Annotated in this window: 45 protein-coding genes (2 of these 45 only partly in view); 28 read left to right on the top strand and 17 right to left on the bottom strand. The window is 44.5% G+C overall.

All coding sequences use genetic code 11. From position 1 onward, the window contains the following. The 8 genes from ABTQ23_RS07370 to rbsK all read left to right on the top strand — a co-directional run. Positions 1 to 228, top strand: the 3' portion of a protein-coding gene (locus ABTQ23_RS07370) for a thioredoxin family protein (RefSeq protein WP_408615033.1). The gene continues 12 nt to the left of window position 1, outside the view; only the last 228 of its 240 coding nucleotides appear in the window; its start codon lies beyond the left edge, outside the window; the stop codon is at positions 226 to 228. A 180-nt stretch (positions 229 to 408) separates the two neighbouring features. Next, entirely contained in the window at positions 409 to 2,577 is a 2,169-nt protein-coding gene (gene katG / locus ABTQ23_RS07365; RefSeq protein WP_408615032.1) for a catalase/peroxidase HPI, read from the top strand. A 171-nt stretch (positions 2,578 to 2,748) separates the two neighbouring features. Further along, positions 2,749 to 3,111, top strand: coding sequence for a hypothetical protein (locus ABTQ23_RS07360; RefSeq protein WP_408615031.1), 363 nt, complete (start codon positions 2,749 to 2,751; stop codon positions 3,109 to 3,111). A gap of 242 nt (positions 3,112 to 3,353) precedes the next feature. After that, positions 3,354 to 3,890, top strand: coding sequence for a DUF4303 domain-containing protein (locus ABTQ23_RS07355; RefSeq protein WP_408615030.1), 537 nt, complete (start codon positions 3,354 to 3,356; stop codon positions 3,888 to 3,890). A 164-nt stretch (positions 3,891 to 4,054) separates the two neighbouring features. Further along, the gene (locus ABTQ23_RS07350; protein WP_408615029.1) at positions 4,055 to 4,336 is read left to right on the top strand and encodes a hypothetical protein; all 282 of its coding nucleotides are present in this window, start codon (positions 4,055 to 4,057) and stop codon (positions 4,334 to 4,336) included. Positions 4,337 to 4,642: 306 nt separating this feature from the next. Then, positions 4,643 to 5,278, top strand: a complete 636-nt coding sequence (locus ABTQ23_RS07345; RefSeq protein ID WP_408615028.1) for a carboxymuconolactone decarboxylase family protein — start codon at positions 4,643 to 4,645, stop codon at positions 5,276 to 5,278. A gap of 38 nt (positions 5,279 to 5,316) precedes the next feature. Beyond that, entirely contained in the window at positions 5,317 to 5,760 is a 444-nt protein-coding gene (locus tag ABTQ23_RS07340) for a cupin domain-containing protein (protein ID WP_408615027.1), read from the top strand. 74 nt (positions 5,761 to 5,834) lie between these two features. After that, positions 5,835 to 6,758 (top strand): ribokinase, encoded by a 924-nt coding sequence (gene rbsK / locus ABTQ23_RS07335; RefSeq protein WP_408615026.1) that lies wholly within the window; start codon positions 5,835 to 5,837, stop codon positions 6,756 to 6,758. Positions 6,759 to 6,790: 32 nt separating this feature from the next. Here rbsK and ABTQ23_RS07330 read toward each other — a convergent pair whose 3' ends face one another. Continuing rightward, positions 6,791 to 7,654: an aldo/keto reductase family oxidoreductase gene (locus ABTQ23_RS07330; RefSeq protein ID WP_408615025.1), complete on the bottom strand. Its 864-nt coding sequence runs from the start codon at positions 7,652 to 7,654 to the stop codon at positions 6,791 to 6,793. Between the two features lie 63 nt (positions 7,655 to 7,717). Then, positions 7,718 to 8,629 (bottom strand): LysR family transcriptional regulator, encoded by a 912-nt coding sequence (locus ABTQ23_RS07325; RefSeq protein ID WP_408615024.1) that lies wholly within the window; start codon positions 8,627 to 8,629, stop codon positions 7,718 to 7,720. Between the two features lie 109 nt (positions 8,630 to 8,738). Here ABTQ23_RS07325 and ABTQ23_RS07320 point away from each other — a divergent pair, with 109 nt between their 5' ends. The 5 genes from ABTQ23_RS07320 (at position 8,739) to ABTQ23_RS07300 (ending at position 12,965) form a co-directional block, all read left to right on the top strand. Continuing rightward, complete coding sequence (locus tag ABTQ23_RS07320) at positions 8,739 to 9,731, top strand: aldo/keto reductase (protein WP_408615023.1); 993 nt, start codon at positions 8,739 to 8,741, stop codon at positions 9,729 to 9,731. Between the two features lie 307 nt (positions 9,732 to 10,038). After that, a complete protein-coding gene (locus tag ABTQ23_RS07315) occupies positions 10,039 to 10,662 on the top strand; it encodes a LysE family translocator (protein WP_408615022.1) in 624 nt (207 codons plus the stop codon). Between the two features lie 203 nt (positions 10,663 to 10,865). Further along, positions 10,866 to 11,006 carry a hypothetical protein gene (locus ABTQ23_RS07310; protein ID WP_408615021.1) on the top strand — a complete coding sequence of 47 codons (141 nt, stop codon included), beginning with the start codon at positions 10,866 to 10,868 and terminating at the stop codon, positions 11,004 to 11,006. Between the two features lie 120 nt (positions 11,007 to 11,126). Beyond that, positions 11,127 to 11,531, top strand: coding sequence for an EF-hand domain-containing protein (locus ABTQ23_RS07305; protein WP_408615020.1), 405 nt, complete (start codon positions 11,127 to 11,129; stop codon positions 11,529 to 11,531). Positions 11,532 to 12,068: 537 nt separating this feature from the next. Beyond that, positions 12,069 to 12,965, top strand: coding sequence for an endonuclease/exonuclease/phosphatase family protein (locus ABTQ23_RS07300; RefSeq protein WP_408615019.1), 897 nt, complete (start codon positions 12,069 to 12,071; stop codon positions 12,963 to 12,965). Positions 12,966 to 13,119: 154 nt separating this feature from the next. Here ABTQ23_RS07300 and ABTQ23_RS07295 read toward each other — a convergent pair whose 3' ends face one another. The 13 genes from ABTQ23_RS07295 to ectA form a co-directional block, all read right to left on the bottom strand. Further along, complete coding sequence (locus ABTQ23_RS07295) at positions 13,120 to 13,617, bottom strand: GNAT family N-acetyltransferase (protein ID WP_408615018.1); 498 nt, start codon at positions 13,615 to 13,617, stop codon at positions 13,120 to 13,122. 81 nt (positions 13,618 to 13,698) lie between these two features. Further along, on the bottom strand, positions 13,699 to 14,688 hold the full coding sequence (locus ABTQ23_RS07290) for a Bug family tripartite tricarboxylate transporter substrate binding protein (protein WP_408615017.1): 990 nt from the start codon (positions 14,686 to 14,688) through the stop codon (positions 13,699 to 13,701). A 9-nt stretch (positions 14,689 to 14,697) separates the two neighbouring features. Then, a complete protein-coding gene (locus ABTQ23_RS07285) occupies positions 14,698 to 15,687 on the bottom strand; it encodes a Bug family tripartite tricarboxylate transporter substrate binding protein (protein ID WP_408615016.1) in 990 nt (329 codons plus the stop codon). A gap of 11 nt (positions 15,688 to 15,698) precedes the next feature. Further along, the gene (locus tag ABTQ23_RS07280; RefSeq protein ID WP_408615015.1) at positions 15,699 to 17,768 is read right to left on the bottom strand and encodes a biotin/lipoyl-binding protein; all 2,070 of its coding nucleotides are present in this window, start codon (positions 17,766 to 17,768) and stop codon (positions 15,699 to 15,701) included. A 1-nt stretch (position 17,769) separates the two neighbouring features. Then, complete coding sequence (locus ABTQ23_RS07275; protein WP_408615014.1) at positions 17,770 to 19,107, bottom strand: efflux RND transporter periplasmic adaptor subunit; 1,338 nt, start codon at positions 19,105 to 19,107, stop codon at positions 17,770 to 17,772. Between the two features lie 183 nt (positions 19,108 to 19,290). Beyond that, positions 19,291 to 20,277, bottom strand: a complete 987-nt coding sequence (locus ABTQ23_RS07270) for a Bug family tripartite tricarboxylate transporter substrate binding protein (RefSeq protein WP_408615013.1) — start codon at positions 20,275 to 20,277, stop codon at positions 19,291 to 19,293. Positions 20,278 to 20,364: 87 nt separating this feature from the next. Then, on the bottom strand, positions 20,365 to 21,108 hold the full coding sequence (locus ABTQ23_RS07265) for an efflux RND transporter periplasmic adaptor subunit (RefSeq protein ID WP_408615012.1): 744 nt from the start codon (positions 21,106 to 21,108) through the stop codon (positions 20,365 to 20,367). Continuing rightward, positions 21,108 to 22,667: a TolC family protein gene (locus ABTQ23_RS07260; RefSeq protein WP_408615011.1), complete on the bottom strand. Its 1,560-nt coding sequence runs from the start codon at positions 22,665 to 22,667 to the stop codon at positions 21,108 to 21,110. Before ABTQ23_RS07260 ends, ABTQ23_RS07265 begins: the two co-directional genes overlap by 1 nt. Then, entirely contained in the window at positions 22,667 to 35,116 is a 12,450-nt protein-coding gene (locus tag ABTQ23_RS07255; RefSeq protein WP_408615010.1) for an Ig-like domain-containing protein, read from the bottom strand. The genes ABTQ23_RS07260 and ABTQ23_RS07255 overlap by 1 nt, the downstream gene beginning before the upstream one ends. A gap of 102 nt (positions 35,117 to 35,218) precedes the next feature. Then, positions 35,219 to 36,679, bottom strand: a complete 1,461-nt coding sequence (locus ABTQ23_RS07250) for an aspartate kinase (RefSeq protein WP_408615009.1) — start codon at positions 36,677 to 36,679, stop codon at positions 35,219 to 35,221. Between the two features lie 78 nt (positions 36,680 to 36,757). Continuing rightward, entirely contained in the window at positions 36,758 to 37,162 is a 405-nt protein-coding gene (locus ABTQ23_RS07245; RefSeq protein WP_408615008.1) for an ectoine synthase, read from the bottom strand. Positions 37,163 to 37,233: 71 nt separating this feature from the next. Beyond that, positions 37,234 to 38,538 (bottom strand): diaminobutyrate--2-oxoglutarate transaminase, encoded by a 1,305-nt coding sequence (gene ectB, locus ABTQ23_RS07240; protein ID WP_408615007.1) that lies wholly within the window; start codon positions 38,536 to 38,538, stop codon positions 37,234 to 37,236. A gap of 53 nt (positions 38,539 to 38,591) precedes the next feature. Further along, positions 38,592 to 39,071, bottom strand: a complete 480-nt coding sequence (gene ectA / locus ABTQ23_RS07235) for a diaminobutyrate acetyltransferase (protein WP_408615006.1) — start codon at positions 39,069 to 39,071, stop codon at positions 38,592 to 38,594. A gap of 446 nt (positions 39,072 to 39,517) precedes the next feature. Here ectA and ABTQ23_RS07230 point away from each other — a divergent pair, with 446 nt between their 5' ends. Beyond that, a complete protein-coding gene (locus ABTQ23_RS07230; protein WP_408615004.1) occupies positions 39,518 to 39,922 on the top strand; it encodes an NUDIX hydrolase in 405 nt (134 codons plus the stop codon). A gap of 61 nt (positions 39,923 to 39,983) precedes the next feature. On the opposite strand, the gene ABTQ23_RS07225 is transcribed toward ABTQ23_RS07230, so the two are convergent. Beyond that, entirely contained in the window at positions 39,984 to 40,529 is a 546-nt protein-coding gene (locus ABTQ23_RS07225) for a glutathione peroxidase (RefSeq protein WP_408615003.1), read from the bottom strand. 325 nt (positions 40,530 to 40,854) lie between these two features. Here ABTQ23_RS07225 and ABTQ23_RS07220 point away from each other — a divergent pair, with 325 nt between their 5' ends. Together ABTQ23_RS07220 and ABTQ23_RS07215 are read left to right on the top strand one after the other, a co-directional pair. After that, the gene (locus ABTQ23_RS07220) at positions 40,855 to 41,733 is read left to right on the top strand and encodes a formate dehydrogenase accessory sulfurtransferase FdhD (RefSeq protein ID WP_408615002.1); all 879 of its coding nucleotides are present in this window, start codon (positions 40,855 to 40,857) and stop codon (positions 41,731 to 41,733) included. An 11-nt stretch (positions 41,734 to 41,744) separates the two neighbouring features. After that, positions 41,745 to 44,057 carry an FdhF/YdeP family oxidoreductase gene (locus tag ABTQ23_RS07215; RefSeq protein ID WP_408615000.1) on the top strand — a complete coding sequence of 771 codons (2,313 nt, stop codon included), beginning with the start codon at positions 41,745 to 41,747 and terminating at the stop codon, positions 44,055 to 44,057. 144 nt (positions 44,058 to 44,201) lie between these two features. Here ABTQ23_RS07215 and ABTQ23_RS07210 read toward each other — a convergent pair whose 3' ends face one another. Then, a complete protein-coding gene (locus ABTQ23_RS07210) occupies positions 44,202 to 44,654 on the bottom strand; it encodes a MarR family winged helix-turn-helix transcriptional regulator (RefSeq protein ID WP_408614999.1) in 453 nt (150 codons plus the stop codon). Positions 44,655 to 45,747: 1,093 nt separating this feature from the next. Between ABTQ23_RS07210 and ndhC the strand changes: the two genes are divergently transcribed. The 12 genes from ndhC to nuoM all read left to right on the top strand — a co-directional run. Beyond that, positions 45,748 to 46,191: an NADH-quinone oxidoreductase subunit A gene (gene ndhC, locus ABTQ23_RS07205; RefSeq protein ID WP_408614998.1), complete on the top strand. Its 444-nt coding sequence runs from the start codon at positions 45,748 to 45,750 to the stop codon at positions 46,189 to 46,191. A gap of 10 nt (positions 46,192 to 46,201) precedes the next feature. Further along, entirely contained in the window at positions 46,202 to 46,876 is a 675-nt protein-coding gene (locus tag ABTQ23_RS07200) for a NuoB/complex I 20 kDa subunit family protein (protein WP_408614997.1), read from the top strand. 28 nt (positions 46,877 to 46,904) lie between these two features. Continuing rightward, positions 46,905 to 48,710: an NADH-quinone oxidoreductase subunit C/D gene (nuoC, locus tag ABTQ23_RS07195; protein ID WP_408615045.1), complete on the top strand. Its 1,806-nt coding sequence runs from the start codon at positions 46,905 to 46,907 to the stop codon at positions 48,708 to 48,710. A 2-nt stretch (positions 48,711 to 48,712) separates the two neighbouring features. After that, complete coding sequence (gene nuoE, locus ABTQ23_RS07190; protein WP_408614996.1) at positions 48,713 to 49,231, top strand: NADH-quinone oxidoreductase subunit NuoE; 519 nt, start codon at positions 48,713 to 48,715, stop codon at positions 49,229 to 49,231. Beyond that, positions 49,228 to 50,559, top strand: a complete 1,332-nt coding sequence (gene nuoF / locus ABTQ23_RS07185; protein ID WP_408614995.1) for an NADH-quinone oxidoreductase subunit NuoF — start codon at positions 49,228 to 49,230, stop codon at positions 50,557 to 50,559. Before nuoE ends, nuoF begins: the two co-directional genes overlap by 4 nt. Positions 50,560 to 50,628: 69 nt before the next feature. After that, positions 50,629 to 53,349, top strand: coding sequence for an NADH-quinone oxidoreductase subunit NuoG (nuoG, locus tag ABTQ23_RS07180; RefSeq protein ID WP_408614994.1), 2,721 nt, complete (start codon positions 50,629 to 50,631; stop codon positions 53,347 to 53,349). Continuing rightward, positions 53,346 to 54,323, top strand: a complete 978-nt coding sequence (gene nuoH, locus ABTQ23_RS07175) for an NADH-quinone oxidoreductase subunit NuoH (RefSeq protein ID WP_408614993.1) — start codon at positions 53,346 to 53,348, stop codon at positions 54,321 to 54,323. The genes nuoG and nuoH overlap by 4 nt, the downstream gene beginning before the upstream one ends. 13 nt (positions 54,324 to 54,336) lie before the next feature. Next, positions 54,337 to 54,879 (top strand): NADH-quinone oxidoreductase subunit NuoI, encoded by a 543-nt coding sequence (gene nuoI / locus ABTQ23_RS07170; RefSeq protein WP_408614992.1) that lies wholly within the window; start codon positions 54,337 to 54,339, stop codon positions 54,877 to 54,879. 11 nt (positions 54,880 to 54,890) lie between these two features. Further along, a complete protein-coding gene (gene nuoJ / locus ABTQ23_RS07165; RefSeq protein ID WP_408614991.1) occupies positions 54,891 to 55,412 on the top strand; it encodes an NADH-quinone oxidoreductase subunit J in 522 nt (173 codons plus the stop codon). Then, entirely contained in the window at positions 55,409 to 55,711 is a 303-nt protein-coding gene (nuoK, locus tag ABTQ23_RS07160; protein WP_408614990.1) for an NADH-quinone oxidoreductase subunit NuoK, read from the top strand. The genes nuoJ and nuoK overlap by 4 nt, the downstream gene beginning before the upstream one ends. Next, complete coding sequence (gene nuoL / locus ABTQ23_RS07155; RefSeq protein ID WP_408614989.1) at positions 55,708 to 57,537, top strand: NADH-quinone oxidoreductase subunit L; 1,830 nt, start codon at positions 55,708 to 55,710, stop codon at positions 57,535 to 57,537. Before nuoK ends, nuoL begins: the two co-directional genes overlap by 4 nt. 71 nt (positions 57,538 to 57,608) lie before the next feature. Further along, positions 57,609 to 57,671, top strand: partial view of an NADH-quinone oxidoreductase subunit M gene (nuoM, locus tag ABTQ23_RS07150; RefSeq protein WP_408614988.1) — the start only. 1,464 nt of this gene lie beyond the right edge of the window; only the first 63 of its 1,527 coding nucleotides appear in the window; its start codon is at positions 57,609 to 57,611; its stop codon lies off the right edge, out of view.

Raw genomic sequence — 57,671 nt, 5'->3', positions numbered from 1 at the left:
AAAGTGCTAGGTTCTGGGTGTGTTAACTGTGTAAACACGGCTAAATTGATTGAAAAATTAGCTCTAGAGCAGGGCATTGATGTCTTGGTTGAAAAGGTTAGCGATCCTGAAACTATTATGAATTATGGGATTATGTCGACTCCCGCTGTGGTGATGGATGAAAAGGTTGTTCATGCTGGTGGCGTACCGAGCACAGAGAGTATTATTGGGTGGTTAAATAGCTTTTAAACTCAGCTAGAGTCATTAAATAATGTTAATCCGTTTTACCTATTAAACTCATCGTAAATCAATATTATCCTGCAGCCATTCCCTTGAGTAGAGTATGGACATCAACAAAAACTCACAGTGAGTGCGATTTCTTAAAAATCGAGATGTCATTCACCATCGTTAATACTAAGGGAAGCACCAATGACGCAGCAATCGAATACGCCAAAAGGGCAATGCCCTGTAATGCACGGTAGCCTAACGTCGCCTAATATGGCGAAAGAGTGGTGGCCGAAGAGCTTAAATTTAGACATCTTGCATCAGCATGATCGAAAAACCAACCCACTTGACGATGGGTTTGATTATCGCCATGCGGTGAAACAGCTCGATGTTAATGCACTTAAAACAGATTTAAAAAACTTAATGACTGATAGCCAAGCTTGGTGGCCTGCTGATTGGGGACACTATGGCGGTTTAATGATTCGCATGGCTTGGCACTCGGCGGGGAGCTATCGCAGCGCTGATGGTCGCGGAGGCGGTTCAACTGGTAACCAACGATTTGCACCACTGAACTCATGGCCAGATAACGCCAACTTAGATAAAGCGCGTCGTTTGTTGTGGCCAATTAAGAAGAAATACGGCAATGCGATCAGTTGGGCGGATTTGATGATTCTAGCCGGCAATATGGCGTATGAATCGATGGGGCTAAAAACCTTTGGTTTTGCGTTTGGTCGTGAAGATATTTGGCACCCTGAAAAAGATACATACTGGGGCGCAGAAACGCAGTGGCTCGCAACCAGTGATGCTGAACATTCCCGTTACAGTGGGGAGCGGAATTTAGAAAACCCATTGGCATCGGTCATGATGGGGTTGATTTATGTGAATCCAGAAGGTGTGGATGGCAATCCTGACCCATTAAAAACCGCGCAAGATATGCGCGTGACGTTTGCACGCATGGCGATGAATGATGAAGAGACCGTTGCGTTAACCGCAGGTGGCCACACAGTGGGTAAATGTCATGGTAACGGTGATGCCGCTAAACTGTCACCAGAGCCAGAAGGCGCGGCTATTGAAGATCAAGGCTTTGGTTGGATGAATCATCAAGCGCGCGGCGTTGGCCGAGATACCGTCACCAGCGGGATTGAAGGCGCTTGGACAACCAACCCAACGCAATGGGATAACGGCTATTTTGAGCTGTTATTTAAATACGATTGGGAATTGAAGAAAAGCCCAGCAGGTGCATGGCAATGGGAACCTATTGATATCTCTGAAGAAGATAAAGCAGTGGATGTACAAGACCCCACTATTCGCCATAACCCTATTATGACGGATGCGGATATGGCTCTGAAAATGGACCCTGATTATCGCGCTATTGCTGAGCGTTATTACCACGATCCAGCACTGTTTGCCGATGCATTTTCTCGTGCATGGTTTAAATTAACTCACCGCGATTTAGGGCCAAAACAGCGTTATATCGGCCCAGATGTGCCAAGCGAAGATCTTATTTGGCAAGATCCTATCCCTGAAGGGAATCGTGATTACGACGTGGATGCGGTGAAAGCGAAAATTGCAGCGAGCGGTTTAAGTGTGGCTGAATTAATTGCAACCGCATGGGATAGTGCAAGAACCTTCCGCCAGTCTGATTATCGAGGCGGTGCCAATGGGGCGCGCATCCGCTTAGCGCCGCAAAATGGCTGGGCAGGTAATGAGCCAGAACGGCTGGCTAAAGTATTGGCTGTATTAGAGCCGATTGCGGTTGGTTTTGGCATTAGTGTGGCGGATGTGATTGTTCTAGCGGGTAATGTTGGGCTTGAACAAGCGATTGCCGCGGGCGGTTTATCACTGTCTGTTCCCTTTACAGCAGGTCGTGGCGATGCAACTCAAGAGATGACAGATGTGCAATCGTTTGAGGTATTAGAGCCGCTTGCCGATGGTTTTCGTAATTGGCAAAAAGAGCATTATTCGGTAAAACCAGAAGAGTTGTTGCTCGATCGCGCTCAGTTGATGGGCTTAACAGCGTCAGAGATGACGGTTCTTATTGGTGGTTTACGTGTGCTGGGGGTTAACCACGCGGGCAGTAAACATGGTGTGTTTACTGATAACGTCGGGGCTTTGTCTAACGATTTCTTCGTTAATCTAACCGATATGAACAATCGTTGGGTACCAACTGGGCGAAATAGTTACGATATCTGCGACCGAGCCAGTGGCGATGTTAAATGGAGCGCAACACGTGTGGATCTTGTGTTTGGCTCGAACTCCATCTTGCGCAACTACGCAGAATTTTATGCGCAAGATGATAACAAAGAAAAAATGGCTCGTGATTTTATTGCTGCATGGAGCAAAGTGATGAACGCCGACCGATTCGTTATTTAATGTGTAAGATAAAGCTGCCGAATTCTTCGGCAGCTTTTATCATCACTAAAAACGATGAGTTAGAAAACTGTAAATGAGACGGTGTATACTATTTTGCTTATTATCTGAGTGAATATTTATAGCTAAAGTAAATCATAACTTTTAAAAATTATTTCCATCAGGGTAGCGTAGATGATCAAAAAACCACCATACAACGTAGCATTTGGTCGGCGCGAAGATAACATTCCAGCTCATGTTGTCTCTATTAGTGAAACGACAATACAGCTGTCAGGCAGTCCCAGTTATATCAAAAATAGCGGTTATACCGATAAAACCATTCATCATGCTGGTATTGAATCAGAGGATACTAAGCAGTTAATGTTAAAGTTAAACGAGCTTGGATATGCTTTTGCATATGATTATAAGGCGTATATATCCCCGAGTTATTTTATGAAGCAACTTCTTGAAGAAGGAAAGCTGAGAACATCATTTAAAGAAATAAGTTGGAAAACATCAACACAGTGGTGTTTAACAGAGTATGAGTTTGAGAAATAACTAATTGTTATGTTAAGAAAATATGAGTGTGTATTTTCCCTGATAGTTTGTCTTGATAAAAGCTGATAAGTTCCTTAAATGATAGCCAATTATATGGCTGTTGCTCGTTGTCTAAGACAAGGAATATTTAACTGCGTTTAATACAACCTGCGCTTTTGAGATTGAGCCAGCGCAGATTTCAATATGCAACATGCTTAAGGCCCGCAACTTTATAAGAACAATGAATGCATAAGTGGAGCGTTATGACGATTAATGTAGATTTTACTGAGCTTCAAAATATCATTGTGAATGAGGCAAGAAGTGCTTTTCGTGAAGTTATGCAAAATCACGAGGGAGAAAAATTCTGCGGCTTTGCGCTATACTCGGATGAATCAGCGATGACTATCTGTCCTAGTGTGAACTCAAGGAGTCATTTGCACAATCAGCTAGCAGAGATGCCTGATGAAGCTCTTTATCTAAAATTTGCCACTGCCGAGTGGTCCTATGAATATGAAGGGACTAGCCAATTTCGCCAATCAAATTCGATAATCAGTGCAGCTGATCGCTTCGATAGTGAGAGCGACTTTTATAATTTTCGCTTATGTGTTTATGCATGCTGCGTAAAGGCGCTCAAGCAACTTGCTATTGAAGGACTATTCGGTACGCCGAAAGAAAGAGAGCAAATCGCTTTGCTTTTCTCGGTGAGTGACTTTGAAGATCCAGAAATGGAATTAGAGTGGGTCGCACAGCTTAATTGTGCTTCTATAACTGCAGAATTTAAAAGTTATATAAATGGGTAGGCTTTGATAAGTCCTATTCAAGCCACCAAAAAATTACCGTCCAAAACAGCGATGAGTGGAAGATTTATTTTAATCTGTAACGGTATGGATAAATTGGCTTTTATTGCAGAAAAAGAGCTTTCACCAATTTTAGGACAGCCTCCAATAGCCCTTAATAGATGCCTATGAAAAATTGTAATAACTGTGAAATCTGGAAAATTCCGAGAGGTTTCCAGCGCCCGTCCGATTATGCTGCGACTTCCAGTAAACTTGAACAAGCGGTTCAGGATTCTACATTGGTCCTTTGGTCCAATCATAACTTTGTTGGTGCTAATGCTTCTTGCGAAAATTGGCCATCTCTTTGCGTTTATGGGAAGTTTCAGTGTCCAGAGTGTGGTCAAACGTTTGTCTTGTCATTAGATGTTGATGCTTGCCGAGGCAGTTTTCGAGCTATAAGTGATGAATAAGGTAGCTTTTTCTTTGTAACTGAACGGCCCCACGATTTAACTCACAAGGCTGCTCTCTTCACTGTCGTTGTTATTATCAATTTGGATGATCAGACAATATTGTTCTGTGTGTACTTTAGATAAATTTTAAATATCAAAAATTATTTATATAAATCAGCTAAATAAATACCTATCAAGTGATTTAAAAAATATCCCTCACTTATCATTCAGACGATTAGGCAATAAATAGCCATCATCAGGCTAACGATGAGCCTAATTTATCCATTACATTTACTGCACTCTAAAACCCAAAACTAAAATGAGGCAATGATGACAGCGACTTTGTCTGCCAAACAATGTTCAATGGCGCTTATTGCAGCCAATTGCGCTAGCGGCAATCTTAAGCAATTACAAGAGTGCCTAGCGGATGGATTAGATGCTGGATTAACCACCAATGAAATCAAAGAGATCCTTTGTCAGCTCTATGCTTATGCGGGATTTCCTCGCAGCTTAAATGCTCTGGGAACGTTTATGACGCTGCTTGATGAGCGTAAAGCTCAGGGACTTAATGATGCGCAGGGTGATACTAGCAATGCTGTGAACCGCGCAGCAAATAGTTATGAGATTGGCAGCGTTAATCAAACGCGCTTAGTTGGTCAGCGAGTGTCCGGTCGGCTGTTTGAATTTGCACCGCAGATTGATGAATACCTAAAGGCTCATCTATTTGGCGATATTTTTAGCCGGGACTTGCTCAGTTGGACAGATCGAGAGCTCGCAACGGTAGCGGCTCTTGCCAATATTAGTGGTGTGAATAGCCAGCTTCTCGCTCATCTTAATATCGCGATGCATAACGCAGTCAGTAAGCAACAACTCAGACAGCTGGTTAAGTTGTTTGCTATGGATGGTTTACAAACTGCCGGGGAGAATATCAGCGCTGCTCTTGATGAGATTTTAACTGATTAAAGCATATCTAAATTTATTTTAGCTAAGAGGATAACCTTATGAGTCAATCTGAACAAACATATGTACCAGAGCAATTGAGCACGTTATTTAATGGGGTTGGTATTTTTGCCAAAGGGGAAGAGAACACGGCTTATGCCGATTATTTTACCGGTAAAAGTTTTCTAGCTCTGTTAAATACCCAAGGCGTCGTAGTTGCCAATGTTACCTTTGAGCCAGGATGCCGGAATTTTTGGCATATTCACCATAAAGGTGGGCAAATCCTGCTTGCGACAGGCGGACGCGGTTGGTATCAACAATCTGGCGAAGCGGCCAGAGAGCTGACTCCTGGTGACATTGTTTACATCGCCCCTGAAACGCAACATTGGCATGGTGCCGCAAAAGATAGTTGGTTTTCTCATGTTGCCATCGAGATCCCTGCAGCTGATGCGAGCAATGAGTGGGTTCGAGTTGTCAGTGATGAAGAATACAATCAGTTGAAATGACCGATTGCGCTTAAAAACAAGTGAGTAGATGTTGTAAAGTAGTGCTATTGAATGCACAAATAAGAACATTTTCGATGAATCAACTTCCACTTGTTGTACTCGGCAGTATCAATATTGATCACGTGCTTAGAGTTCATCAATTTCCTCAGCCTGGCGAAACTTGCCTCAGTGAGGATTATCAAACTCATTTTGGCGGTAAAGGCGCAAATCAAGCAGTTGCGGCAGCACGAAGTGGCTGCAATTGCGGATTTATTGCCTGTGTTGGCAACGATGATTGGGGGCAACAGGCGCTTAAACAATTTGCCGCTGATGGGATTGATACCCAGAGCATTTCTATCCAAGAGGGCAATGCAACGGGCCTTGCTATGATCCAAGTAAGTGATGCTGGTGAGAATACCATCTGCGTTGCGCCGCAGGCGAATCGTTATGTGTCGAGCGCTTATGTTAAGCGCTATCAAAGCACGATTGAAAATGCCGAAATAGTGTTGATGCAGCTAGAAACACCACTAGCTGGCGTATTGCAAGCGGCGAAAATTGCCAAACAAGCCAATACTCGGGTGATGCTCAATCCGGCGCCTGCGCAGCGTTTAGATGATGAGCTGCTAAGCCTCGTTGATATCATTACCCCGAATGAAACCGAAGCGCAGCAACTTACCGGTATTAAGGTGTGTGATGATGATAGCGCAAATAAAGCTGCCCAATGGTTTCATGCTAAAGGCATAACCACAGTTATCATTACCTTAGGTGCACGAGGAGCTTGGGTTAGTGAAAATGGTGAAGGGTATTTATCCGCAGGTTTTAAGGTAAAGGCAATCGATACCACTGCTGCTGGAGATACTTTCAATGGCGCTTTTGCCAGTGAACTACTGCGTGCAAGCTCGCTTGATAACGCTTTGCGTTATGCTCATGGCGCAGCGGCTTTGTGTGTTGGGGGTAAAGGCGCTCAGCCTTCGATTCCCCATCGCGAACAAGTCCTTAAATTGATAGAGCGCAGCTAGAGTTTTACATCTGTCTGAGCTCTATAAATATTTTAACCAATCTGATTTAATTTAGTGATTGAATCAGCTGATAAGCTAAGTTCGCTTGCTGCTAAGTTGTCGTGCAGATGAGCAACGCTGGACGTCCCCGGGATCAATAAGATATTCGGGCTGCGTTGCAATAGCCAAGCTAATGCCACTTGCATTGGCGTTGCGTTTTCTGCTTTGGCAACTTCATTAAGCGTGTCTGATTGTAGTGGGGTGAAACCACCGAGTGGAAAAAATGGCACGTAAGCGATATTTTCTTGAGCAAGTTTATCAATGAGCGCATCGTCGGTGCGCAATGCAATGTTATAGCAGTTTTGCACGCAGACAATATCATCAATACTTTGTGCTTCTTGCACTTGGTTATAAGTGACGTGCGAGACGCCAAGGTGGCGAATCAGGCCTTGTTTTTTTAAATCAGAAAGGACTTGAAACGATTCGCCAATCGAGCCTTCCACTGGTTTTTGTGCATCAAACATGGCTCTTAGATTGACCACGTCTAACTGTTCCACGCCTAAATTTTGTAAATTGTCATGTACCGCTTGAATTAACTCTTCCTTGGCAAATGCAGGCAGCCAATTGCCTTTGGCATCACGCCGAGCACCAATTTTGGTGGCAATCGTGAGCTCTGATGGATAAGGTTTAAGTGCTTTGGCTATGATTTGATTAGTAATGTGTGGACCGTAAAAATCAGAGGTGTCAATGTGATTAACGCCACTGGCTATTACCTCTTGCAGCACTTTTTCGGCCATCGCTGGGTCTTTGGGGGCACCCAAAACACCAGGACCTGCGAGCTGCATCGCGCCGTATCCCATTCGGCAAACTTCTCGATCTCCGAGTTTAAATGTTCCAGCTTGTTTGATATCTGTCATGAGATAGCTCCTTGAACATGGTTTTAAGCACTCTAGCGAGGTTCTTGCGATAAAACAACCGTGTCATTGCTTTGCCTGAAGTGGGTAGGATGTGCGCATAAAATTAATAAAAGCTCTAAGCGCGCTTGAGGTGCTATGTTGATGGGGATAATAAAGCTGCCAACCTGGAAACTCTGGACAATAATCTTCAAGTAAAGGAACCAATTCACCACTTTTTAACCATTTTGATAACTGATCATGAGTCCAAAAGACAATCCCTAAATGTTGCAGTGCCGCTTGCAGCGTCATTTGTCGGCTAGTGGTAATTAAAGGCCCCTTGACGGGAAGTGAAAACCAATGGTTTTGCTCAAAAAATTCCCAGCGATAAATAATTTTGTCTTGTCGATAGCGCCAATTGAGACAATGATGATGCATCAAATCATTCGGGTGGGTGGGAGTTCCATACTTCTCAAGGTAAGTGGGCGTTGCTGCAACCACCATCTTCAGTGGCTCACTTAATGGATAGGCTATCATATCCCGCTGAATATGTTCTGCCAGAGTAATCCCGACATCGAATCCTGCTTGCACAATATCAATGACATTATCTTCCAGAGTAATATCAAGTTTAATATCAGGATAATGCGCGTAAAACTCACTTAATAATGGGGTTAATAATGAATCTGCAGCGATGTTGGAGCTATGGATTTTGAGTGTTCCTGATAGCTGGCCCGCCTGCATTTTGGTCTCATTGAGTGCTTGAGTTAATTGATTCATCGCGGGGCGTAGTCGCAATAGCAACTGTTCACCACTGTTTGTTAGTGCCACACTGCGAGTGGTGCGATTAAACAGGCGAGCCCCAAGCTGCTCTTCAAGTCGTTTAAGCATTTGGCTCAACGCTGGTGGGGTGATCCGCAGTTGATGGGCGGCTTTGACAAAGCTGCCTTGCTCTGCGATAGCGATAAAAGCTTGCAGCTGGGTAAAATCACGATTCATCATTAATTATGTTCCTAAATATTAATAATTCATGAATATTATGAGTTATTAAAACATAGTTTCGAGTTATGCATACTAAAACTCTGAAATCATCTTGATAAAGGGGAATGCAATGTTAAAACGTCGACAGTTAGCAAAACACGGACCTCAGGTTTCATCCATTGGCTTAGGTTGCATGGGAATGAGCCATGGCTATGGTAAAGCGCTTGAGCAAGAATCGTTTCAAACGTTAGATAAAGCGGTTGAACTTGGCATAAATTTTCTTGATACCGCTGAGTTTTATGGCCCATATGAAAATGAAAAACTGCTAGGGCGATGGCTCAAGCAAAGCGCTGTTCAGCGCGATAAGCTAGTGATTGCCACTAAGTTTGGTTTTGATATATCAGGAGCGCGCTCAAGTGGTTTAGATAGTCGTCCTGAGCATATCAAAAAGGTAGTCGATGAGAGCCTTACCCGGCTGCAAAGCGATCACATCGATATATTGTATCAGCACCGAGTTGACCCAGATGTACCAATCGAAGAGGTCGCCCAATGCGTTAGTGATTTGATAAAAGAAGGGAAAGTTCGCCACTTTGGTTTATCTGAGGCCGGTGTAGAAGTGATTGAGCGCGCTCATCAAGTTTGTCCTGTATCGGCATTGCAGAGTGAATACTCGTTGTGGGAGCGTAATATTGAAAACGATATTTTGCCGCTACTTAAGCGCTTACAGATTGCGTTGGTCCCATTTAGTCCACTGGGGCGAGGTTTTTTAGCTGGAGGCGCGAAACCTGCTAGCGACTATGGTAAAGATGATTTTCGCTCATGGGGCGACCCTCGTCTATCGGCAGATAATTTTACGAGCAATCAGAAAATTGCTCTGGCAGTCGCTAAGCTTGCTGAGCAAAAATCGGCTACCTCCGCTCAGATTGCATTAGCTTGGTTATTGGCTCAGTCAGAGCAAATTGTTCCGATTCCAGGGTGTCGCAAAGCCACGCACTTAGAAGATAATGCTAAAGCTGATGCGTTAACGCTCACTGAGCATGAACTAACGTTATTGAATGCTTTGGGTGAGCAGGTGAAAGGGGAGCGCTATACCAAAGAATTTGCTCGCTTTACCAATCGTTAGTCATTGCGAGGATTCATTGCGCAGCTAATAAGCTTAGAAAAGGTAGTTACTTATTAATTTTTATACAAATAGCTAGGGGCCGTATCTGAGAGGATTTATCCAGCGTTAAACGTTTTTTGTGCAGAACTACATGGCACAACGTTTATCTGCCTAAATTCCTCTCAGATTGCTGCAAAACTAATCACAAAAGGTCAACAGCCCCTAATGCATTTTGGGTACTATTTGATAAGTATTTAGCCATGGGCAATGTATGTGCTTAAATGAATGGCTAACTTTTCTACCTTATTCATGATTTAAAGGATTAAATATGTCTCTTCATACCTTTGCTTTATTTATGTTGGCGAGTTTGTCGCTTAATTTAATTCCCGGGCCTGATGTCATTTATATTGTATCAAATATGCTCAAAGGCTCCCGCAAGCAGGCCGTGAAAGCCGCATGTGGGCTGGGTTGCGGGTACTTGGTTCATACTTTGGCCGCTTGTATTGGTCTGTCGGCAATCATTGTCAGTTCTGCTGTGGCATTTAGTGTGATTAAGTGGCTCGGTGCTGCCTATTTATTATGGCTCGGCATTAAATCACTTAAGGCAATGTATAAGGGGCAATCTCGTTTGAATTTTGAACATTCCAGTAAAGCTGGCAATGTCTTTTATCAAGGGGTTGTGGTCAGCGTGCTTAATCCTAAAGTTGCGTTATTTTTCTTATCGTTTTTACCGCAGTTTATTAGCTTAGATAGTGCGCATATTAGCGGTCAATTTTTATTATTGGGAACAGCATTTAGTGCTTTGGCAACAATAGTTAATCTATCATATGCTTTTGCTGGAAGCGTTGTATTGCATGGTGCTAAGGCTGCCAAAATTAGCCGGGTTATGGAAGGCCTATCGGGTGTTTTACTGGTTGGATTAGCGGGTAAAATTGTTATGTCAAAGTCATAATTAGGCGTCTGTAAAAAAGGCTATTTGAATTCGCTGGTGTCATCATGAGCGTTATAGTTAATCCATAAATCTGTTATTGGAATTCCTTTATATTATTTAAACAGTCTTTTACTTATGATTACATACAACTTCAGCATTTTAGTTTAATGTAAATAGTTACGATAGTTGGCCTTGTGTCAGCAACTAAAGTAAGAGGTATAACTATGAAACTGATAGCATGTATGTTGCTATGTTTGAGCGTTAGCGGCTGTGTTCTCTTTCCTCCACACGGTGGCGGAGGCGGTGGTCCTGGCGGCGGTGGCGGAGGCGGTGGCCCAGCCCACTTTGCACCTGCTCAGCATTAATCAAACAAAACAGGGTTAGGGAAGATCTTCACAGTAATTTATCTGTAAGAGAATTCTTGCCCTGTTTTTTATTTTTTACGTCTTATTGAATCATTTATTTAAATATTAACTGGGGCAAAAATGAAAAATTTGCTTGCGATGTCGTTTGTCCTTGGGATAAGCATGCTTGGCTCTTTCGGCGTCTATGCTCGTGGTCATGAGCCAGTCCGAGAGTTTCATGTTCACACATTGTTTCGCCAGTTAGATAGTAATCGCGATGGGATCATCGATGGCCAAGAAGTGGCTCAAGCAGGATTATCCCATCAGTTTATGCGCTTAGCCGATCATAACCATGATCATATTATTACCATGCGAGAGCTGGAACATACTCGTTTTGCCATTTCGATGGATGAAAATCATGATGGTGCTTTAACGCTTAATGAAGTACTCGATTTTGAGCATCGTCCACCAGTGCCTGTTCATCATCCTAAACCTGAACCGCATCCTCAACCTTATCCCGATGCACCGCATCCAGGGCATCCTTAAATTTGATGGTAAAGCTGGCTCACTAGCTGGCTTTATGAGTAAATGCGATGGGTTGTTACAGAGATTGTCATAGCTAATGTCACATCCTGTTACAATGTAAATATAAGTAATTTTATATGAATTTCAATGGGTAACCCGATAGCATGGTTTGGCATTCATAATGTCAATCACTAAAGTTGATATATTCCATATAGTCTTATTAGACCCGGCTCATTGAGCCGGTTTTTTTTATCTTTTCTTTTTATCTGTTTTAAGTTTTATTTTTGTTATTTATCGCTATACATCACAGAATTAAATTTTAAAATTAATAGTTTTTCCCCAGAGCAGATCTATTTCACAAATGAAATTTGATAGATAACACAATCAACTAATTTAATTATGAATCGTGTTGTTTCATTGCGCCGAATATCTATACTGATTGAGTACCCTTTAACTGAAGTCATGAGATATAAATTTTAGCCAGTCGGTTTGACTGGCTTTTTTTATATTGGATTAGGTGATAGTTTGATCCACTGCACTTGTTTATGGATTCATTGATTGCGATACCTTCTGTTATTAGCCATTTTTTATTCAACCTGTGGCTTTTGTTTAGAGCCTTTAACTATCGGTAGCTGGAATTTTCAATGGCTAACCGCTGAGCCCTCTCAAATGGGGCCTAAACGCGATGCTCAAGATTATCATCAGTTCAACGACTATATTCGCCAAAGCCAAATAGATATTCTTGCATTTGCTGAAGTTGGGTCCGTTAACGCGATTCGACAGGTAATCGGCAATGGCTATGATATTGAACTGTCTCATCGCGCTTTTGATAAACTCAGCGAGGGAAAATGGCGTCAATATACGGGGTTTGCTATACGAAAAGGGCTCGTTTATCAGCGTCATCCTGATCTGAATTTAAACGTTAATCATAATAATCGGCTACGCAATGCCGTCGATATCGAATTAACAACGGCTTCAGGCAAACAGCTACGGTTGTTAGCTGTTCATTTAAAAAGTGGCTGTTTCACGCAATCCAAATCATCATCATTTTCCTGTCAAACGCTTGCTCGTCAGGCGAGGCTATTACATCGATGGATAGTTAAACGAAATAAACAAAAACAACGGTTCGTTATTCTAGGTGATTTTAATCGCCGCATGCTCAATGTTGAAAACCAATGGTTTTTTCATATGTTACAAGCGAATGAACATCAGATGAAAAATCATTTAATTATTATCAATCATGGTGCGAGTCATTGTTGGAGTAAGAATATAAACAAACATCAAAAAGTGTGGATGAGTGAGCATAAACAATTTATTGATTTTATATTGATGAATAAATTATCGGCTGCAGCATATATCTCTAACTCATTCAAAGAGGTCGCCGCGAGCCGCTTTGCAACACAGCATTTTAATTTAAGTGATCACTGTCTTATTAGCGCTAAGTTAAAGCAATAAAAAAGATGTTGGTATTATTGTAAATATAAGTAATTCCTCTATCAATAATGCTACGGAGATTTTAAGTTAAAGATACTTCCATTAGACAGGAAGTGATCCGATATATTGGCCTGTTTTTTAGGCGCGGCCCCTTAAGGGTAAGGGGCCGGATTCTTTAGCCGGCTATTTTACTGCGGCGTTCATATAACCAAGTATCTCGCCAAATACCTTGATGGCAGGCAATTTTTTCTCGGCGACCAATTTTGCGAAACCCTAACTTCTCGTGCAGATGGGTACTAGCGGTATTTTCAGGAAATACACTAGCCATCAGCGTCCAATATCCTTGGCGTTCTGACTCACTAATCAAATGGCTCATCAGTGCATGCCCGACACCTTGATGTTTTACTTCGTTGGCAATGTAGATACTGTGTTCTAAGACGCCACGATAAACCTCTCGGGAGGAAACTGCACTCACCGCAACCCAGCCTAAAATTGAATCGTGCGCGTTGAGCGCAACATAGCGAAGCTGTTCTAAGTGGCTTTGATTCCATTGCTCATAGCTTGGAACTTCAGTTTGAAAGGTGGCAAGCCCTGAGTCTAACCCTTGTTGATAGATAGCGCTGACCTGTGGCCAATCAGATGATTGCATTTTAGCTATACGAATGTTGTCCATGGAATCTTCCGTTGATTTATAAATGGAAGATTTATCATAGCTCTTGAGCCGATAACAGAGCAATCTAAATGGGTTTTAGTTTTAAAGACGACTAATCCGATATTCTTCAATGACATTTCGATAAAATTGCTGCTCTTTTTGAATGCGAGCCGTTATTTGTTCTGGGTTATCAAAGATGGGTTTAAACAGATTTTGCTGAAGCACTTTTAAATAATCGCCTCGGGTGACACTATTTTGATAGGCATACATTAATTTGTTGTAGCGATCTTCAGGTGTTTGGGCATTGATAAACAGTCCAAACCAACCAGAGATATCAATGTCATTGAGGCCTTGTTCGCGACAGGTCGGTATATCATGGTAGCCCGGGTGGCGAAATTGGCTGGTCGTGCCAATCGCTCGCAAGGTTCCGTTTTCGTAAAGTTTGCGGTTAAACCCGGTTAAAACAATCCCTGCTGCAAGATTACCATCTGCTAAGTCAGCTCCTAACTGGGTGAGCGAACGGTAAGATTGTGGACGAAGCGCTATGTTTTTCCCACGCGCTAACATCAGCATTGTGACATGCCCGGATGAACCATATTGGGCAAAGCCAATATTGCGATATTCTGGGTTAGCATCAACCCATTTTGCATAGTCATCAATATTTTTAACGGATTTATCAACCGCCGGGCCAACGGTGATTAAAAATGTATAACCGCCTAATAGAACCAGAGGCTTAAAGTCGGTGAGTGGATCATAGGGGAGTTTGCGATAGATTTCGGGAAAGATGTCAATCTGTGGGGCAAAAGCAAAAAGTAGCTGACTGCCATCAGCCGGCCCTTCTTTTGCTTCAACCATTGACTTAATCGTGTTGTTACCAATGACCTCATCAAAGCTATATTGATAGGCTTTATAATAATCACCAAGAATCGTATTGATTTGGTTCAAAACCTGTCCGATGGGGCCAATTGCTAAGTTTTCGTAACCAACAATAACGCGTCCTTGAGCGGCGGCTGCCTGGGTTATTTTAGGCAACATGATGGATGAGCCAAGAATGACTGAAGAAGACAAAAATTTTCGCCGCGTCAACGTCATAAAAGCTCCTTAAGTTGATGATGTCGATTGAATTTTGTATTCTTTGACCAGATAGCTCATGTACTGCGTTTCAGCTTTTATCTGTTCGGTAAATTCATCCGGATCAAATGTGCCTTTAGCTAAATTTAGGCCAGCAATCAGATTTTTGAAGTCATTCTGACGAGATAATTTCTGAAGCTGATTGACCATTTGTGTACTGGTTTCATCTGGTGTTTTATATGAAGCCATCAGCCCATACCAGCCCGATAAATCCATCTGTTCAACACCGCGTTCAGCAAATGTCTCGACTTTGGGTAATGATTCAAAACGATCGTGGGTGGTCACCGCTAGCGGGCGTAAAAGTTTTGACTGATAGAAATCACTACCGTTTCCCGACACGACCAATGCCACGGCTAAATTTTGATCGATTAAATCGCGGATAATCATCGAGGTCCCGACATATGCAACAGGCTGCAGAGCGAGCGTTTTGGCTCTTGCAAAGATAAGCTCGGCAATGTGCCCTGGCGACTGATAAAACGTAAATCCAATGCCCCGATATTGTGGGTTGTCACTAATCCATTCGCTGAGTTGATCAATGTTCGTAACGTTTTTCGGGACCAATGGCCCAACCACGAGAACCAGTGTGTAACGGCCAAGTTGTGCCAAAGGCTTAAAATCGGAAAGCTTATAAGTTAGGTGTTTGTAAACACTTGGAAATAAGTTAAATGATGGCGATTTTGCAAGGAGCAACATACTACCATCAGGCGCGGCATCGCGAACTAAATTACAAGCGAGCTCACTGTGCTGGCCCGGATAGTTGCCAAATTCATAGTTGGTTTGGGTATGTTCATCCAGACACTCACAGACACCTTTGCCAAGCGGTGTGCCTATGCCGGTTGTTCCATAGCCAAAAATTATTTTTCGCTGGTGATTGTGGGCATAAAGAGCGCGAGGCATAAGGCCGCTGGCCAGTGTTAATAAGCCCGCCTTGATGAGTCGCCTACGGATGATATCGACCATAATTGCTCTCCTTATTGCCCTAATTCAGCAATAGTTAGTCGCCACAGTTTTTCTCCTGCAAGCCCGAGTAGGCTGCGCGGAGTAAGTTGCACCGTGAGCTGTCCATAAACACTCTGATGAATGTTTTCATCAGCGTTAATTGGTTTGGCGCGTAGCCGATACATCGCAATAATCGGGGTTGGTTGATTTTCATTATTAAGCTCTGTTGCGATTGGGCCGGCAAAACTGCTCGCTAATTCATAGGGGAAAATTTGGGTTGCGGCTGTCGAGTCAAGTCCTTGCCAGGTCGCGTTAATTGAGCTTAGCGAAAGATTGTTAGGAATAAAACGCAGTTGGCGATCACTTAATGTACGCTTTACGAGTGCTTCATCAATATAGCCAATAATGACCTGTTGGTGATTTATGAGTATTCGACCAATACTTTGATCTGGCCGAAACCATTGCCCCGGTGCTAAATCAGGCACAAGATCAACCACTCGCCCTGATTGTGGTGCCTGCCAAGTGAGCTGTTTTTCTCTGGAGCGTAAGCCTGCTAAATCGGCATTAGCTTGTTCGAGCTGTTGATTTAATTGCAAACTTAACACTCTATCTTCAGCAGAATCAGCAATACGATTAAGGCGTTTTTGCAGCAAACCAATGGTGAGTTCTGTTTCGCGAATTTGTTGTGTAAGCTCAGGCGATTCAAATGTGGCAATCGTTTGACCTGCATTCACATGTTCGCCATCATGAACGTAAATTGCACTTAATCGAGCATCGGCAGGTGGAGCAATGATCTGTTGGCCCTGCCAACTCATCATCGCAGGAATTTGCACTGAGTGATTTAGTGGCAGTATTAATAAAGCCAGTAGCACGATGGTAATGCCAAGTAGAGTAAACTGGCGTCGTTTACTTGCGCCAACTCGCAGTTTTCGGCTGTCGCGAACTAAGCGCAATAGAGGGTTAAGCAGTGAATGCAGGGCCATATAGGCTAAGATGATGATGCCTAAACTAGGTGTTAGCCACCGGTAAGCAATATAACCAATCCCCAGTAATAACAAGGTCTGATAAATCCATACGCCAATCCCGTAAGCTATCATCAATTTGGCTTTCGCTGAGCTAATCGCTTCCGGACTATCGACATGTGGCCCCCAGAGAATTCGCCGAATAAGATAACGGCTCAGAGCCAAAGAGCGAGGTTGTAAGTTAAGTGTATTTAACGCATCAGATAAAAAGTAGTAACCATCAAAGCGAGCAAACGGATTCATATTAATCGCAATGGTTGTGATCCAACTGGTTGTTGCGATGACAAAGCATAAGGCGCGGGCACTACCATCTGGTAATATAGCCCATAAAAAAGTAGCCAATCCAGCGATTAACGACTCAGCAATGATGCCGCCAGAGGCAATCCACATACGTTTATGACCATTGGTAATACGCGCAGCATCACTGAGCTCGGTATAAAACAGGGGCAGTCCCATGAATAGAGCAACACCCACTTTACCTACGTGACAGCCTTGTCGATAACCCATATAAGCGTGCCCCAGTTCGTGAAACGCTTTAAGAGCGATTAACGTGATGATGAAGATAAGAGAATGACTCCAGGTCAGGTATTGGGCAAAAGTATGGGTAAATTGATCCCATTGTCTGGAAACTAGATAAAGGCCCAATAGCGTAAACACGAGCCAAACTGTCCAAATCCAACGGTAACTGTGCAAAACAGGGCTCGCTCGAGTCAGCAGTGGGTTGGGGTCCCAAAGAGGAAGTTGCCAAAGTTTAGGGTGTTTAAATAGCTCTTTAATTCCCTGACGCTTATGGTGTTTTGCGGGGGCATAACACAATTGTTGTTGCTCGATAAAATCAATTGTTTCGTGAATCAGTGCATCATCAATGCTGCGTTGTTGCTTTTGTAATTGTTCTTTAAGGTCGGCCACCGTCGCGCCAACTTTACTGCTTCTTAACCACACTAAAATGTCATTAGGAACCATAAAATAGCGGTGCTGGATTGGGTCATAAAGTTGCCATACCGGAAGCCCGTCTAGCGCAACTTTTTGGTGGAGTCGAATTTCTTGGCGTAGTCTTGGGATCAAGCGTTCGTCTTTCATATTATACCCCCAACCATTGGCGAAGCATGCTCAAAGGTCGGCGTAACAACTGATACCACAAGCTCACGTATTCGCCGTAGATTCGAGCGGTTCCTTGAGCGCCGATACGGGGCGGGTAGGTTATATCTTCAGGCGTTGCAATAAGGGTATAAAAGCTTTGACCTTCTTCACTTTGGGGGGTGTAACTAAATGATTTGAGCTTGGCGGCAAATCCACCCAATGGCGAACTCACCAGATAAACTTTCACTTCTTGTCCTACTTTTAGAGGAAAATCATCGCCAATCGCGAGGTTAATTTTAAACTGAATATGTTTGGGATTAGCAACTTCTAGAATTTGTTCCCCCACTTGAACCGCTCGACCTTGCCAATCGCGCTTATCGCTATAGATCACTACGCCATTTTGAGGGGAGTGTATTTGGCTATGAGCAAGTTGATCTTGGGCGTAATTATATTGTGCTTGTGCAAGCTTAAACTCAGCTTCACGAATGGGCAGGTCATGGTTTGCCTGCATATCATCAAATGCGTGGGCATTGGTTTGGGTCAATTTTGCTTTAGCCACAGCCAGTTGTTGTTTAGCGATGACCATTGCGTTGCGCAGTTCTAAATCTTCAAACTGTACTAATAAAGTTCCGCTTTTGATGGTCATATTTGGCTCGACCAAGATCTCTTTAATCACGCCATCCATCGGCGCGGTTAAGCGGTAAGGGTTACTTGCCTGAACGCTAACAGGGGCTAAGATATTCATCTGTACCGGGAAAAAACCTGCGAGCAATACCAATGCGGGGACGATGTATAACCAACGCTTGCGAATTTTTTTCCCGATACTGAGATGGCGATGACGACTAACAGCCAGCCAAGCGTGTTGATAGGTGGTTGCTAAGCGCTCTAAAAGTGAACGTTCTTGGTCTGTAAATGGTTCTTTGTGGCGGGCATATAGTAAGCCTGCTTGTATCTGAGCTTTTTCGTAAAGAGGAAGCCAAATAAGGTGCTGATAAGGATAGCTTTTGAGTGCTGGTTGTGGGTATTGGCTTAAATCGATTTTCTGAACGCCGTCTAAAGGCAGTTGATTGACTAGCTCTGCCAGCGCTTTTATCAGTGGTGATTGGGTCTCAATCGCGTCTAAATCTGAAATCTGGGAAAGTTCGAAGCGGTTTTGAGGGTAGTGTTTTTGCCAGAAAAAACCTTGTTCAAAACTAACCAGCTCTCTTGGGGCGGCGCTCATATGAGCTTTGAGCTGGGACTCATTGGTTTGGTTGCGAATTTGCGCTTCAAATTGCAATAGTCTCAATGCCGAACTGGCCAGATGATTTGATGCTGATTGTCCACTTCGAGGGGCCATTACGGATACTCCATTGAGAATTTAAAATGGCTGACGATGTACTAACAACTGAGCTTAAATTTAAGTGTAGCTAATAACGGCTTGATTGCTGGGCAAGTAAGAAATTGCTTAATTTATGTTTGAGTAACTGATTATCACTGATAAATATTCATCCATTTGCGGTAAATATTTTAATCAGTCAAGTTACAATCGAGTCATTTTGTATTGTTCAATCAAGTTTCGATAATAAGCTTGGTGTTGTTTTAAACGAATGGTGATCTGCTCGGGAGAGTCAAACATTGGTTTAAAGTAATTTTTTTGCAGGGTGTTAATAAATTCCCCTCGGATAATCGTGTTTTGAAATCCATACATCAGAGGTAAGTAGACATTATCAGGTGTTGTTTTCGGCACAAATAAACCAAACCACCCGGAGATATCCATATCTTTAATCCCTAATTCTCGGCAGGTTGGAACGTCATGAAACCCTGGGTGACGAAATTGGCTGGTCGCTGCGAGTGCTCGAAAGGTTCCATCTTTAAATTCTGGCATCGAAAAACCAGTTAAAATAATTGCTGCTGCTAAATTGCCATCTTTTAGGTCCACTGCGACCTGGTTAATATCACTATAGGCTTGTGGGCGGATGGCGACATTTTTAGCTCTGGCTAGAATTTGCATTGCCATATGACCGGATGACCCATATTGGGTAAAGCCAACGTTACGATATTCAGGGGTGTTTTCGACCCACTTAATGTAATCATCGAGTGTCTTCACTGATTTATCAACGGTAGGTCCAACGGTAAATAAAAATGAATAACCAGCAAGTAATACCAGAGGTTTAAAATCATTGAGTGGATTGTAGGGCAGTTGTCTGTATAACTCTGGAAAAATAGACATTTGGGGGGAAGCGGTAAATAAAATACAACTGCCGTCAGTTGGACCATCTTTAACTTTAACGACTGCATTAATTGAGTTATTTCCAAGTTCTTCTTCAAATTTATATTGATATTTTGTATATGATTGCCCAACCAGTTCAATTGATTTATTGACTACTTGTTCAATTGGGCTTTTATCTAGATTTTTATACCCTGTGAGAATATGGCCATTTTCAGCAGCGCTAACATGCCGGGGAAGCAGTAAATTAGAGCCCAAAATTAGTGATGCAATATTAAATTCCCGGCGAGTTAAAGCCATAATTCATTCTCCCTAATACTTGATATTTCAAAAGTATAGATGAGTGAGCAAATTCAGCGTGAAGAACTACCCAAAAAGAGACTGTCGTCATTTTTTCTCATTTATTTCAAATGAGGCAAGTCCGCTCATCCCGGGGCGCAGTTTCTCCAGCGATTGTTGGTTATCGATAGCACCAATTAAGTGAACGGTTTTACTCACTGCATCGACCTGCGGCAAAATTCGTTGGATTTTGGCATGAATGGTAGTTTTTGTTTCATCAACACTAAATGCAAAGCTTTGGTTTAACTTCACCCAATTAAGCCAATCAGAAGGAACGAGTAAGTTAATCTGTAATGATTGTGGGTCGACGATAGAGACTAACTCTTGACCTGCAGAGGCAACTTCAAATGGTGCGACAAACAGCTTTTGTACCATTCCGGTAAATGGGGCGGTAATTTGACAGTGTTGAACACGAATCGATTGGCTATTTGCCTCGGCCTTAGCTTGGTCAAATTCAGCTTGAGAGCGCAGTAAATCAAGCTGACCAATCGATTCAAACTGGCTTAGCTCTTGATTTGCCTGAAGTACACTTTGTTTAATTTTAACCTGTTCTTGAGCCGCTGTAAGCTCAGAGCGGGGCAGTGAACAGTCAAACTGAATGAGAGTATTACCGCGTTTAAATTTCATCCCTTCTTTGTAAGGAATAGCCTGGATTTGTGCTGCCAACTCTGAAGATAAGGTCGCTTGGTGCAAAGAGCGCAATATCCCACGCGCCTGTAATGTCTGGCTTTGAACGGGCAAGGCCAATAGAGCGATTAACATAGCGCCAACAGAGCATTGATATCGATTCATTAGTTATCTTCCTCTTGCCCTGTTTGGTTATGATCATGATATTCATCTGTTTCAATTATTTTAGGAGGCTTCATATTGGGTAAGACTAGCATGTCCTCGGTCCAATATTGTTTAAGAGCTCGCGATATGTTGCTGAGTTTTGTTTTGGGCGTGATTTTTAATGAGAAGCTATCAATGCCCATTGATGCATAGAGGTTTGCATAAGCATTTTGTAAATCTGCATAAGCAGTGTCATAGCGAACCTCTTCTAATATGGAGTTCATTCGTTCACGAATTAGCTCTTGTTGGCTAATTTGTTTGACTTGGTAACCTGCTTCTGTCAGTTGCAAAATACGCTCTTGCACATCGTAGCCGCGGCGAATGGTATTAAGTTCGTGTGAGAGACGAATAAAGCGAGCTCGAGCGATATAAACCTGAGTCATGATTGCCATCGACAGCGCATGTTCCTGAGCTTTAATTACTTTGCCTTCAGCTTTTAGAACGGCTTTTTGTCTGGGATAGCGAAACACATTCATCAAATTCCAGCTGATTTGTGCTGACCCTGTGACCCACTGATTATTATATAAATAATTGTTTGAGTCATAATTAAGACCTAATATGGCCTTTACGCTGGGCAGTGAGGCAACGAGTTGTTTGTTTATTTCTTCTCGATTGATTCGCTCCCGATAGGTCGATTCACGCAGCTCTGGTCGATATTTAAGCCCAAGTAAAATCATCTGTTCAGCCGAACCTGGAAGTTCTGGAACAATGTCTGTTCGATCTGGTAGTTGCAAAGAGAAACGAGTATTGGGGCGCATATTCATCAGTGCTGCCAGCTGGTTTTTGGCTAAAATTAATTCCCGCTGCATCCGTTGTACATTCGATTGAATTCGCAGTAAGTCTCGCTGGAAATTGAGAACTTTAATCGGAGAAACTTGGCGGCGATTTTCGAGTTGTTCTGCTTGGTATAAGGATTTCTGTGCCAGCGCTTCAAGCTTTGCTAGTTTGCGATGGGTGCGGTCTGCACTTACTGCTCGCCAATAGGCAGTGCGCACATCTTCTAAGATTCGGGTGGTGACTTTACGCCGACGTTCTTCGGCGATCATCTGTTCATCTAAATCTTGTTTACTTTGAATGTAAGCAAAACCAAAATCCAAAATATCCCAGCTTACGCTAAGATCGCCCGTATTAGTTTGGCGTTCACTAGAGGTGGATGTTTGCAGCGATTGCTCGCCAGTGATTAAAGAGCGGCTACTGGAGCCTGAGTCATTATTGCGACTGGTGCGGGCAATGTTAATAATGGCGTTAGGGAACATGCCGATGCGGTCAAGGGCAACTTGTTTTTCTCGATACTCTTGCTGGGCATATTCAATTTTCTGATCCAAGTTATATTTAAGCGCCCGAGCCATGGCATCATAAAGTGATATCGGGCCCTCAACAGGTGCCTGATTTTTAATAATCTCGTCGATATGATGGTTCTCTACAAAAGCATTTCTATCAAAATCGATAGGTTTGATTTTTACCGCGCAACTGGTTAATAATCCGGCCATCAAAATAATCCAACAATGGTTTCTCATCATCAACTTAATGCTTTTATCAGTTCGATTATCTCCCTTTGCTGCTGTTGATCTAATTGTTCAAATTGCTGTGCCAGCGTTAAGGGAGCCCCTGTAGACTGTTCATTTAACGACAATCCCTGAAGTCCTTGTTCTAATTGTATCGTGTTAGGTGTGCTAGTTTGTTCGCCTAATTGTTCAATCCGAAATTGCTGTTGTTGTTGGTCATACAGGTTACCAATAGACTGATTGACCACATTTTCCTGAGTATTCAATGCCGATGTACTTGCGGCAAATCCTGCATCCAGTAAGCTTTGCTCTAGGCTGGTGGTACCACCTAAGCGTTTAATGGCATTAATTGCATCAAGTAAGACTGGCTCAAATGTATTGATATCAGACGATTGAGACAGCTCAGCAAATGCATTGTTAAACCCACTTAACAATCGATTCTGGTCAATATTGGCCAACAAATTATTAAGTTCAGTATTTTGCGATTGCACCGGTAGAACATTAATCAATACATTGACATTTCTTGCATTCACCCCATCAGTTACAGTGTAGCTGATAACTGCTTGATTGCTGGTTAAGTTACTGTTGTGAGTAAAAATGATCACAGAATCGGATAACTGTACGCTACCTTGCTCGGATTGCAGATTGACAACACTTAGGTTTGAGGTGTCCATCCCAACTGCATTGGCTGGTACATTTACACTCAGTGTTCCACCAGAAATAATGGTTGCACTGATTGTTTGAGTCGGCAGATCGACGGGCAATACCGTGATTGTTTGAGTAAATACGAGTTCGCCACCATTTGTATCGGTTACTGTAACTGTTATCGTTTCTGTGCCATTAAACAATGGATCTGGTGTATAGGTGATGGTGCCATCGGCATTGATTGTCACGGTGCCATTTTCAGCGCTCACCTGAGCCACATTCAATGAATCTCCATCAGCATCCGTTACTTGGCTAAGCACATCAATATTGATAGAGCTTCCTTGCTCGGTACTGACTAGATCGAGTGCACTCGTGAGCTCGGGCGCATTGTTTATTGCATTGACGGTGACCGCGACCGTGGATGTGGTGGTGCCGCCGTTACCATCACTGACGGTGTAAGTAATGGTGTCCGAACCATTAAAGTTTGCATTCGGCGTATAAGTAATAGTGCCATCGGCATTGATCGTAACCGCGCCATTAGTGGCCGAGGCGGTGGTGACGGTTAAGGTATCATCTTCGACATCGGAGGCATTATCTAATACCGACAAAGTGACGGGCGTATCTTCATCCGTACTGGCCGTTGAATCCGTCGCGGTTGGGGCATCATTCACCGCAGTAACAGTGACCGCAACGGTTGCTGTAGTGCTGCTGCCGTTGCCATCACTGACTGTGTAGATGATTGTGTCACTACCATTAAAGTTGGCGTTCGGTATGTAGGTGATAGTGCCATCAGCGTTGATCGATACTGTGCCGTTAGTCGCGGATGCGGTGGTGACGGTTAATGTGTCATCTTCGACACCCGTTGCATTATCGAGGACCGACAAAGTAACTGGCGTGTCTTCATCCGTGCTGGCCGTTGAATCCGTCGCGGTTGGGGCATCGTTCACCGCATTGACGCTGACTGCAACGGTTGCTGTGGTGGTGCTGCCATTGCCATCACTGACGGTATAGGTAATGGTATCACTGCCATTAAAGTTGGTGTTCGGTGTGTAGGTGATCGTGCCATCAGCATTGATAGCAACAGTGCCGTTAGTCGCGGATGCAGCCGTGATCGTTAAGGTATCGCCTTCGACGTCCGTTGCATTATTGAGGACTGCTAAAGTAACCGGCGTATCTTCATCCGTGCTTGCCATTGAATCCGTTGCTGTTGGCGCATCGTTTATGGCATTGACGGTGACTGCAACGGTTGCGGTGGTGGTACCGCCATTACCATCACTGACGGTGTAAGTGATGGTATCCGAGCCATTAAAGTTAGTATTTGGTGTATAAGTAATAGTGCCATCGGCATTAATCGTCACTGTACCATTAGTCGCCGAAACGGTGGTCACGGTTAAGGTATCGCCTTCGACGTCCGTTGCATTATCCAATACCGACAACGTGACCGGCGTGTCTTCATCAGTGCTGGCCGTTGAATCCACAGCGGTTGGCGCATCGTTCACCGCATTGACGCTGACCGCAACTGTAACTGTGGTGGTACCACCATTACCATCGCTGACTGTGTAAGTGATGGTATCTGAGCCATTAAAGTTGGCGTCCGGAGTGTAGGTGATGGTGCCATCGGCATTGATAGTAACAGTGCCATTAGTGGCCGAGGCGGTGGTCACCGTTAACGTATCGCCTTCAACATCGGAGGCATTATCTAATACCGACAACGTGATCGGTGTATCTTCATCCGTGCTAGCCGTTGAATCCACAGCGGTTGGTGCATCATTCACCGCATTGACGGTGACTGCTACCGTGGCTGTGGTGATACCGCCATTGCCATCGCTCACCGTGTAGGTGATCGTATCACTGTCACTAAAATTGGCGTTCGGTGTATAAGTAAGGGTGCCATCGGCGTTGATCGTGACTGTGCCATTAGTCGCCGAAGCGGTGGTTACCGTTAACGTATCGCCTTCGACATCGGAGGCATTATCCAACACCGCTAAAGTGACAGGTGTATCTTCATCTGTGCTGGCGGTTGAATCTGTCGCCGTTGGCGCATCATTCACGGCATTGACAGTCACAGCCACGGTTGCTGTGGTGGTGCCCCCATTGCCATCGCTCACCGTGTAAGTAATGGTATCCGAGCCATTAAAGTTCGCATTCGGCGTATAAGTAATGGTGCCATCGGCATTGATCGTAACCGCGCCATTAGTCGCCGAAGCGGTGGTCACGGTTAACGTGTCACCTTCGATATCCGTTGCATTATCGAGGACCGACAAAGTAACCGGGACATCTTCGTCCGTACTCGCCGTTGAATCCACAGCAGTTGGTGCATCGTTTACCGCATTGACGGTCACTGCGACCGTAGCAGTTGTTGATCCACCATTGCCATCGCTCACCGTGTAAGTGATGGTATCACTGCCATTAAAATTCGCATTCGGTGTGTAGGTGATCGTTCCATCGGCATTAATGGTGACTGTGCCGTTAGTCGCCGAGACGGTGGTGACGGCCAGCGTATCACCTTCTATATCGCTATCATTTGCCAAAACATCTAAGCTGATGGACGTATCTTCTTGAGTGACTGCCGTATCATGATGCGTAATTGGAGCATCGTTTATTGCATTGACAGTCACAGCAACTGTGGCTGAACTAGTAGCGCCACTGCTGTCACGAATTGTATAACTAATGGTATCAGTGCCGTTAAAATTGGCATTCGGTGTGTAAGTAAGGGTGCCATCCGCATTGATAATAACGTTGCCGTTGGTCGCACTCGCTTGGGTTACGCTAAGAGGATCACCATCCGTATCGCTATCATTATCAAGTACGTTGATAACAATCGGTGTATCTTCATCTGTTATTGCCGTGTCATCGTTAGCTGTGGGAGCATCATTCACGGCATTGACGGTCACAGCGACCGTGGCCGTTGTTGTTCCGTCATTGCCATCACTGACCGTGTAGGTGATGGTATCACTGCCATTAAAATTGGCATTTGGCGTATAAGTAATAGTGCCATCGGCGTTAATTGTCACTGTGCCATTAGTGGCCGAAGCGGTAGTGACGGTTAAGGTGTCGCCTTCGACATCCGTTGCGTTATCCAATACCGACAAAGTAACTGGTGTATCTTCATCGGTAGTCGCTGTTGAATCCACCGCGGTTGGCGCATCATTTACGGCATTGACAGTCACTGCAACGGTTGCTGTGGTGGTACCACCATTACCATCACTGATGGTGTAAGTGATGGTGTCCGAGCCATTAAAGTTAGCATTTGGCGTATAAGTAATGGTGCCATCGGCACTAATTTGTACACTACCATTTAGTGCATCTGCTCCAATGATGCTTAGTTCGTCGTTTTCTACATCAGAATCATTGGCTAACACATTGATGGTGACTGGAGTATCTTCGTCGGTCGTTGCACTATCATCACCTGCGATAGGCGCGTCATTTACAGGTGTTACATTAACCATAACAACTGCAGGGCTGGTGTTATTACTGCTGTCAGAAACCGAATAAGTAATGGTATCTGAGCCGTTAAAGTTAATGTATGGCGTATAGGTGATGGTGCCATCAGCATTAATCACTACATCACCATTATCAGCGCTAGCAGACGTGATGGATAATGGACCTCCATCATCGCTGGTATCATTGGTTAGGACATCAATGGTAACGGCTGTATCTTCAGTTGTCGTGGCAATATCATTATTGGCTCCGGGGCCATCATTGACGGCATTTACGACAACACTAACACTTGCTGTACTCGTGCCCCCTTGGCCATCACTTATGGTGTAAGTGATGGTGTCGAAGCCATTAAAATTAGCATCTGGTGTGTAAGTAAGCGTTCCATCGGTTTCAATGACAATCGAGCCATTATCGGCATCAGCTTGGATGATGACGAGATCATCGCCGTCTACATCACTGTCATTGGCTAACACATCAATGTTAACGGGCACGTCTTCGTCGGTTATCGCCGTATCATCCACGGCAGACGGCTCATCATTTAGCGCAGTGACGGTCACAGCCACAATCGCAGTGCTACTGGCACCATTAGCGTCAGTTAGCGTATAGCTGATGGTGTCGTTGCCATTAAAATTGGTATTCGGCGTATAAGTGATGGTGCCATCGGCATTGATCACTACATTGCCATTAGCGGCGCTTACATGAGTGACACTTAGTTCGTCGTTTTCTACATCTGTATCATTGGCTAAAACATCAATCGTAACGGGAGTGTCTTCAGCTGTTATTGCACTGTCATCGATGCCGTCAGGCGTATCGTTAACTGGATTAACTGTGATTGCAACCGTTGCTGTGCTTGTCGCTCCGTTAGCATCTGTGATGGTGTAATTGATGGTATCGGAGCCATAAAAATTGTTGTTTGGGGTATATGTTAATGTGCCATCAGCATTGATCTGGACAGTTCCTGAAGAAGCGGTTGCCTGAGTAATCGTCAATGAATCGCCATCTGGGTCTGTGTCATTGTCGAGTACATTCATTGTCACCGCTGTATCTTCATTTGTTGTTGCGATGTCATCAGCGGCAATCGGTGCATCATTTACGGCATTTACAGTGATGGCTATCGTTGCTGTAGTTGTGGCTCCTTGAGTGTCTGTGACGGTGTAATTGATGGTGTCAGAGCCATAAAAGTTAGCGTTAGGTGTATAGGTCAGTGTTCCGTCTGGATTAACGCTAACTGTGCCATTACTCGCACTAGCTGCACTAATTGATAGCGAATCGCCTTCAACATCACTTGCATTAGCTAAAGCATCAATCGTAATTGCGGTATCTTCGTCTGTTTGTGCTGAGCTTGAGGTGACGATAGGGCTGTCATTGACTGGCTCAACATCAATTTGCAAAGTGGCCTGTGCTGTCCCGCCATTGCCATCGCTTATGGTATAAATTACTGTATCGGTGCCATTAAAATTAGGGTTTGGTGTATAGGTGATTGTATTATCAGCATTTATTGTGATCACTCCTGAGGATGCCGTGGCGCTGGTAACTGTTAATGTATCGCCGTCAACATCCACATCATTGGCAAGAACATCAATGGTGACTGGCGTATCTTCATCGGTTTGCGTTATGTCGTTATTGGCCGTTGGCGCATCGTTCACCGCATTGACAGTCACTGCCACGGTTGCTGTGGTGCTGCCGCTATTGCCATCACTCACCGTGTAGGTGATGGTATCCGAGCCATTGAAATTCGCATTTGGCGTATAAGTAATGGTGCCATCGGCGTTAATGGTGACTGTGCCGTTAGTCGCGGATGCGGTGGTGACGCTTAAAGTGTCACCTTCGACATCGGAGGCATTATCTAATACCGACAACGTAACTGGTGTATCTTCATCGGTGCTGGCCGTTGAATCCGTTGCTGTTGGCGCATCATTCACGGCATTGACGGTGACTGCAACCGTTGCTGTGGTCGTGCCGCCATTGCCATCACTCACCGTGTAAGTGATGGTATCTGAGCCATTAAAATTGGCATTTGGCGTATAAGTGATGGTGCCATCGGCATTGATGGTGACTGTGCCGTTAGTCGCGGATGCGGTGGTGACGCTTAAAGTGTCACCTTCGACATCCGAGGCATTATCCAAAACCGACAACGTAATAGGTGTATCTTCATCGGTAGTCGCTGTTGAATCCACAGCAGTTGGCGCATCGTTCACCGCATTGACGGTCACCGCAACGGTTGCGGTGGTCGTGCCGCCGTTACCATCACTGACGGTGTAAGTAATGGTATCACTGCCATTAAAGTTGGCGTTCGGCGTATAAGTGATGGTGCCATCGGCGTTGATGGTGACTGTGCCGTTAGTCGCGGATGCTGTGGTGACGCTTAAAGTGTCACCTTCGACATCGGAGGCATTATCCAGAACCGACAAAGTGACTGGCGTATCTTCATCGGTAGTCGCTGTTGAATCCGTTGCTGTTGGAGCATCGTTCACCGCATTAACAGTCACTGCCACGGTTGCTGTAGTGCTGCCGCCATTGCCATCGCTCACCGTATAGATGATGGTATCCGAGCCATTAAAGTTGGCGTTCGGTGTGTAGGTGATGGTGCCATCGGCATTAAAACTAACCACACCATTGCTAGCGCTGGCACTATTGACGGTTAGACTATCTGATTCAGGGTCGCTGTCATTTGCTAGAACATCAATGGTAACTGGGGTGTCTTCATCCGTTGTGGCTGAGTCATCGACTCCTATCGGGGCATCGTTTACTGGGTTAATTGTGATAGTGACGGTTGCTGTTTCATATGTGCCGTTGGAGTAGACCGTATAGGTAAATGAATCTGTCCCTGAATAATCACTAAGTGGTGTGTAAATAACATCGCCTTGAGCATTGATGGTGACTGTTCCATATGATGCCGATGTATAACTATCGACATAGCGGCCACTGTTTTCAAAAGTGTCATTATCTAAAACGTTAAAACTAGCACTTTGATCTTCGTCGATAGTGACGTTATCGTCTGTGATATCGACCACTGCTGCAATGCCAATTGGTAATGTGGCGTTGACTGAGAGTAGTTGGCTTAATTGGCCTAATTCAATACTTAGGTCAACATTGCCATTGTAATCTTCGCCAGGGGTGTAAATGAGGCTATTTAAAGCTGCATTGATATCAGCCACAGTACCTGAAAAACGCAGTGTTGAATCGCCGCTACTATCGCCTTCACTGATATCTAAGCCTGCTGTTTGGGTTAGTGAAATCGCTCCAACAGGGACGGATAGCCGAATATCTAGAACTGCACCATCAACATCTCCAACGGAGATCTGTTGGCCTAACAGATTAGCAAAAATCAGTGGAGTATCTTCATCTAACAGGTCAATGCTTGGCAATGTGATAGTTGGAAGATCTGTAACCGGAGCTAAGGTGACAGTGATTGTTCCAGTGGTTTGGTCACCATCACTATCGCTAACCGTGTAAGTAATTGTGTCTGTGCCGTAATAGTTGGCATCTGGCGTATAAGTAATAGAGCCATCGACGTTGATTGAAATCGTGCCATTAACTGCGCTGGCACTTTGTAGGGTTAATGTGTCGTTATCTGCATCGAGTACGTTGGCTAACGCATCGATAGTCAGCGATTGATCTTCTTGGCCTAAGACAACCGATGCGCTGGCAACCGGTGCAATATTTTGAGCTGTTAGGGTAAAGCTTGCTGAAGATGCCGCGCCACTTAAATCAGTTGCCGTAACGGTGATGGTATATTCGCCGTTTGCCACGGCAGTGGATGCATCATTAGAGAGTTGGCCTGTTATTACGCCTGTTGTTGGGTCAATCGTTAAGCCATCTGGCAGATCCGTTGTTGAATAGGTTAAAACATCAAAGATGTCAGCATCAACAAATGCTTGAGCGGTACTAATCAACACATAGGCATTGTCAAAAGCGGTTTGTGAATCAAGTACTCCGGCGATGGGGTCACTGTTCGCGCTGACTGTGACGACAACTGTAGCCGTTTCAATACTGCCGCCAGCACTAATGCTGTAGGTAAATGAATCGGTGCCAGAAAATCCAAGATCCGGTTGATAGGTCACATTGCCATCACTATCAACGCTAATTTGACCATTCGCGGGGCTGGTAACAGCAGTAATAGTTGCATCAGGGTCGCTAAATGTATCGTTCGCTAAGATATTAAATGTGGTTGAGATATTGGCTGATGTGGATGCAATATCATCAATTGCATCAGTCACCTCACCGACAGTCACATCCACTGAAACAAGAATAGACTCTAATTGCAGCAGCTCATTTAGCTCTAACTGAATGGTTATGGGAATATTAGAGTTCAAATCTGGAAGTTTAACCAACCCGCCTAAAACTGCATCTAAGTTAGTTGCTGAGCCAGTTAATTGCACCACACTATGGCCTGTATCGGTATCGCTTAGTGTCCAAGAAACACTGACATTGGGTAAAGGTGCATTACCGCGATTGATAATTGAGGAAATCGAGCCTGACTCTTGAAGTTCAGTTGTTGCTATTAAGGTATAGCTGAGAGTCTCAGGGCCATTATAGTCAGGGTCTGCTTCATAGCTAATGGAGCCATCGGCATTGAGTGTCAAGTTGCCATGAAGAGCGCTAAATGAGTCAACGTCTAGTGCTTCAAAATCAGCTTCATTAAGATCGGGTAATCCACTGAGTGAAAAGGAGAAATCTTCAGGAATCACAATATCCGTTGCGCCATAAGCAGTGGAATTAGCATTGCGGCTTTGAATCCATAAATTCAGTGCATCGTAATCGATATCGCCGCCTTCGCCTGGCATTTTATTGTTACCGACATACACGACCACTTCTTTGGTTATGAGCTGACCATTGTCATTAATGGTGTAAGTGAAGGTATCGCTACCACGATATTTCACATCGGGAATATAACTAATTTCGCCACTATCAGAGATAACCACTTCTCCGTGTGAAGGAGTAGAAGTGGAGACGACATAGGCTGAATCGCTGTATTCGCCGGTGAGCAATGGGTTAAATGAAGCGGGAATAAAATAATTATGGCTATTGTTGTCTCCCGTTAAGCTATCAACGATATCGATTTGCCAACCATCGAAACTGTGGCCATCGGAAACTTCAATCGTAAGGGAGGCTGGCGTTGAGCCATGATTAACTATCAATCCTTCTAACGCTTGATTAATAGCATCGACACTACCTGTAATAATTAACTGATTATCACCACTGGATTGTCCCAAAATAACGGTAATATCAGTGGTATTGGTCAAAGTAATAGTGTCACTGCCTGCATCAAGAGTGACAATAACCAATGGGCTGTCATCAGTAATGACGATTGCGTTGCCATTGGCCAGACTAAATTCAGTTTGACCGCTGCTTTGGGCGAGAGTCTCTTGCTGAGCACTAATTTCGGGAGGCTCATCGGCTGTGACATCAATGGTGACTGTCGCGGTTTCAGCAATACCATTTGCGATAACGGTATAGGTAAAACTGTCGGTTCCCACAAAATGTAGATCTGGGGTGTAAGTAGCCAGACCGTTGCTGTCAATCACCAATGTGCCATTGGCTGGTTGAGTGTAGCTATCAAGTGTTAAATCTGTGCTGGTAAAGAGATCGTTATCAAACACGTTGAAGATACTTGGTTGGTCTTCAAGCGTGGTGCTGTCATCATCAACCGCATCACTTACGGCGGCGACAGAAATAGAGACTTCTGCCGTGCTGGTTAAGCCAGATGTGTCACTCACAGTATAAGTTATCGTATCACTGCCATTAAAATCTGGTTCTGGCGTGTAGGTAAGAGTGCCATCGGCATTGATTAAAACAGAACCATGCGTCGCACTCGCTGAAGTGACTGACAAGACATCGCCATCGACATCGTTATCATTGCTAAGTACATTGATAGTGACCGGGGTATCTTCATCTGTAGTGACTGTTTCATCAGCGCTTTGCGGCGCGTCATTGACAGCATTAACCGTAACTGTGACTGTTGCCGTGGTTGTGCCGCCGTTGCCATCACTGATGGTGTAGGTGATGGTATCCGTGCCATTAAAATTGACATTTGGCGTATAAGTAATGGTGCCATCAGCGTTGATCGTAACCGTGCCGTTTGTAGCTGAAGCATTGGTGACGGTTACCGTGTCGCCTTCGACATCCGAGGCATTATCCAAAACTGCCAAAGTGACCGGCGTATCTTCATCGGTACTGGCGGTGGAATCTGTTGCGGTTGGAGCATCGTTTACAGCATTGATGGTGACTGCAACGGTTGCAGACGCGGTGCCACCGTTACCATCGCTTATTGTGTAAGTGATCGTATCCGAGCCATTAAAGTTAGCGTTTGGCGTGTAGGTGAGTGTGCCATCGGCATTGATAGCGACAGTGCCGTTTGTGGCAATGGCACTTATAGTTGATAAACTGTTGCCATCCACATCAGTTGCACTGCTAATCACATCAACTGTAATGGGCGTATCTTCATCTGTTGTCACGCTTTGATCAACAGCCGTTGGGGCATCATTGACTGGATTGACGGTTACAACAACACTGGCACTGGCCGTGTTACCGTTGCCATCAGTAATCGTGTAAGTGATGGTATCTGAGCCATTAAAGTTGTTGTCGGGCGAGTAAGTAAGGGTGCCATCGGCATTAATAACAACAGAGCCATTGGCAGCAACTGCACTCGTGACACTCAGGCTGTCACCATCTAAATCACTATCATTGCTAAGCACATCGATGGTTACTGGCGTATCTTCGTCAGTAGTGGCTGTGTCATCGCTGGCATCTGGTGGGTTTTCAATATCAATGGTGACAGTTGCGGTTTCATAAGTACCATTTGAGAGTACGGTATAGGTAAATGCATCGGTGCCGGTAAATCCATCATCTGGGGTATAAATCGCGTTACCAGCAGCATCAATGATGACAGTTCCGTGTGACGGGGCGGTGTAGCTATCGACTACTCGATTGACGTTTTCAAAGGTATCATTGGCAAGGACATTGAAGCTGGTCGGTTCATCTTTATCGACAGTGATCACATCATCAACAATATCTGCTACGGCACTAATTCCCAGTGGTAACTCAAGAGTGATAGGCAAGTCCATTAACGTGTCGGTTAAACCAATCGTTAATGTCACCGGTCCGTTGTAATCGGCATCCGGGGTATAGACTAAACCATCCAGGGCTGCGTTAATATCAGCAATGCTGCCAGACATGGTTAAGTTACTATCATTCACACCATCACCTTGACTGATTGTGAGTCCGGTGGTTTGGGCAAGGGTTAAAGTTCCAACGGGTACTGATAACGTGACTTCGGCAATTGAGCCGTCAATATCGCCAATGCTGATGGCTGTGCCAAGCGCCTCGGCAAAAATAAGCGGTTCATCTTCATCAAAGACATCAATAGTGGGAAGCACCGCCATAATAATGTCGTTTACCGGGTTGACGGTAACCACCACTGTTGATGGCACACCAAGTAAACCATGCTCGTCAGCGATGGTGTAAGTGATGGTGTCCACGCCGAAAAAATTAAAAGTTGGCGTATAGGTGAGGGTGTTGTTTGCATTGATGGTCACTGTTCCAAACAATGCTGTCGCAGAGGTGACATGAATCGCATCGCCATCTAAATCGATGTCATTGGCGAGCACATTAATAATGGTCGAGCCATCTTCATCAACAATAGCAATGTCGGGGAGCGCCACCGGTGTTGTATTAATGAGATCGCCAAGCAATAAATCAGATTGCCACTGCTCTGCGGTAAAAGTGGTGGTTTGAATAGCACCAAGTTGAACTTCAAGTTCCCAGTCGCCAGAGATACCGGTGATGTCATCCGAGCTTGCAATATCAACATCAAGCGCTGCGGCCAATCCACTTAATAAGGCTAATCCTTCCTCGGCACCCACGTCACAGCCATAGAGCAAAATGTCAGCGTCATCGGCAAAAAGAGTTGCTAGCTGAGCAAATTCCGCCTGGTAATCCTCTAGGTTATCACTGGTTAATAACGTTGAACCGAGCTGAACCGTGCCTTCACTGCCATGAGAAATAAGGTGCAGGGCATCAATGGAGTCACTACTGGCTAAAAGTGTGGTTAGCTGTTCAATGCCATCTTGATTGGGGACGAGAATATAAACGCTCGCAGAGGCTGGAATAGAGGCCAATAATTGTTCTTGATTCTCAACTGAGCCATCTATTACGTATATTTCATTACGATTTGATTCACCAGTGGCAAGGGCTGCGACTAATGCTTCGGTGGATAGTTGTTGGTCCGCATCAGATGACTGGGCAGTATCAGTTGCGTCGCTACTTTCAGTTTGATCACTGACTGCTTCAGCGGTAACCAGTGCAGCGGCATCAAACATTAACCGCCGTTCTTGAGCAATTAAAGAGGCATTAATTCCGTAGTGTCTTTTAAACATGAGTTTCACCCGCACAGATCGCTACTTCTTATAACAAGCGTAGCTGTGCAGGTTATTTTTTGCTCAAAAAATTGATGTGTGACAATTTATCTGTTTTTCTAATCACGAAGCCAGACAGATAGCTCGACCATGATCATGAACTTCGACCAGACATTGATGCAGACTTTGGGTCGCTTTTTGGTAGTCATCATGATGGACAATAAACTGAATATCGACTTCTCTGGTTGATTGATGAATCGCTTTGATTGCAACGTTATTTTGCATCAGGCAACGTGTTGTCTGAGCAAGAATCCCAGTTGCTTGCAGATCAGAGCCTATTGCACAAACTAGCGCTACTTTTTGTTGATTCACTAATGCCTCAGGATATTGTTCGCCAATGGCTTTGGTTAACCGTTTGAGCTGTTTAAGGCTGGCTTTGAGATAGTGGGTCACCGTATTAGCATTTGAGTCTTTGGCGATAAATGTCATATTAAATCGCGCCAATAGATTTAATATGAAGCGTTCATAATGCACCTGATTGCCCGTCATATTTTGGTCAAACACCTCAAGGCTGTATAGATGATCGCAGCCAGCGATAATTTCAGCGCAAGGTTTATCACTGATGTAATCATTGGTGATTAAGGTTCCTGGATGTTCAGGCTCAAAGGTATTTTTAACGCGCAGTGGAATATCGCTCTGGCGCAGTCCTTTCGCGGCCATCGGGTGGATGGCTTCGACGCCAAGATTTGCCAGCTGGTCGGCCACATCATAGTTGGTTCGACCGATTGGAACAGCTTTATTTTTGCCTACAAGTTTAGGGTCGGCGCTGCTTAAATGGTACTCTTTGTGAATAATTGCTTCGTTAGCATTAAAATAAACCGCAATGCGACTAAAGGTCATCTCACTGTAACCTCTGTCAAAGGTTGACATCAGTCCTTTGCGGGTCTGAGCATAGCCAGTCGCAATAGCCAAATCATTTGTCAGATCAATTGATTTAAACGCTGATTCAATCCGCTCATCGAGATTTTCAGCACTGCCATCTTGCCAACCTGTTAAGTCAACGAAGCGGGCATTAATGCCATCGCGTTTTAATAGTTCCGCTAGATTCCAAGCACTATGGGATTCACCTAGACTGGCTAACATTTCCCGAACATTTGCTAGATGCTCTGCGAGTGAAAAATGACCATTGCGACATAGATTTTCAAGATCGAGTAGACAATCTTTTGCCTGATTTAACCGTTTGCTAATAAATGCATTTGCTCGGCCAAGGCGATGCTCGTCAAGCGAAAATAGCTCGCGATTGATGGTATGCATTTGCCGCTCAAGATTTTTTAATGCATTTTGCCAACTTTCATCGTCATCTTGTTGACCATTGGCAAATAGCGCATAGATGCCTGGATGACCACTTTTTTTATATTCTAATAATTGGTCGGTAATACCCGCGTAGGCTGAAACAACAATGATCCGTTGTACAGGCGCTTGATGTTGGCCATGAGCGCAAACAATGTTATCTCGCACACTCTCATATTGGCTCATGGATGTGCCACCAATTTTTTCAACGCTGAGTTGTTGGGTACTTTGCACGAATTCTCTCCATTTTTATTGGCCATGAGTGGTAAAAAAGGCGATAAGCTAATTAGCGGCTTATCGCCGGAGCTAAAGTTAGCTTGTAAGTGGGGCCGTTTCTAACGTATATGAGCCATCTTGGTCGTGAACTTCACTACCTGTTAGTGGTGGATTGAATACACAAGCGAGTTTTAACTCTTCAAATGCTCGAAGTTTATGCTCATCGTGTTGGTCAAGAACATACAATGTGCCGGGTTCGATTGGGTAGGTTTTGCCTTCGGCTAAACTTTCTATTTCACCTTTTCCACTAATACAGTAAACCGATTCGAAATGGTTTTTATAGTGCATGAAAAAATCTTTACCCTGATAAATCGTGGTGATGTGAAATGAAAAACCCGTGTTATCTTCTTTTAGCTGCATTCGGGTACTTTCCCAATTACCATCGGGAGAGACTATGCGACGTTCGGTTTTTTCACACTGAGACAAAGTACGTACAATCATCAGATTTCCTCTTGGTTAGGTTTATCGGTGTATTCATAACGCTGGTTGAAAAATGAGCCAGCGCCATTGCGTTAGCTCGCTATGTCATAGTCAAGATATTGTTTTTGCTCGGGGATTTGCTCTGTTTTAGCAAGTACTTCACGCATTGCTTGCTCAAGAATATCGAGCCCACGATTGAGTGATTCTTTTGTGATTGTCAGCGGGCATAGGCATTTAAGAACTTCGCTGTCGGCGCCGCTGGTTTCAATGATGAGCCCTTTGCTAAATGCATTTTTACTAATCTTGCCTGCTAACTCACCCGTTACGCAGCTGATGCCTTGAAACATACCGCGGCCTTTGGCTTGAAACTGACCATCGCCATATTGCTGGGCGAGGCTTTCTAAGCGATTTTTTAATAGATGGCTCTTATCCTGGATGCCTTGGGCAAATTGCTCGTCTTGCCAATAGCAATCAATGGCTGCTTTGGCCGTTACAAATGCCACGTTATTGCCGCGGAAGGTCCCATTGTGTTCAGCTGGCGACCATTGATCTAAGTCTGGGCGCAATAATAAAAGGGCAAAAGGCAGGCCATATCCAGAGATTGATTTAGACAGCGTCACCATATCTGGTTTAATCCCTGCGCTTTCAAAGCTAAAGAAAGTGCCTGTTCGACCACATCCTGCTTGAATATCATCCACGATTAATAGGATGTCGTGTTGATGACAGAGCTTCTCTAAGGATTTGAGCCAGGTAAAACTTGCAGCATTAATTCCTCCTTCACCTTGAACTGTTTCAACAATCACTGCCGCAGGCAGATCAACACCGCTGCTGGCATCATTGAGTACTTTTTCAAGATACTGAGTTGTATCGATACCATCTCCCATATAACCATCAAAAGGCATGCGCGTATTACCAGACAAAGAAACGCCTGCCGCTTGACGATGATGACTATTACCTGTGGCACTTAATGCCCCTAATGTGACGCCATGAAAGCCATTAGTGAAGGAGATAATATTATTTCGTCCGGTTACTTTGCGTGCCAGCTTAATGGCTGCTTCGACTGTATTGGTTCCGGTTGGGCCTGTAAATTGCAGCCGATATTCAAGATGGCGTGGTTTAAGAATGTAACGATTAAAGCTTTGCAAGAAGGCTTCTTTGGCACGGGTATGCATATCCAGACCATGAGTGATCCCATCATCTTGAATATACTCGATCAATGCTTGTTTAAAGCGTTCGTTATTATGTCCGTAATTTAGAGTGCCGGCACCACTTAAAAAATCCAGATAAGCGCGTCCTTGTTCATCAAATAGATATTCGCCTTTGGCTTTGTGAAAAGTGCAAGGAAATGAACGAGCATAGCTTTGTACGGATGATTCAAGTTCGTCAAAAATCGTCATGAAGACTCCTTTTGTGTGATTGAGATAAGTGATGGGAATGTGGTTGGTGTAAATTAGCGCAGAGGCCCAATAATAATGAGCTCCTCGCTAGCATGTTCATGGTTAAAATGGCGCTCTTCATCCATATAGGGTTGCCTGTCAATTGCGCTGTCATGAGCTTTGGCAAATGATGAAAAAAGAGCGTGAGATGGGGTGTTATCCGGCGTAATAGTGGTATGAATAAAGGTTGGTTTAACCCTTGAAATCAATGCTTCAAGCATTCGTTTGGCAATTTTTTGTGAGCGCATTTTTTCACTCACTACAACTTGCCAGATAAATAAAGTGTCTGGCTGTTGCACCAACTTATAGCCACTAATAAAACCAACGAGCTGGTCTGCCTGATAAGCGCCAATGGCGGTATCTGCAAAGTGACTGCACTGCAACAGGTTGCAGTATGCTGAGTTGGTATCAAGTGGTGGCGAATTTTTTACCAACTGGTTTAGCGCGTATCCATCATTCATGGTTGGTTTTTTAAATACGACTTGGTCGCTCATTTGAAAATCCTTGTGCTTTAATTATTCGAGAGCTATTTATTAATTACTAGCAAAGATAACTTGTAAATCATGGAGTTAGTTAAAATTTATCGTTAAAAAATAGCTTCAAATGTTTAGCTTGTTAAGGATCGTACACTAAACATTTTTAATGTCTAGCTAGAATCCAAAATAAATAGATTTTTTTGTATAAATTGTCGTGTTGGTGATTTTTATCACGTTTTTCAGTATATTTTGTGTTATCTGTATTTATCTTTGTTATGTGAAGCTCTTTCTTAGCCTTTGTAATTTAATTAGTGTTTTAACTAAATCGCGAGGCATTTATGAGTTATTTGTATCGCGTATAAAACAATGCCTGTGCAGACATTGGCTCAACGCATTCGATAGGGTTGAATCGATGCTCGTTGGCCTTAAAATAGCAGCATAATATTTCAATCTAGGATTTTGGTATGGCGCAAGTTATTGATAAATTAGCTTGGATAGCTTTGAATAATCGCCGATTTTTAGCCGTTCGCTCATATGGGAAAGAGCTTTTCTATCTGCCCGGCGGCAAACGAGAAGTCGGGGAGAGTGATTCTCAGGCGCTGATTCGGGAGATTAAAGAAGAACTTTCTATTGATTTAGAGCCCTCTTCATTACGTCCTACTGGTGTATTTAAAGCTCAGGCGGATGGTAAAGCAGCTGGTGTAGAAGTACAACTGACATGTTATTGGGCAATCGCTGGCGCAGAGCAACCTCAAGCAAGCGCTGAGATAGAAGAGCTCGCATGGCTAAACAGTGACGAGCGTGACAGATGCTCAGTTGCCGCTTTAAAAGTATTAGATTGGCTAATCGAGCAAGATTTAGTTGATTAAAACAAAGGCAGATGATTTCTCATCTGCCTTTTGTGCTGTGTTGCTAAGCTTTATGCTATTCCTACAGTGCTTTTTCTATCTCACTGGTGACCCGCTCATCAGTAGGCACAATGTCTGGCGCAAAACGGCCAATTACCTCGCCATCGCGGCTGACTAAGAATTTTTCAAAATTCCATGTCACATCCGTTTCATTTTCTACTCCAAGCCCTTTTTCTTTCAGGCGTTTTTCAAAGCTCATGCCGGCGTTGCGCAAGGCGTGTGGTTTTGCATCGATTAAAGCTTGATAGAGTGGATGACGGTCATCGCCGTTAACGGAGATTTTCTCAGCCATCGGAAAATCTACGCCATAGGTGGCACTGCAGAAGGTGGCGATTTCGCCATTACTGCCTGGTTCTTGGGCGGCAAAGTTATTGGCCGGAAATCCTAAGACAACTAGACCTTTGTCTTTATATTGATGGTAGAGCTCAACAAGCTGCTCGTATTGAGGGGTCAGACCACACTTAGATGCAACGTTAACAATTAACACCACTGAGCCTGAAAACTCCTCTAGTGAAGTGGGGGTGCCATCAATTTTGTTAAAAGGGATTTGTGTTATCGCGTTACTCATCAAAACCTCTCTTAGTTATGGCTATCATGTATGGATGGTCTTTCACGCTATCACTTTGGAGTTAGATGTAAAAGGTATTTAATTGTTGCATTATGCTTTACGTAAAGGTTATCAAAAGGTAAATTGGTGTGAATACATTGTTCTTGACTGAATATTTTGATAAGAGTATTTTACCGCGCGAGCAGTAATTACTGTAATGTTGTTGATAATCAATTCATAAGTTAGCTATCTAGTCGAAGATGGTCTCCTGTAACGAATTCTTTTTTATCTTTGGCTAATAACCACTCAAAAATCAGCTAACATAAATACACAAGGTGATAACATTATGGCAACGCAAGATATCGCGTCAGGGGTAAGTCGTATCTATCGACAACGCTGTTGCATTAAAGATGATGAACATTTAATGCAGTTGGAAGCCGATGATGTTGCGATTGAGGAACCACTGCAAATCAGTTTGCAATGGTTTGACCCAGCGCAGAATGATTTCATTCAGCGTGAATGGAGTCTTACGATGCGCACTCCTGGTAGCGATATAGCACTGGTTCGTGGGTTACTCCTAACTCAGCAAGTCATTACTAGCTTGGATGATGTGGAATCCATAGCCCCGTTTGACAGCGAACAGAGCCATTTTCACAATCATCTATTAGTGAGTTTAAAAAAAGGAATTGAGCCTGATTGGTCAACACTTGAGAGAAGTTATGCCAGTCAGTCTAGCTGTGGGATCTGTGGGATGACATCGATGCGGTCATTGTGTTTAACACGACCTGTGTCAATTGATGAAACAGCCGGATGGCTTAAGAGCGAAGCTGTTCTTCAAATGCCCTCACAGTTACGCAATCAGCAACAATTATTCGCTCAGACAGGCGCTGTGCATGGCGCAGGGCTCTGGACGGGTGAAAATTTAGTTCAAATTGCCGAAGATGTTGGTCGTCACAATGCGCTTGATAAGCTGATTGGACAAATTTATCACCAAGGTCTTTGGCAGCCGCAGAGTGTTTTGGTGTTGAGCGGCAGAGTTAGTTTTGAATTGGTGCAAAAGGCTATGTTGGCGTCTATTCCTGTGATCGTTGCGGTTGGCGCGCCTTCCAGTCTGGCGGTTGATATGGCTAAACAATTTAATATGACTCTAATCGGATTTACCAAAACACGACAATTTAATGTATATCACGGCCATTGGCGATTAACCCAAGATGCCGCACGATGAGATGTTAAGAGATGAGTCATAAAGAGTATCAAGGCCCAGCTGGTGGTTGGGGCGCATTAAAAGCAACAACTACCCATTTGTTTAAAAGTCAGAATGTTGCGAAAAACATCAGCAATTTATTGCGGACCAACCAGGACCACGGTTTCGACTGTCCCGGTTGTGCCTGGGGGGAAAAAGGTGTCCCGGGGCGTTTTCGATTCTGTGAAAACGGTGCTAAAGCAGTAAACTGGGAAGCGACAACTCGACGTGTTGATAAGGAATTTTTTGCCCAGTATTCAGTAAGCTGGTTAAATCAACAAACTGACTACTTTCTTGAATTTCAAGGCCGTTTGGCAGAGCCTGTGCGTTATAACAGTGCTAGCGATCATTATGAGCCGATAAGTTGGGATGATGCGTTTAAACTTATCGCCACTAAATTAAAAGAGCTTGATTCGCCAAACCAAGCTGAATTTTACACCTCTGGTCGCGCTAGCAACGAAGCTGCTTTTATGTATCAGCTTTTGGCTCGAAGCTTCGGAACCAATAACTTCCCTGATTGCTCAAATATGTGCCACGAAGCGACCAGTGTCGCTTTGGCCAAAACTATCGGGATTGGTAAAGGGACTGTTCGCATTGAAGACTTTGAAAAAGCCGATGCGATTTTCTTGTTTGGTCAAAACCCGGGTACCAACCATCCTCGAATGCTAGAAACATTAAGCCATTCAACTAAACGCGGTGCTCGAGTTGTTGCTTTTAACAACTTAAAAGAGCGCGGGCTAGAGAGATTTGCAAACCCACAAAATCCAGTTGAAATGTTAACCTACAGTTCAACGCCAACCACGAGCGACTATTTCACACCTAAACTTGGCGGTGATATGGCGGCTGTGCGGGGTATGGTTAAGCTGTTTAATGAACGCCATAAAGAGGCAGTTGCTCAAGGTGGCTCGTTGTTCGATTTAGAATTCATTAGCGAGCATACTCAGGGCATGGATGATTATCTAGCGCTGGTTGAGCAGACTCCTTGGGAAAAAATCACTGAGCAATCAGGTTTAAGTTATGAACAGATAGTTCGTGCCGCTGACATCTATCAGAATGCTAAACGAGTGATTGTCACTTGGGCAATGGGTGTTACCCAGCATAAGCACTCGGTTGCAACCATTCATGAGCTGGTCAATCTGCAGTTATTATTTGGTCAAGTTGGCAAACCTGGCGCCGGTTTATGCCCAGTTCGTGGCCATTCCAATGTGCAAGGTGACCGTACGGTTGGGATCAACGAATGCCCAGCAGAGTCATTTTTAGCGCGTTTTGATGAAGTCTTTGGCGCAAAAGCTCCACGTGAGCATGGACACAATGTTGTCCAAGCGATGCAAGCGCTGATGGATGGCCAGAGCAAAGTGTTTATTGGTTTGGGCGGGAACATTGTCGCTGCAGTGCCTGATACTCAGAAGGTCGCTGATGCGATGCGTGGTGCTGAGCTAACCGTCAACATTGCCACCAAGTTAAACCGCTCGCATGTGAATCCTGGTAAAGAATCGATTATTTTGCCATGTCTGGGACGTACGGATATTGATATGCAAGCTGCCGGTTCACAAAAAGTGACGGTTGAAGATTCATTTTCAATGGTTCACGCTTCATCTGGTCGTGTTGATGTTTCAGATGAGCAGATGCGCTCAGAACCTGCCATTATCGCGGGTATCGCCAAAGCATTGTTGGGTGATACTAACCCGGTAGATTGGCAAGCATTGGTGGATAACTATGATCGCATCCGCGACTTAATTGAGGCGGTGGTCCCAGGGTTTGATAATTTTAATGATCGCTTAGATCAGCCTGGTGGATTTTATCTTGGCAACTCAGCGCGTGATTTGAACTGGAAAACAGCCAGTAAAAAAGCACAGATGTTTGCAGACCCTCTACCAGAGGCGGTTATCCCTGTTGCGGCCACAGAGAAAGCTAAAGCGCCCGTATTTATTATGCAGACGCTGCGCTCACACGACCAGTACAATACAACGGTTTATGGCTATGATGACCGTTACCGTGGTATTTTTGGTGAACGTGAGATTGTCTTTATGAACCCGCAGGATATGGACAAACTCAATTTAACCGAAGGTGATTTGATTGATGTGCAAACACTTTGGACTGATAGCCAGAAACGCCAAATTACTGGGTTTAAAGTGATTCCATATGAGATCCCACAGGGTAACGTTGCGGCATATTTTCCAGAAGCCAATGCGTTAATCCCATTATCTAGCTATGGTGACGAAAGCTTTACGCCGACTTCTAAGTCAATTGCGGTACTGGTGAGCTTGCATCAGCCAAGTGAACAAGAACTATTGGTTAAAGGTTAACTGAGATGTGATACAGGCGCAGTATTAAGCTGCGCCTGTAGTCGTTTTAACGCTTGATGAGATAAAAAGCCTATATAGGCTGACCAGATGAATCAGATATCGCGCTATGAAAATAGCACGATATCTTATATTAACTTGTAATTATTAACTATTTTCCAGATTTCGGCAGATGGAATTGTTTAATTTTTCCAGCGTATCGCCTATCTGTTGTTTCTCTTCATCGCTCCAATCTTGAAAAATCTTCTCAACATTTTTGCGCCGAATCGCCTGCATTTGTTCGTACTTATCAATCCCTAATGCTGTCACTTGGATAAGGCAACCGCGACGATCTGATGGGTCTGGCAGTCGGTTTAATAAATCCAATGCAATCATCGCCTTAATTTGTCGCGTTACCGTTGATGAATCCAACCCCAGTTGCGAGGCAAGAGCGCCTGATGACTGCGGTGACTTTTCACATAAAAGGTTTAGTAATAGGTAGTGAGCTCTTTCTAACGGGTAGGTTCGCCGACGATGATTTGCTTCTAACCAACGCGCTAAATAGGATAAATTAAATTCAATTTTCTCAATTGAATATTTCTGATTATTATCGCTTACCACCGATACTCTCCCGTATTCCATAAAATGCAAAAACAATAAATCACATATTTTTAACGCGTATATCGCGACGACGCCAAAGATATGTAAACACCTTCAGGCTTTCCGTACCTTTTGGATTAGCTGCATTATAACAGGTTTTGTCTCTTTATTTAGCCTTTACAACTAATTCTTTGTCTAAGGAGCGATTTTAGCGGTTATACGACGTCTAATTATTAAAAGTAACAAAATAGAAAATGTGTATAAACAGATCTTATCATAGCAATTTGCGCATGAAACGCCGAGTTAAAAGGTATTCAAGCGGTTAAATTATAGCCAAAAAAACAAAAAACTATCACTTTCCAAAAAAAAATTTTCGATTTTAATCATAACCACTTTCGTTTTTTAAAATTCATGTATTTGCCTGATACATCTATTTTTTTGATTTAGAAACGGTTTTTATTAAATAAATGGAAATATTCTACAAAGAGCCAGGCTACAGCTGCTTTTCAGGATTAAATACACAGTTATCAAAATAACGTTTTATTTTAATAGTGGTTTGATAGGGATGTTTTATCAAATAAATACTTATTTTTATAAGGTCTTTTTATGTTTTTTTAACTAAAGCACCTATTTTTATAAGTCTTTTTTAAAAACTTCCAGTATTTAAAAGGTTTTTACTGATTTATCAATTTCAAAAATAAAAATTTAACATTTGCTAAACATAAAATTTTAAAAGCTTGTATTTGATGGTTTCATTGCTTTTTCGGTATGTTAAGAATCGTGAAATTGATGTAAAGTGTTTGAGTGGTTTGTAAGGATTCAGTGTCAAAGATTTGTTGATACTCTTTTTTAAAGAGTAACAAGTCTTATTGTGCTGTCTGAATTTCAACCAATGGGGATAATATTTAATAATTATAAAATAATAGGCATTACCTATTAATAATGCCGCTTAAATTCTATCTTCATGTTATTCCCTAGGTGTTCTGCCTAAAAATATTTGTGCATAGGAGCAGTGTCCCTCCCTTAAGGAGTTCGAACTACTGCCTTGAAAATCGTTTCAACTGTACGTTGTACAGATGAGTGTTTTTATTAACCAAATTAGAGCACATAAATTATGTCTACAACCATTGATGTAATCGCTCAACATTGGGCATTTACAGTGTTTTTGGTCGTCGCGATAGCTTTGTGTGGTGCCATGCTCGTAGGTGGATTCTTATTGGGTGGTCGGGCTAAAGCTCGCGCTAAAAACACCCCATTTGAATCAGGCATCTCGTCGGTGGGAACTGCTCGCTTGAGAATGTCCGCGAAGTTTTATCTGGTGGCAATGTTCTTTGTCATTTTTGATGTCGAAGCTCTGTATTTGTACGCCTGGTCTAGCAGCATTCGTGAAAACGGCTGGACAGGGTTTGTTGAAGCCACTGTTTTTATTGTTGTGTTGCTGGTTGGCCTAGTCTACCTAATTCGTACTAAAGCATTAGAGTGGGCGCCAAAACGCGCCAAAGGTTACAGCGAACAATCTGAAATTATCAAACTCGTTGACGGTTCGCCGAAAAAATAAGAGGTTCATCATGGATTATACGCTTACTCGCGCCGAGCCAGATGGTGAGAATGATCGCTATCCGCTACAAAGCAAGCAAACTGTTCCCGATCCGCTTGAACAGCATGTCCATCGCAGTGTCTACATGGGCAAGCTGGAAACAGCCATGCACGACATGGTGAATTGGGGACGCAAAAATTCCCTCTGGCCATATAATTTCGGCCTTTCATGTTGTTATGTCGAAATGACGACGGCCTTCACTGCGGTGCATGATGTTGCACGATTTGGCTCTGAAGTGCTGCGTGCATCTCCGCGTCAAGCTGATTTTATGGTCGTTGCCGGCACTTGCTTTACAAAAATGGCACCGGTTATTCAGCGCTTATATGACCAAATGCTTGAGCCGAAGTGGGTCATTTCGATGGGGTCATGCGCTAACTCTGGCGGTATGTACGATATTTATTCAGTTGTGCAGGGAGTTGATAAGTTCCTTCCTGTCGATGTTTATATTCCTGGATGTCCACCCCGACCTGAAGCCTACATTCAGGCTTTGACCCTGCTTCAGGAATCAATTGGTAAAGAGCGTCGTCCATTATCTTGGGTCGTTGGTGATCAAGGTGTTTATCGCGCCAATATGCAATCGGAGAGAGAACGCAAACACGGTGAACGGATTGCGGTTAAAAATCTTCGCACGCCAGACGAAATTTAACGTGGCGTGAGCATTTACGGTTAACGACATAGTGATGAATATGACACAAACAACGACACAACAAAGCGAGCCATGGCCAACATTAGACCATCACGAAGATCCGGTTCTTGGCGAGCTTATTAATCGATTTGGTAAAGCAAGTTTCTATCTGCAGCCAACTCGTACCGGTATGCCTGTGGTATGGGTCGCTCGGGAAAAGATCATTGATGTGCTGAGCTTTTTGAAAAAAATGCCTAGCCCATACTCAATGCTGTATGACTTGCATGGCGTTGATGAACGCCAGCGAACTCACCGTGAAAATTTACCTGAGGCGGATTTCACAGTTTTTTACCAGTTGCTCTCGATTGAGCGCAACCGCGACATTATGTTGAAAGTTGCATTAAGTGAAGACAGTTTAGAGCTTCCAACGGCCACTGGTGTGTTTGCCAATGCGAACTGGTATGAACGTGAAACTTGGGAGATGTTCGGCATCACCTTTAAAGGTCACCCCAATTTACGACGGATTTTAATGCCTTCGACTTGGCAGGGAAATCCGCTGCGCAAAGACTATCCAGCCCGCGCCACTGAATTTGACCCTTTTGAGCTAACTCGACAGAAAGAAGAGCTTGAAATGGAAGCGCTTACATTTAAGCCTGAAGAGTGGGGCATGCAGAGGGGCAATGAAAACGAAGATTTCATGTTCCTTAACTTGGGGCCAAACCATCCGTCTGCCCATGGTGCGTTTCGCATTGTTTTGCAACTTGATGGTGAAGAAATTAAAGATTGTGTGCCTGATATCGGTTATCACCATCGTGGAGCCGAAAAGATGGCAGAGCGCCAGTCTTGGCACAGTTACATTCCTTACACTGACCGAATCGAGTATTTAGGTGGGTGTGTCAACGAAATGCCTTATGTATTGGCTGTTGAAAAGCTCGCTGGCATTAAAGTGCCTGAACGCACCGAAGTTATTCGAGTGATGTTGAGCGAGCTATTTCGGATTAATAGCCATCTGCTTTATATCTCAACATTTATTCAAGATGTTGGGGCCATGACCCCCGTATTTTTTGCCTTTACCGATCGTCAGAAAATTTACGATGTGATTGAAGCTATAACCGGTTTTCGTATGCATCCGGCTTGGTTTCGCATTGGTGGTGTTGCGCATGATTTACCAAAAGGCTGGGAACGTCTGCTGCAAGATTTCCTGTCATGGTTGCCTAAACGCCTGAATGAATATGTGAAAGCTGCATTACATAACAGCGTATTAAAAGGGCGTTCTCAAGGGGTCGCCGCATATAACGCCCAAGATGCTCTGAATTGGGGAGTTACAGGGGCTGGACTTCGTGCCACTGGTATTGAATTTGATGTACGTAAATGGCGACCTTATTCAGGGTATGAAAACTTCGATTTTGAAGTTCCTGTCGGTGGTGGCGTGAGCGATTGCTATAACCGCGTCATGCTTAAAGTCGAAGAGATCCGCCAGAGCATGAAAATCTTACAGCAGTGTTTGAAAAACATGCCATCTGGACCATTCAAAGCGGATCACCCATTGACGACTCCGCCGCCAAAAGAGCGCGCTCTGCAGCACATTGAAACGTTGATTACGCACTTTTTGCAAGTTTCTTGGGGACCGGTGATGCCTGCTAACGAATCATTCCAGATGATTGAAGCAACCAAAGGCATTAACAGTTATTACCTGACCTCTGATGGCAGTACGGTGAGTTATCGTACTCGCGTTCGTACACCGAGTTTTGCGCATTTGCAGCAGATCCCATCAGTGATTCGGGGAAGTTTAGTTTCCGATTTAGTCGTTTATCTCGGAAGTATCGATTTTGTTATGTCGGATGTGGATCGTTAATCATGAAACAAGCCAATCAAACTATTTCGGTGAAAGTCGATTACGGCAATGATTTCACGCTCAGTGAAGCGGATGCTCAGGCGATTGAGCAAGAAAAGCATCATTATGAAGACCCGCGCGCCGCATCCATTGAAGCGTTAAAAATTGTTCAAAGATCGCATGGTTGGGTGCCTGATGGGGCGATTGCCGTTATCGCTGACATCCTGGGGATCCGAGCCAGTGAAGTTGAAGGTGTCGCAACTTTCTACAGTCAGATTTTCCGCCAGAGCGTTGGGCGCCATGTGATTCGCTATTGCGATAGCGTGGCCTGCTATGTCACGGGGTTTGGCCAAATTCTAGAAGCGCTGGAAAAACAGTTACACATTACCAATGGCCAGACCAGCGAAGATGGTCGCTTTACATTGCTACCAACCTGTTGCCTTGGTAATTGCGATAAGGGGCCGACCATGATGATCGATGAAGATCTTCATTCGCATCTGAAGCCTTCTGATATTCCAACTATTTTGGAGCAGTATCAATGAGTTTAACTATCAAGCGAACTGCTGAAACACACCCTTTGACATGGCGTGTTGGTGATGATGGCCAGCCAGTCTGGTTTGATGAGTATCGCGCCAAAGAAGGGTATATCGGTGCTGAAAAAGCTTTGGCAATGTCACCCGATGAAGTGGTTGCAACGGTCAAAGATGCAGGATTACGTGGTCGTGGTGGGGCCGGTTTCCCAACCGGGATTAAGTGGAGTCTGATGCCAAAAGATGACTCGCTGGATGTCCGTTACATGATCTGTAACGCCGACGAGATGGAGCCTGGCACATTTAAAGACCGTTACCTGTTAGAAAAAATGCCACATTTGCTCGTCGAAGGGATGATTATCGCAGCTAAAGCGGTTAAAGCCTATCGTGGTTATATTTTCCTTCGTGGCGAATATGTCGAAGCGGCAAACAATCTTCGCAAAGCAATCGATGAAGCACGCAAAGCTGGCTTTTTAGGCGAAAACATTCTTGGCAGCGGTAAGGACTTCGATCTGTTTGTCCACACTGGAGCCGGCCGCTATATCTGTGGGGAAGAAACCGCTCTGATTAACTCTTTAGAAGGGCGCCGCGCCAACCCTCGTGCGAAACCACCTTTTCCTGCAATGTCCGGTGTTTGGGGAAAACCAACCTGTGTCAATAATGTTGAATCTATCTGCAATGTTCCGGGGATCTTAAATCGCGGGGCTGATTGGTACAAAGGGCTATCAGCTCCAGGTAGCGATGATGCGGGCACGAAAATGATGGGTTTTTCTGGTTGCGTGAATAATCCAGGGGTTTGGGAATTACCGATTGGCACCACGGCTCGTGAACTTTTTGAAGAGTACGCCGGTGGCATGCAAGAAGGATTAACGCTTAAAGCGTGGCAACCCGGTGGCGCTGGCACTGATTTTCTATTGCCTGAGCAGCTTGATGTACCGATGGATTACGACCATATCGGTAAAGCAGGTAGCCGAATGGGCACCGCTTTGTCTTTAGCTATTGATAATCGGATTAACATGGTTTCGCTGGTCTTAAATCTGGAAGAATTTTTTGCCCGTGAATCTTGCGGCTGGTGTACACCATGTCGCGATGGTTTGCCGTGGAGCGTCAAAATTTTACAGGCGTTAGTCAAAGGTGAAGGGCAAGTCGGCGATATCGAAACACTCGAACAACTTTGTCGCCAATTAGGCCCGGGTAAAACCTTCTGTGCCCATGCCCCAGGGGCGGTAGAGCCGTTGCAAAGTGCAATTAAATTATTCCGTAGTGAGTTTGAAGCTGGTATTGGCTCAAAAGTTGGCAATGTCAGAGCTATTAAAGGGATCCAACCTAATCTGGCGTAACTCATAGTACTTAATTTGAACAGTTAAATGTCTGCGAAAATTCGCAGGTCATTGGGAAGCATACAAAATATGGCAACCATTCATATAGATGGCAAAGAATATGAAGTCGATGGCGCAGATAACCTATTACAGGCCTGTTTGTCGTTGGGTATCGATGTGCCTTACTTTTGCTGGCATCCTGCTTTAGGCAGTGTCGGATCGTGTCGTCAGTGCGCGGTCAAACAATATAAAGATGCCGATGATAAACGGGGTCGTTTGGTGATGTCATGTATGACACCAGTCACCGATGATACGTATATTTCGATTGAGGATGAAGAAGCAACTGAATTTCGTGAGAGCGTTGTGTCGTGGATGATGTCCAATCACCCGCATGACTGCCCAGTCTGTGAAGAGGGTGGTAATTGTCATCTGCAGGATATGACGGTGATGACGGGGCACAGTTCGCGTGAATATCGTTTTACCAAACGTACTCATGAAAATCAGGATCTTGGTCCATTTATTTCACATGAAATGAACCGCTGTATCGCATGCTATCGCTGCGTTCGTTATTACAACGATTATGCCGATGGTGAAGATTTCGGTGTTTATGGTGCGCATAACAATGTTTATTTTGGTCGCACCGAATCAGGGACGCTGCAAAGTGAGTTTTCTGGCAATTTAGCCGAAGTCTGTCCAACTGGGGTGTTTACCGATAAAACTCATTCAAGCCGTTTTAACCGTAAATGGGATATGCAGTTCGCTCCGAGTATCTGCCAGCAGTGTAGTGTCGGTTGTAACATTAGCCCTGGTGAGCGCTATGGTGAGTTGCGACGCATTGAAAACCGCTTTAATGGCGAAGTAAACCACTACTTTTTATGTGACCGTGGCCGGTTTGGTTATGGCTACGTTAATTTAGATTCTCGCCCGCAGCGCCCTGTGCAGCTGCGTGGGAATGACCGCATTGAACTGAACGCCGAACAAGCAACTCTTGCCGCTAGCGGTGTGCTTAAACATGCCAAACAGATCATTGGTATTGGTTCGCCGCGTGCGAGTTTAGAGAGTAACTATGCGCTGCGCGAGTTAGTGGGGCAGGCTAATTTCTACAGTGGGATTGAAGCGGGTGAGCAACAGCGCTTAGAAAGAATGCTCAAAATTCTTAATGAAGCTGGCATTCATACTCCGACATTGCGTGAGATGGAAGATTATGACGCGGTGGTCATTTTGGGCGAAGATGTGACGCAAACAGCTGCTCGAGTTGCACTAGCGGTTCGCCAAGCGGTGAAAGGCAAAGCTCGCGAGATGGCGAGCGCCCAGCGCGTTGCGGATTGGCAGATTGCGGCCGTGCAAAATATTGGTCAACATGCTCGTTATCCTCTGTTTATTACCCATAGTGATACCACTCGTTTAGATGATGTTGCTGCGTGGAGTTTAAGCGCATCAGCAAGCGATCAAGCGCGTCTTGGTTTTGCCATCGCTCATGCCTTAGATGAAAAAGCGCCAGCGGTTGCTGATTTAGATGATGAGTTAACTCAAAAAGCACAATTTATCGCATCAGCGCTCAAGCAAAGCCAAAAACCACTGATTATTAGCGGTTCTCAAGCTGGAGATATCGCGCTGATTGATGCCGCCGCCAATATCGCTAAAGCGTTAAAAGAGCAGGACAAAGAGGTTGGCCTAAGTTATGTCGCCCGTGAAGTAAATAGCATGGGATTGGTAATGATGGGCGCAAAACCACTTGATGATGCACTTAGCGCAATGGGGACCAATGTTGATACGGCGATTGTACTCGAAAACGATCTCTATCAACGCTTAGCTCCAACACAGGTTGAAGCGGCGATTAACCAGCTGGATCACTTGGTGGTGGTTGATCATCAGCATCATCGTTTAGCAGATCAGGCTGAGTTTGTTTTCTCTAGCGCCTCGTTTGCTGAAGCAGATGGTACAGTCGTTAATATGGAAGGCCGTGCGCAGCGCTTTTTCCAAGTATTTGACCCAAGCTACTATCATCCAGACTCAGTGATTTTAGAGAGCTGGCGGTGGTTGCATGGGCTTGAAACAGCGCTTCGCGATGCAAGTCCTGACTGGAGCACTTTGGATCATGTGATTGCTTCGCTTTGTGACAATATTCCGCAATTAGCGCCAATTGTCGATGCTGCACCTAATGCCGATTTTCGAATTAAAGGCCAGAAACTTGCGCGAGCGCCGCATCGTTATAGTGGTCGCACTGCGATGCGTGCCAACATTAGTGTTCATGAACCGCGCCAGCCTCAGGATGTCGATTCACCGTTTTCTTTCTCAATGGAAGGGAACAATAGCCCTGATGCGGTGCGTAATGAAATCGCTTTTGCTTGGGCTCCAGGGTGGAACTCACCACAAGCATGGAACAAATTCCAAGACGAAGTGGGTGGTCACCTTCGCTATGGCGATCCTGGGGTTCGGTTATTTAGTGAACAGGGCTCATTAGAGTATTTCGCGGATATTCCACAAGCGTTTCACGCTCAAGCAGGACAATGGTTAATTGCTGCGAACTATCGGCTGTTTGGTAGCGATGAACTGTCGGCTAAAAGCGAAGTCATGCGCGAGCGAGCCGGGCAGCATTATCTAACGCTAAACCCGACAGATGCCGAGCAGCTAGGGCTTAACGAAGGGACCGTCGCTGAATTTTCAGTTAATGGTTCAAATTGGTCATTATCGGTAAAACTTAGCAAAGCACTGGCATCTGGAATAGTTGGGTTGCCGCTTGGCTGTGAAACTCTGCCAAGTGTCTTAGCCGGCCAAACCATTACCCAATTGCAGGAGGGGCATCTATGAGTATTTTCACCCCTACAGTCATCGCATGCATTATTGCTGTCGTGAAAGCCTTAGTGATTTTGCTGGTGGTTGTAGCTTGTGGCGCATGGATGAGCTTTGGTGAACGTCGTTTGCTAGGTTTGTTCCAAAATCGTTATGGGCCAAACCGGGTTGGTTGGGGCGGTTCGCTGCAGCTGGTCTCAGATATGCTCAAAATGTTCTTTAAAGAGGACTGGATCCCACCATTTGCTGACCGGTTTATTTTTACCCTTGCGCCAATGATAGCTTTCACCTCTTTATTGCTGTCGTTTGCGATTGTGCCGGTTTCGCCAACTTGGATTGTTTCTGATTTAAACATTGGCATTTTGTTTTTCTTAATGATGGCAGGCCTCGGTGTCTATGCGGTGTTATTTGCTGGCTGGTCGAGCAATAACAAATACTCGCTCTTAGGTGCGATGCGTGCCTCAGCGCAAACACTTAGTTATGAAGTGTTTTTAGGGTTGTCGCTGATGGGCGTTGTGGCAAAAGCCGGGTCGTTTAAGCTCACTGATATCGTCGCCAACCAAGCACATTTGTGGAATATCATTCCGCAGTTCTTCGGTTTTGTGACGTTTGTGATTGCGGGGATTGCGGTGTGTCACCGCCATCCTTTTGACCAACCAGAAGCAGAACAAGAGCTAGCCGATGGTTATCACATTGAATATTCAGGTATGAAGTTCGGCTTATTCTTTGTCGGTGAATACATCGGTATTGTGACAATTTCGGCGTTAATCGTGACGCTGTTCTTTGGTGGCTGGCAAGGGCCTTGGCTTCCAGGATTTATCTGGTTTGCGATTAAAACCGCCTTTTTCATGACCATGTTTATTTTAGTTCGTGCGGCATTGCCCAGACCTCGCTATGACCAAGTGATGGCATTTGGTTGGAAGGTTTGTTTACCGATTACGTTGGTGAATTTATTGATTACTGCCGCCATTATTTTGCTCCAACAGAGTTAATTAGGAGACAACCATGACTATTAAAGAAATTCTGGTTGGCTTCGGCACCCAGGTTCGCAGCTTGTGGATGATTGGCATGCATGCCTTTGCCAAACGGGAAACTCAGATGTATCCGGAGGTTCCGGTTGCGGTTCCGCCTCGTTATCGCGGGCGAATTGTTTTAACGCGCGACCCAGATGGTGATGAGCGCTGTGTTGCATGTAACTTGTGTGCCGCTGTGTGTCCGGTCGATTGCATCTCTTTGCAAAAAGCTGAAAAAGAGGACGGTCGTTGGTATCCGGAATTTTTCCGCATTAACTTCTCTCGCTGTATTTTCTGCGGAATGTGCGAAGAAGCCTGTCCGACCACCGCGATTCAGCTTACTCCTGATTTTGAATTGGGTGAGTTTAATCGTCAGGATCTTGTTTATGAAAAAGAAGATCTGCTGATTTCTGGGCCGGGGAAATATCCCGATTATAACTTCTATCGAATGGCGGGGATGTCGATTGACGGCAAACCTAAAGGGGCTGGCGAAAATGAAGCCAAACCTATCGATGTGAAAGGTTTAATGCCTTAAGGATTCGTAAGATGGATATTGTTTTTTATATTGCCGCAGTTGTCGCTGTGTTGGCAACCATCCGGGTGATTACGCACACTAATCCGGTTCACGCGTTGCTTTATCTGGTGATCTCGCTGCTCGCTGTGTCGGTTGTCTTTTTCACGCTTGGCGCTTATTTCGCGGGTGCTTTGGAGCTAATTGTCTATGCCGGGGCCATTATGGTGCTGTTTGTATTTGTCGTCATGATGCTCAACTTAGGTGCTGAGACGATTAATCAAGAACGCCAGTGGTTGCGCCCTGGGTTGTGGATTGGACCTGGCATTTTATCGGCACTTTTATTGATTGCGCTGCTGTATGCCATTGTCGGTTTGCACTCACCAATGATCCAATTTGAAATGATTGGTGCTAAAGCGGTCGGGATTGCGCTGTTTGGTCCATACGTTCTGGCTGTGGAATTGGCTTCGTTATTGTTACTTGCTGGGCTGGTGGTGGCTTTCCATCTTGGCCGAGATAAAGAAGCTTTAGCACGCACGGAGGGGAAAAAAGCATGATTGCGCTACAGCATGTTCTTATCCTGGCAGCTATTTTGTTTGTCTTGGGATTTGTCGGGCTTTTAATTCGTCGTAACTTATTGTTTATGTTGATTAGTCTTGAAGTGATGATCAATTCTGCTGCGCTTGCTTTTGTCGGTGCAGGGAGTTATTGGCACCAAGCTGATGGTCAGGTGATGTATATCTTAGCAATCACTCTGGCAGCTGCTGAGGCAAGTATTGGACTTGCATTGTTATTGCAGCTGCATCGTCGTCAACAGTCTTTAAATATTGATTCAGTCAGTGAGATGCGCGGATGAGTTTACTTTATTTAACGATACTCCTGCCACTTGTGGGATTTGTGCTGCTGGCCTTTTCCCGTGGTCGATGGAGTGAAAATACATCAGCAACGATCGGGATTGGCTCAGTCTTTATTGCAGCCCTGATTAGCCTTTATGCCGGAATTAGTTTTTTTGCTCAATCAGGACAGGCGTTTGACTTGCCGATGTGGACTTGGATGAGTGAAGGGGCTTTTAAAATCGGTATAACCCTGCACTTAGATGGTTTGTCATTGACGATGTTAGGGGTTGTCACCGGTGTTGGTACTTTGATTCATTTGTTTTCATCTTGGTATATGCGCGGTGAAGAAGGGTATTCGAGATTTTTTGCCTATACCAACTTGTTTATCGCTAGCATGCTGGTGTTGGTGTTAGCCGACAACTTGTTAGTGTTATATCTCGGTTGGGAAGGTGTTGGTTTATGTAGTTACCTGTTAATCGGTTTTTATTATCGAAATCCGGCGAACGGGGCCGCAGCGATGAAAGCGTTCATCGTGACCCGTGTTGGGGATGTTTTCTTAGCGATTGCGTTATTCATTCTTTATGCGCAGTTTGGCACTTTGAACATCGCGCAGCTTAGTCAAATCGCCCCCGCGCAGGCGGCTATTGGCTCCTCAGTTATGTTCTGGGCAACTCTGATGTTGCTTGGTGGTGCGGTTGGTAAATCAGCGCAGCTACCTTTGCAAACATGGTTGGCTGACGCGATGGCAGGTCCAACGCCTGTTTCAGCATTGATTCACGCGGCAACCATGGTAACCGCTGGTGTGTACTTAATTGCAAGAACTCATGTGCTATTTTTAATGGCTCCTGAAGTATTGCACCTAGTTGGCATTATCGGTGCAATTACGCTGCTAATTGCAGGCTTTTCGGCGCTGGTTCAGACCGATATTAAAAGGGTGCTTGCCTATTCAACCATGAGCCAGATTGGTTATATGTTCTTAGCGCTTGGGGTACAGGCTTGGGATGCGGCCATTTTCCATCTGATGATTCATGCCTTCTTTAAAGCACTGCTGTTTTTGGCCTCGGGCTCAGTTATTTTGTCGTGTCATCACGAACAGAATATCTTCAAAATGGGTGGGTTGCGCAAGCAATTGCCGATGGCATTTGCCGCCTTTATTATCGGTGGTAGTGCGCTCTCTGCGCTACCTTTGGTTACCGCGGGCTTCTACAGTAAAGATGCGATTTTATCTGGGGCGCTGGCCAGTGGTCATTTGAATTTGTTAGTCGCTGGTTTAGTTGGTGCGCTGTTAACGTCACTTTATACGTTTCGCATGATCTTTATTGTCTTTTTCGGCAAAAGCCATGTTCAGGCTGATGCTGGTAAAGGGCTGGCACACAACCTGCCTTTGCTGATTCTCATGATTCTATCAACCTTTATTGGTGCGTTTATTACGCCGCCACTTAGTCATGTGTTACCGCATTCAATGGAAGGTGAGTCAATTACCGTGCAGTTAACCTCAGCAGCGGTCGCCATCATTGGTGTGCTACTCGCCGCTTGGATCTGGCTGGGCAGCCGCCGCTGGGTTGAGAGCTTGTCTAATAGCTCTGCGTGCCGAATGTTAAGCCGCTTTTGGTTTAGTGCCTGGGGATTTGATTGGCTGTACGACAAAGTATTTGTTCAGACGTATCTAAAAATCGCCAAACTGCTGCGTATTGATCCGATTAATACCGTGGTCGATAGCTCTCGTTATTTAGCACTTGGCGCTAACTTGACGCTGACGTTAACCGAAAACGGGAAAGTGCGTTGGTATTTAGCATCGATGGGAATTGGTGCTGTGTGTGTGTTAGGTCTATTGCTCTTAAGTTAGTCCACTAGGCTGGGGTCAGCCTCCTTGGTGAGGCTGGCAAAGTTATCATATAAAGAGGAACGTATAACGCCATGCTATTACCTTGGCTCATTCTTCTGCCTTTTATCGGTGGTTTGTTGTGCTGGCAGAGCGAG

It is taken from the genome of Celerinatantimonas sediminis (assembly GCF_046054195.1).
Classification (GTDB): domain Bacteria; phylum Pseudomonadota; class Gammaproteobacteria; order Enterobacterales; family Celerinatantimonadaceae; genus Celerinatantimonas.
The sequence above is the reverse complement of the archived record's forward strand: the minus strand, read 5'-3'. Positions and strand labels throughout refer to the sequence as shown.

What these genes read in the sequence shown, in the direction of transcription:
- nuoJ (WP_408614991.1), top strand. Translation starts at nt 54,891, where the DNA reads ATGGATATTGTTTTTTATATTGCCGCAGTTGTCGCTGTGTTGGCAACC.
- ABTQ23_RS07295 (WP_408615018.1), bottom strand. Translation starts at nt 13,617, where the DNA reads ATGGACAACATTCGTATAGCTAAAATGCAATCATCTGATTGGCCACAG.
- ABTQ23_RS07290 (WP_408615017.1), bottom strand. Translation starts at nt 14,688, where the DNA reads ATGACGTTGACGCGGCGAAAATTTTTGTCTTCTTCAGTCATTCTTGGC.
- ABTQ23_RS07340 (WP_408615027.1), top strand. Translation starts at nt 5,317, where the DNA reads ATGAGTCAATCTGAACAAACATATGTACCAGAGCAATTGAGCACGTTA.
- ABTQ23_RS07265 (WP_408615012.1), bottom strand. Translation starts at nt 21,108, where the DNA reads ATGAATCGATATCAATGCTCTGTTGGCGCTATGTTAATCGCTCTATTG.
- ABTQ23_RS07320 (WP_408615023.1), top strand. Translation starts at nt 8,739, where the DNA reads ATGTTAAAACGTCGACAGTTAGCAAAACACGGACCTCAGGTTTCATCC.
- ABTQ23_RS07315 (WP_408615022.1), top strand. Translation starts at nt 10,039, where the DNA reads ATGTCTCTTCATACCTTTGCTTTATTTATGTTGGCGAGTTTGTCGCTT.
- nuoH (WP_408614993.1), top strand. Translation starts at nt 53,346, where the DNA reads ATGAGTATTTTCACCCCTACAGTCATCGCATGCATTATTGCTGTCGTG.
- ABTQ23_RS07220 (WP_408615002.1), top strand. Translation starts at nt 40,855, where the DNA reads ATGGCAACGCAAGATATCGCGTCAGGGGTAAGTCGTATCTATCGACAA.
- ABTQ23_RS07255 (WP_408615010.1), bottom strand. Translation starts at nt 35,116, where the DNA reads ATGTTTAAAAGACACTACGGAATTAATGCCTCTTTAATTGCTCAAGAA.
- ABTQ23_RS07345 (WP_408615028.1), top strand. Translation starts at nt 4,643, where the DNA reads ATGATGACAGCGACTTTGTCTGCCAAACAATGTTCAATGGCGCTTATT.
- nuoE (WP_408614996.1), top strand. Translation starts at nt 48,713, where the DNA reads ATGAAACAAGCCAATCAAACTATTTCGGTGAAAGTCGATTACGGCAAT.
- katG (WP_408615032.1), top strand. Translation starts at nt 409, where the DNA reads ATGACGCAGCAATCGAATACGCCAAAAGGGCAATGCCCTGTAATGCAC.
- ABTQ23_RS07350 (WP_408615029.1), top strand. Translation starts at nt 4,055, where the DNA reads ATGAAAAATTGTAATAACTGTGAAATCTGGAAAATTCCGAGAGGTTTC.
- ABTQ23_RS07330 (WP_408615025.1), bottom strand. Translation starts at nt 7,654, where the DNA reads ATGACAGATATCAAACAAGCTGGAACATTTAAACTCGGAGATCGAGAA.
- ABTQ23_RS07305 (WP_408615020.1), top strand. Translation starts at nt 11,127, where the DNA reads ATGAAAAATTTGCTTGCGATGTCGTTTGTCCTTGGGATAAGCATGCTT.
- ABTQ23_RS07275 (WP_408615014.1), bottom strand. Translation starts at nt 19,107, where the DNA reads ATGGCCCCTCGAAGTGGACAATCAGCATCAAATCATCTGGCCAGTTCG.
- nuoF (WP_408614995.1), top strand. Translation starts at nt 49,228, where the DNA reads ATGAGTTTAACTATCAAGCGAACTGCTGAAACACACCCTTTGACATGG.
- ABTQ23_RS07285 (WP_408615016.1), bottom strand. Translation starts at nt 15,687, where the DNA reads ATGGTCGATATCATCCGTAGGCGACTCATCAAGGCGGGCTTATTAACA.
- nuoI (WP_408614992.1), top strand. Translation starts at nt 54,337, where the DNA reads ATGACTATTAAAGAAATTCTGGTTGGCTTCGGCACCCAGGTTCGCAGC.
- ABTQ23_RS07215 (WP_408615000.1), top strand. Translation starts at nt 41,745, where the DNA reads ATGAGTCATAAAGAGTATCAAGGCCCAGCTGGTGGTTGGGGCGCATTA.
- ABTQ23_RS07360 (WP_408615031.1), top strand. Translation starts at nt 2,749, where the DNA reads ATGATCAAAAAACCACCATACAACGTAGCATTTGGTCGGCGCGAAGAT.
- ABTQ23_RS07230 (WP_408615004.1), top strand. Translation starts at nt 39,518, where the DNA reads ATGGCGCAAGTTATTGATAAATTAGCTTGGATAGCTTTGAATAATCGC.
- rbsK (WP_408615026.1), top strand. Translation starts at nt 5,835, where the DNA reads ATGAATCAACTTCCACTTGTTGTACTCGGCAGTATCAATATTGATCAC.
- nuoL (WP_408614989.1), top strand. Translation starts at nt 55,708, where the DNA reads ATGAGTTTACTTTATTTAACGATACTCCTGCCACTTGTGGGATTTGTG.
- nuoG (WP_408614994.1), top strand. Translation starts at nt 50,629, where the DNA reads ATGGCAACCATTCATATAGATGGCAAAGAATATGAAGTCGATGGCGCA.
- ABTQ23_RS07245 (WP_408615008.1), bottom strand. Translation starts at nt 37,162, where the DNA reads ATGATTGTACGTACTTTGTCTCAGTGTGAAAAAACCGAACGTCGCATA.
- ABTQ23_RS07260 (WP_408615011.1), bottom strand. Translation starts at nt 22,667, where the DNA reads ATGATGAGAAACCATTGTTGGATTATTTTGATGGCCGGATTATTAACC.
- ABTQ23_RS07355 (WP_408615030.1), top strand. Translation starts at nt 3,354, where the DNA reads ATGACGATTAATGTAGATTTTACTGAGCTTCAAAATATCATTGTGAAT.
- ABTQ23_RS07270 (WP_408615013.1), bottom strand. Translation starts at nt 20,277, where the DNA reads ATGGCTTTAACTCGCCGGGAATTTAATATTGCATCACTAATTTTGGGC.
- ABTQ23_RS07200 (WP_408614997.1), top strand. Translation starts at nt 46,202, where the DNA reads ATGGATTATACGCTTACTCGCGCCGAGCCAGATGGTGAGAATGATCGC.
- ABTQ23_RS07325 (WP_408615024.1), bottom strand. Translation starts at nt 8,629, where the DNA reads ATGATGAATCGTGATTTTACCCAGCTGCAAGCTTTTATCGCTATCGCA.
- ectB (WP_408615007.1), bottom strand. Translation starts at nt 38,538, where the DNA reads ATGACGATTTTTGACGAACTTGAATCATCCGTACAAAGCTATGCTCGT.
- ABTQ23_RS07225 (WP_408615003.1), bottom strand. Translation starts at nt 40,529, where the DNA reads ATGAGTAACGCGATAACACAAATCCCTTTTAACAAAATTGATGGCACC.
- nuoK (WP_408614990.1), top strand. Translation starts at nt 55,409, where the DNA reads ATGATTGCGCTACAGCATGTTCTTATCCTGGCAGCTATTTTGTTTGTC.
- ABTQ23_RS07280 (WP_408615015.1), bottom strand. Translation starts at nt 17,768, where the DNA reads ATGAAAGACGAACGCTTGATCCCAAGACTACGCCAAGAAATTCGACTC.
- ABTQ23_RS07310 (WP_408615021.1), top strand. Translation starts at nt 10,866, where the DNA reads ATGAAACTGATAGCATGTATGTTGCTATGTTTGAGCGTTAGCGGCTGT.
- ndhC (WP_408614998.1), top strand. Translation starts at nt 45,748, where the DNA reads ATGTCTACAACCATTGATGTAATCGCTCAACATTGGGCATTTACAGTG.
- ectA (WP_408615006.1), bottom strand. Translation starts at nt 39,071, where the DNA reads ATGAGCGACCAAGTCGTATTTAAAAAACCAACCATGAATGATGGATAC.